The organism is Alkalihalobacillus deserti (assembly GCF_020734105.1).
In the GTDB taxonomy this organism is placed as follows: Bacteria; Bacillota; Bacilli; order Bacillales; family Bacillaceae_D; genus Halalkalibacter; species Halalkalibacter deserti.
This window is the reverse complement of the sequence record NZ_JAJAFR010000001.1, coordinates 230,687-288,357: the sequence shown is the minus strand read 5'-3', so window position 1 is coordinate 288,357 and position 57,671 is coordinate 230,687. Positions and strand designations below refer to the sequence as shown.

Sequence of the window (57,671 nt, the reverse complement as noted above, 5' to 3'; positions counted from 1 at the left end):
ACTTGTTCATTTAAATGTTGATAATGAAGCGCTTGTTGAATGATCGAGTAAAGTTCTTCAATATTAATTGGTTTCGTTAAATATGAATAGGCTCCTTCTTGAATTGCTCTGACCGAAGTTGCAATCGTTCCGTAAGCCGTAATCATTATAACCACGGTCCTTGGACTAACTTGTTTAATTTTCTTTAAGATTTCAAGACCATCTACTTGACCAACCTTTAAGTCAAGCAAACATAAGTCGTGATGTTCTTCTTCTATCCACTTCAATCCCTCATGCGGTTTAGTCGTTGTCACTACCTCATAATCGTCCTCTAAAGCAAATTCCAAAGAAGAACAAATTGAAGCTTCATCATCAATTACAATGATCCGTTTCATACATTTACCCTCCATTCTTTGGTGAAAATGTTAATGTAATCGTTGTCCCTTTCCCTTTCTTGCTATCTATTTCTAACCTTCCTTTATTTTCATGAACATATTGGTTTGCTATCGCTAAACCTAGGCCGGTACCTTTTTCTTTTGTCGTGTAGAAGGGCTCTAAAGCTTGGAGCTGCTCTGTTTCATCCATACCAGCTCCTTTGTCTGAGACTTTCATCACAATACCGTTATCCTTTGAGTATGCTTTTAATTTTACGATCCGATCTTCTACTTCATCGTTAGTATCGATAGCATCTAAGCTATTAATAATGAGGTTAATAATAACTTGTTTTAATTGATTAGAATCGGCTTCAATCCAGAGTTCATCTTCTGTTTCGGATACTAAAGAGATCCCTTTATTTAGAGCCGTACGCTCAAATAAAATCGTACATTCTTTCGTGATTAAAGATACATCAATCCGTTCTTTATTTAACTGTTTTGGTTTCGCATAATCAATTAAACCTTCAATTAGCTGATTGACTCGTTCAATTTCTTGAGGGACATACGTGGAAATCTCTTTTTGAAAACGTTCATTATTATATTTGCGGGGGATCAGTTCAGCAAATGTCTTAATCGATGTGAGCGGGTTACGAATTTCATGTGCAATCCCAGCAACGACTCTGCCCAAAGCTTTATTTTTTTCTTGTTCGAAAATTTGCAAACGTAACTTTCTTTCTTCTGTAATATCTTCAAATGTAACAATGAGACCATTTAAGCGTTTTTTAAAGTCAAATAAAGGATAAACATAGTAACGTAGATAGAAAGTACGGTGTTCATCGCGCTCCCAGACGGATTCTTCACCTAAAAATAAGTTTTTTGTTTGAAACACTTGAGCAAAACGGCCTTCCAATAGTTTTTGTAACAACAGAACTTGTTCGTAATGCAGACCGACGACCGGGTCTGGTTCTCCTGATATTTCTATAGCTTTTGTATTAAAAGATGTGATCAGCCCATCTTGATTAACCGTAACAATTCCACGCGGACTGCTATTTAGTATTTGTTTCTGAAATTCATCACTGTTTTTCATTTGTGCTATTTTTTCTTGAAGCTGATAATTTATTTGGTTTAAGCCATTCGTTTTCTTTGATACTTCTCTTTGTAATTGTCTGTTCCAACGCAATCCGATAAAGGAAAAGATAATAGCTAAAAAAAGCAACGATCCAATGATTTGAATAACGAGCCAGAGGCGATCCGTTAAGTCATTCCCCCAATCAAACCACTTCTCATATAATGCACTATAGGTGCCATCACTTTTGATCTCCCGAATGGCGCGATTTAATTGACTAAGTAACAAATAATTCTCTTTTTTGACAGCCATCGTATAATCAATAGGGAGTAAATAATTGCCGACAATCTGATAATCATCCTGCCTTCCTGTTTGCTCTAACACGTACTGAGCTGTGATCACATTTCCAACAAATGCATTAGCACGACCTTTAAATAGTAGATCTAAAGCAGTAACTTGATTGCTTGCTACATGATACTTAATCCTACGAATATTGCGTAAGAACTCATACTCTATTGTATCGCTTTGGAGGGCGGTCACCGCATTCGTTAATTGAGCTAGCCCTTTAATTTCATTATTTTTTTCATGAACAAGTAATCCAATCGATGTCCCTAAAATCGAGTCAGAGAAATCCATCACCCGAGCATGTTTTTCATTAAAGTGGGCACTTAATAAAAGATCTATCTGCTGATATTGAAGCTTTGTAATCGCCTCTTTTTGTGGGATTGGAATGTATTTGATCTCAGTTCCCATTCGCACGGCAATTTCATTCATCATATCAACGGCAAAACCTGCGGGCACTCCGTCTTCAGTAAAGTTAATTGGAGGAAGGTTTGGATCATAACCGACCACAAGAATAGTTGCTTCATCAGCATTTACCGTTGTTCCTAAAAAAGTTAATAATAAGCTCACTGCCAAGACTAGAATCACCTTTTTCATTTGTAACCCCTTATAAAAGTATTATTTATTTACCTATCGTAGTTGAAAATAGATTAAATGCCAAGCTAGTTTCTATTTATAAAAAATCAACAAACAATTTAGCAACAAGATGGTGCTTAGAGCAAAGGTGGTGCAATTATTTACGAATCCATGCAATTATTGAAATTCAATATAAAATGGCAGGTTTGGTGAATAGATTTTAAGCCTAATTTAATTTTTTTTGCTCAGTTTTATAGATTTACTCATTTAACAAAAAAGAGGAGATACAAACTGACGTTGTTTGCATCTCCGGACGTATGTTGATTCGTAGTTTTCTTCTCTGTTTCGAAAGAATAACTATTACAGTTGATCTATTTTGTCTTAAAAGCTGGTTAAAATAGGATACATCACTTTTATTCACTTAATGCCTGCATACTTTTGCTTTTTAGTAGATGTTATTAGATTGTTATTTGCCTATCAATATTTCCATTTAAGAACTGCATCAAAATAGAAGTGGTGAAACTTTGACACTAACGACGAAAACTTTCCTACCTTCATTAGATCAATTAGAAAAAGAGTCTCATACGTAAATGAGACTCTCTATCCCTCTTATTCTTTTTTATTTTCATCTTTCTGAAGTTCTGTTAATTTGGCAAGCAGAATATGCTGTGGCATATGCATAATTTGTTCAAGTGGAACATTTAGTGATTTGGCTAGTTTTTGAGCCGTGTCTGCAGAGATTTGTAATGGTCTCATCGTCATCCCCCTAATAATTTATTAGTTTTATTTAAACATACTTTGAAATGATGATCCAATGCAATATTTATTTAGATAGTTATCACTTCGTTTAAAATTAACATAATTACAAATATAGGAGGTACCCTACATGATCCATATCGTTAAAGCTGGTGAAACATTGTTTGCTATCTCTGAAGATTACCGAACCCCTCTTTCAGCTATTATCGCCGCGAATCCAAGTATAGATCCTAATATGATTTTGATCGGGCAACAAATAATTATACCTGGCCTTCCCTCACCTGATACCATCCCCTATACCATTCACATCTCTCTATCTAATCGAACTCTTACGTTAATGAATCAAGGAATCGTTCAAAAAGTCTACCCTGTTGGAGTTGGAAGGATGCTCCATGACACTCCAGTGGGGGATTTTGTCATTGTGAACAGAGCCCCTAATCCTGGTGGACCTTTTGGCACTATGTGGTTGAGTTTATCCAAAAAGTCTTATGGAATTCATGGAACAAATGATCCAAGTTCAATTGGACACTATGTCTCTCTCGGTTGTGTTAGGATGTATAACCAAGATGTGGAGGAATTAGCCAGAACCGTTCCCAATGGGACTGCAGTTTATATCAGACCATAGATAAAGCATAGGCGCAAACATTCTATACCTTCGTCCCATTATGATAAACTGATAAAAAGAAGAATCGGAGGTATGGGAATGCAACTTCACAAGGTAACAACATTAGCAGAAAGAAAAAAAATCATACGACAAACAGTTAAGGCTTTTGCTAAACGTGCAAAAATACACGATGAAGAAAATACATTTCCGATAGAGAACATCGAAGACCTAAAAAATATAGGATATACCTCTCTCACCGTTCCAAAATCCTTTGGTGGACAAGGTCTTCCATTATCTGAATGGCTACCATTGCAAGAAATCATTGCCGAAGCAGATGGTTCAACAGCATTGTCAATTGGCTGGCATATGGGAATTGTTTCACAATTAGGCGAACGATTACATTGGCCTAGGAAAATTTCTAGCCAACTATTTCGTGAGATTGTGCAAGAAGGTAATTTACTTAATGCCGCTGCGTCCGAGGCGGAAACAGGAAGTCCGACACGAGGAGGGAAACCGACCACTCTTGCTCATAAGAACGGTCATTTATGGATCGTCTCTGGACGAAAAAACTTTACTTCTATGGCCCCGGCTTTAGATTATTTTATTGTTTCGGCAACTATGGAAGATGGTCAGGTTGGAAACTTTTTAATTCACCATTCTGCTAAAGGTGTTCGAATTGAAGAGACGTGGAACTCAATTGCAATGAGAGGCACAGCTAGCCACGATCTACACCTAGATCAGGTCGAAGTTCCTGAAGACCATTTTGTAGAAGTCATTCATCCAGGAAACAAACGACCAGCAGGCTGGCTTTTACATATCCCAGCTTGCTATCTAGGCATCGCCCAAGCAGCTCAAAATTACGCGATTGACTTTGCAAAATTCTATTCTCCAAATAGCCTTGATGGTACTATTAAAGAATTGCCCAATGTTCAAGCGAAGATTGGTGAAAATGAAGCGGCTCTAATGCAAGCTCGCTACTTTCTCTATGGCGTTTCAAAGAAATGGGATTCAAGTAACGAAGAAGAACAACATTTGATGCAATCAGAACTTGGTGCTGTGAAATATCACGTTGTTAATGCAGCCATTGGTATAGTCGACCGCGCAATGAGAGTCGTTGGCGCTCAAAGTTTGTTTAAAAACAATGCGATACAGCGTTATTATCGTGATGTCCGTGCCGGGCTTCATAACCCGCCAATGGATGACCTTACATTAATCCTGCTAGCTAAAGAGGCCTTCCAAAGATCTTACAAGTAAATAACCATTGACAAAAAAATCAACTAGATCTATTATTAATATATTGGACTACCGAGAGATCAAACGGGAAAGATAGAAGTAAGGCTCACTTTAGCTTGTTGTTGATGAAAAATCGATAATAAGAAAAAGTCTCGGCTACTTCGGTCTGTTACGTTTATGGTAAATCGGCATATTTCTTTCGCAAGATGAAAGAAGTATGCCGTTTTTTTGTACCAAAGTCAGCAACTGGAGGTATGATATGCAAGTGGTTAAAAAGAAAGGCACGTTAGAGGCCACCATCTCTAAAACTTTAACCCAGTGGGAGAAGGACTTCTTAGGAAGAGGATCGGTTTCTGTAAAAACTGATATTATTCGCGATATGATTATTGTGACGCTTAAAGGTGTACTTACTCCAGCTGAATACGCACTCTGCCAAAAAGATGAAGGCCGATTATCGATTAAAAAAATTCGTTGTGAGCTCGTTGAGTCTGGTCGAGACCTATTAGGAGAGCTTATTCAGGAATTAGTTGGAGAAGAAGTTATTACCTTTCATACGGATATTAGCACGAAAACCGGTGAGCGCCTTATGGTTTTTAGGTTAGCCAATGACATTGAAAAAACATTAGATTCTTAATAAGGGAGATCTTTAAACAGCTACTTTTAGCTTGTTAAAGGTAAACCGACAATTATTAGTTACATGACTCAGATAGAGTCTGTACTGTTAATTGTCGGTTTTTTTTATGTAAAAACTGAAATGGAGGAGAAAAACATGTATGAAATTATCTTTCAAAATTTACTTTCACCGGTTGTCTTGTTTTTTGTATTAGGATTATTTGCAGCACTTGTTAAATCGGATTTGAAATTTCCAAAAGCTTTAAATGAAACATTAAGCATTTTTCTATTAGTTGCGATTGGTCTTAAGGGTGGGATTGAACTTTCTAAATACTCATTTCATGAAGTAATTAGTCCGGTAATAGCTACTTTATTTATTGGTTCTTTATTACCAATCATTGTTCTTGTTCTGTTAAAAACAATTAAGCTGGATACAAAAAATGCAGTAGGTTTAGCCGCTACTTATGGATCTGTAAGCATTGTGACGTACGGGGCAGCCATTTCTTTTCTCGATCATGTTGGAACTAGTTATGAGGGATTTATGAATGCAATGGTCGTGTTAATGGAAAGTCCAGCTATTATCATTTCACTTATTTTACTAAAAGTATTGGATCGGAAAGAAATTAGCTCTGAAGTTTATCACCCCCAAAAGTTGGCTATTTCATCTCCAGCGACATCTTTCCTTGATAAGGAAGTTTTAAAGGAAGCTTTTTTTGGAAAAAGTATTATTCTTCTGCTAGGTGCACTTCTTATTGGGCTGGTCGTAGGAGAGAATGCGGTACCAATCATTCAACCTTTATTTATCGATTTATATAGCAGCGTGCTCATTCTTTTCTTATTAAGTATGGGGTTAACAGCTGGTGAACGTCTACCAGAAGTGCGAAAACATGGTCCAAAGCTTCTTTTATTTGGTATTATCATGCCGATCATTGGTGGGGCACTCGGAGTGTTAGTTGGGAATGCGATTGGATTATCTGTTGGGGGAATGACTCTAATGGGCGTTCTTTCTGGAAGTGCTTCTTATATCGCCGCTCCTGCTGCACTTCGCACTTCAGTCCCAGAAGCCAATCCCTCGATTTACTTAGGTTTAGCACTTGGAATTACATTTCCATTTAATCTAATTATCGGAATCCCTCTTTTCTATCAATTAGCTGGATGGCTTACGTCAATCTAAGATTCTATTGGTAGCACGTTCTGATGTAGTTAACTAAAGTAGGCAGTTCAAAGAGGTGACAAAATTCATTTGTCACCTCTTGAAGCATCTATACTCTGGAAATAAGACTCTAATGAATTTCATTATAAATCAGTGGTGGTCTTTCAATTCCTTTATCCGTAATCGAATACGCTGATAAAATCATTTCAATTACTTGACTGATTTCTTGTTTGTTGGCATGTACCGTCACAAGTGAATCTCCAACTTCGACTCGATCTCCGATTTTTTTATTCAGCACAAGTCCAACAGCTAAGTCAATGGTAGAGTCTTTTGTAGCACGACCTGCACCAAGTAACATCGCTGCTGTGCCCATTTTATCGGCAACGATCGATGAAACGGTTCCAGTTTCTTTAGTTTTTATATCGATCAGATATTTGGCAGCAGGTAGTTTTTCAGGGTAATCTACAATCGATGCATCTCCATTTTGAGATTTAATAAAAACCTTTAATGTTTCAAGAGCTTTTCCGTTTGCGATTACTTCCTCCAACTTCTTGCGTGCCTCTTTAATGGAAGAAGCTTTTTTGGCTAAATAAACCATTTGACTTCCTAAAGTTAAGCAAAGTTCCCTCAAATCATCTGGTCCTTCTCCTCTGAGCATGTCAATGGCTTCTTTTACCTCAAGAGCATTGCCAATTGTTCGTCCAAGCGGTTGATTCATGTCTGATATGATCGCAATCGTATCACGTCCTAAATTTTTACCAATAGCCACCATCGCTTCAGCTAATTCTTTCGATTGCTCAAGCTCTTTCATAAAAGCACCTGAACCTGTTTTAACATCTAACACAATCGCATCCGCACCAGACGCAATTTTTTTACTCATGATCGAGCTTGCAATTAAAGGAATGGAATTCACTGTTGCCGTAACATCACGAAGAGCATAAAGCTTTTTATCTGCTGGTGTTAAATTCCCTGTTTGTCCTACAACAGCAAGCTTATTCTTATTGACAAGTTCAGTAAATTGAGTTGTATCAATCTCCACATTGAAACCAGGAATTGCCTCGAGCTTATCAATGGTTCCTCCAGTATGACCAAGACCTCTACCTGACATTTTAGCAACGGGAACACCTACTGCAGCAACAAGTGGAGCGAGCGCAATCGTTGTCTTATCACCAACTCCTCCTGTTGAGTGCTTATCTACTTTTATGCCATCAATTGCAGATAAATCAATTTGATCACCAGACTCTACCATCGCCATTGTTAATTCTGCACGCTCATTTGTCGTCATGTCTTGGAAGAAAATCGCCATGGCAAAAGCCGAAATTTGATAATCAGGGATGTCACCTTTTGTATAGCCTTCGATTGCAAAGCGAATCTCCTCTTTGGTTAACTCCTGGCCATCTCTTTTCTTTTCTATAAGGTCTACCATACGCATATGCGTCCACTCCCTTTTAACAAGTCGTGTTAATACTCTTCAATATTCAACCAACAATCTTGGCAATACCTGACACAATAATAAGTTATACATATGTAGGCCTTTATATTAATATATGGTTTAACTACATATCCTTAACAATGGCTTTAACAAGTGAAAGGAAGTCTGTTTTGACGCGCTCAGTCGTCTCTATTACTTCATCATGTGACAACGGTTGTGGCAAAATGCCTGCGGCCATGTTTGAAATACATGAGACTCCCAACACTTCTAGATCTGCATGACGAGCTACGATCACTTCTGGTACTGTTGACATTCCAACTGCATCAGCCCCTATTACCCGAAGCATTCTTACCTCAGCTGGAGTTTCATATGCTGGTCCTGTATTACCAACATAAACACCTTCTTGGATTGCGATGTTTAAACTTTCCGCTTTTTCACGCGCTAACTTACGTAAACGCTCTGAATAGGCGTTCGACATGTCTGGGAAACGTACACCCTTTAATTCATCATTAGGCCCTATTAATGGATTCTGCCCCATATTATTAATTTGGTCTTGAATAATCATTAGATTGCCTGCCTCATAAGCTTCATTTACACCGCCTGCCGCATTGGTGACGATCATCTTCTCAATACCTAAAGCTTTCATCACACGTACCGGAAATGTGACCACGTCCATACTATATCCCTCATAAAAATGAAAGCGGCCTTGCATCGCCACTACTTGCTTGCCTTCTAGTGTTCCAAAGACTAATTGCCCTGCGTGTCCAGCAACAGTTGATACTGGGAAGTTTGGAATTTCATTGTAAGGGACCTTAATTGGATTTTTAATCTCTTCAGCAAGTACACCAAGACCAGATCCTAGAATAAGACCAATTTCAGGTGTTTGATTGGTTTTTCCTTTTAAAAAAGATGTAGTTTGTTCAATCGGATTCATTTTAATTCCCCTCCTATAACTTCTGTAAAAAACTAGTTCCATATTTTGGTCGTGTAACGGCAAAATTATCCGCAATGGTCGCTCCGATATCGGCGAAAGTTTGACGCGTACCTAAGTTTCTTGCTTCCGTTTGTTTTCTGTTATACACAATTAAAGGGACAAATTCACGTGTGTGATCTGTGCCTGAATAGGTTGGATCATTTCCGTGATCAGCGGTAATGATTAGTAAATCTTTCTCCCCCAGTTCATCTATTACCTGCTTTAACTGCGAATCAAACTGTTCAAGTGCTTGCCCATACCCAATTGGATCCCGTCTATGACCATATTTCGCATCGAAATCAACTAAGTTTACAAAACTAAGACCAGTAAAAGGCTTACGAATGGTCTCGATCAGTTTTTCCATTCCATCATCATTCGAGATTGTGCGAATAGATTCTGTAATTCCTTCACCGTCATAAATATCAGAAATTTTACCAATGGCAATTGAATCAAATCCACTATCGGCAAGTTCATTCATGACAGTACGGTCAAATGGCTTAAGGGCATAATCATGACGATTTGGTGTCCTTTCCCAATTTCCTTCACTTCCGACAAAAGGGCGGGCGATGATACGTCCTACCATATATTTAGGATCTAGTGTCAGCTTACGAGCTTTCTGACAAATCTCATATAGCTCCTCTATCGGAACAACATCTTCATGTGCCGCAATTTGAAGAACCGAATCAGCGGACGTATATACGATTAAATCTCCTGTCTTAACATGTTTGGAGCCAAGTTCATCTAATATTTCCGTACCAGAGGCTACCTTATTGCCAATCATTTTACGCCCCCACTGCTTTTCTAATTCCGCTACTAACTCCGGCGGAAATCCGTCTGGAAATACTTGAAAGGGCTCTTGAATATTCAAGCCCATTAGTTCCCAATGTCCTGTCATCGTATCTTTTCCGCTCGAAGCTTCTTGCATGATGCCATAGTGAGCGAGCGGTTTTTCCACTTTTTCAATTCCTGGGATCATACGAATGTGACTTAGACCTAACTTTTCCATATTCGGCATTTTAAGACCATTCATTTTTTCAGCAATGTGTTTAAGTGTATGTGAATCCTCATCGCCGAATTCAGCTGCATCAGGAGCTTCTCCAATTCCAACAGAATCCATAACAATTAAAAATACTCGATCAAATCGAAACGTACCCAAAGTTAGATTCCCCCTTTTTCTTATACTATGCCCTACTTTTATTATAATTTGAAAGTGAGAAAGTTGTCAGAAGTCCGACCTCTTTAGATATAAATCTCTATGCTCGTGGATGGTGCTGAGCATAGACATCTTTCATTCTTGCTTTTGTTACGTGGGTGTATATTTGTGTAGTCGAAATATCTACATGACCAAGCATCTCTTGAACAGCCCTAAGGTCTGCTCCATTTTCAAGCAGATGTGTAGCAAATGAATGCCTTAATGTATGTGGAGTTAATGGCTTTTTAATATTTGCTTTCTCTGCTAGTTGTTTTAAAATTTTCCAGAAACCCTGTCTCGATAATGGTTTACCGTGATGATTAACAAATAACACATCATGACGATTTTTTTTCATAAGACCGAGACGACTATTTTCAAGATACCTTTGTAAAGCTTTTGTTGCTTCTCCACCTAATGGGATAATTCTCTCTTTGTTTCCTTTTCCAATACATCTCACAAAACCCATTGTCAAATGAGTATCTGTTACAGTTAAATTTATTAATTCAGAAACACGCATACCAGTTGCGTAGAGTGTCTCTAACATCGCTCTATTTCGAATAGAAAAAGGATCACTATCAATTGGTACAGCTAATAATGCTTCTACCTCTTGCATCGATAACACTTTAGGTAGACGCTTTGCTCTTTTGGGTATGTTTAAATGTACAGAAGGATCTTGATCAGCTAGCTTTTCACGCAAAGCAAATTGGTGAAAGGCCCTGATCGAGGCAATGGTCCTAGCGATCGTTGTCTCAGCACGTCCCTGTTCTTTAAGGATATATAAATATTGAACAATGGTTTGTCGATCAATTTCCTTGATATTAGCCTTATTCTCAACATTTTTCACATATAGTTCGTACTGCTTTAAATCGCGCTCATACGATTGAATTGTATTTCTTGCCAAGCCACGTTCCACTTGTATGTAATGTAAAAACTCGGTTATCTCTTTCCCCAAACTAAATCGCTCCCATCATGAGCTAATTACTATTCTCCTTCTCGGTAAAACATCACTAACCGTTCAATCCAAGAAGTTGAATTCACACCACTAGTCTCCATTTGAAAGACTTTAACAGCCTTTCCTTGAGGCTCATCATAGCGATGGTAGCTTTCATATTCTTGACTTACCCATAGAATACCATAATAAAAGAGAAGAGTGCATCCCATAAACAAGAGAAACACTTTTAATGTTTGAATGACTAAATAAAACCATGACCTCATGGGACATACCTCCGCTTTTGACTTCGAGTCATTAAGCCCTTAATACAAGCTATGCCAAAAACCATAGAGAATATACCAGACTATAATCAAAAAGGTCGGTTTTCACCTTTTTGATTATAGTCTGAGCACTGAGCGGGACCACTGCCTTCTTTTAAGCCCCTTCTAAAGTGCACTTCTTAGAATGGGCGCTTAGCGTGTGGAGCCAGTGCCACTTCCATTATTCAATAAGTTTTATAGATTCCGGCAACTTCGTGTAACAATTCAGCAACTTTAAGCTCTTTTCCGGCAACTCCATGAAACTATTCAGCAACTTCAAGCTCTTTTTCGGCAACTTCGTGCAACAATTCAGCAACTTCGAGTCCTTTTCCGGCAACTTTAGTTAACTCACTGCTCCTTACTTTATTAAACAAAATTAAACAAAAAGCCTGTTCTTAAAGAACAAGCCTCTTTCCGAATCCATTATTCTTCCGTTCCTGTTTCATCCTCTTTATCATGACAGCGATGACATATACCATGAAATGTTAAGCGGTGGTCTTTAATTTTAAAATTCCAATCTCGTTCAACTACTTCTTCTACATCACCTAATAAGTCTTCTTGAATTTCATCCACAGCTCCACACTCAATACAAACGAGATGATGGTGAAAATGAGCTGCTCCTTCTTGACGTAAATCAAAACGAGATACACCATCTCCAAAATTTATCTTATCTACTATTTTTAATTCAGCTAGTAGTTCGAGTGTGCGATAAACAGTAGCTAGTCCTATTTCAGGTGATTTATCTTTTACGAGGAGGTAAACATCCTCTGCACTTAAATGGTCTTCTTCGTGTTCGAGCAGCACTCTTACCGTTGCTTCTCGTTGTGGTGTAAGCTTATAACTTTGTGAGTGCAGATGTTTTTTTATCCGATCTAGTCGTTTCTCCATAGTTCATGCCTCCCCTCAACCCTTTTACCTCCTTTCATTATAATCATTCAAAAAAACAGTGTCAATCGATAATGATTATTACCTTAAATAACAATAATAATTATCATATAATTATTATTGTTATTTCTATACGTTAGTTGTTATTACCCAACGCATTAAGACAGGTGAAACATATGCTTCAAAAGCCGAAGCGAATACAAGAACTGATCCTACACAAAGGATGAGTAAAGAATATTTCATAAACTGCGGGAAGATAGGCATATTTGTTCGTTTTATAAATTGCTGTCTCACCATTTTAAGGCAGAATGAGATACTAGCTGTTCCAACAATAATAAACGCGGGAACAAGAATGAAGTTTTGCGGCATAATTGAGACGAAGGCTAGGAAGAAACCTGACATACCCATCTGGTTGACTAAAAACCCAACCGTGAATCCAACAACGACACCTTTCAAAAAAAGGAGGATCAAGATAACAGGTAAACCTATGATCGATAAACCTAAAATCCACATCAAACCAAAGTATTTGGCATAGTGGGCAAAACTCTGACTAAAGATCGCTGATGATTGCGCAAGCTCGCCTTCTTGAACATGTCCAAAAAATTGGCTTAAATACATATATAAATCATGCTTTTGCGTTAAGCTCAAGCTGTTAACAATGATCGCTCCAAATACAATTCCAATTAGAAATAATACTGTCGTAAAAACATATATCGTTCGATTCTCTTCTAGATGGGCAGATATCATCTCTCTTAAACCGTACTTCATTACGTCATGACCCCCTCTTTTGCTCTTAGTCCAATCTATGAGACAAATCGGAAATCTATGACTATGATATGGCAGAGGTTATTAAAAAAGGTAGTTTTCATTCGTTTTTTTACATTTAACCTTATTCTATTTTCCCATACAGCCCTCCACCGCCTGCTTTAATAGATAGAGTTCCTTGTCTTGCAGCTATGATGGCAGAAGAGACGTTTGAAGAGACAATTTGTTTTAACTGTTCTTTTGTAACGTTATGTATAATGTTCATGTCTGTCCCAAAATGATCACGTAACTTTTCTAATGTTTTCTTGCCTAACTTAGGAATAAATTCTAACGGAATTTGATGATGATAAGGTGGCCTCTCCATTTGATTCGTATCGTAGTACGAAGAAGCCAACTCCTGTAAACGATCAGATACTCCCTTAATGAACACAGTTGATCCGCAACCTAAACAGGTTTGATCCTTTGTAGCTACTGAACATTTTGCACAAATGGTAGTAAAATATTTCCCTAATAACGGATTCAGACCGAAATTTGCTTTAATACGCCTCTCCTCAGTATTCTGTAAGGCTTTCTGAAATTCTTCAAATGATGGATTTTTTAATCTTAACACCTGGTACTCTCTTGCTATTTTCTCTAGAGAGTGTGCATCCGAATTGGTTAAATAAGGGTATCGGTGTAATTCGCTTATTTGATCAGCCATACTTGTATCACTACTTAAACCTAGTTCAATCGCATCAATTAAAAGTGGGTCAAATACCTCGGTCAAACTCTCTTCAACGCCTTTACCATATAAACTTTTAAAGGGAGTAAAAACGTGAGCAGGGATGAATAAACCATTTAAGTCTCGAACTTTTCTTTGTAGCACTTTCGCTCTTTCATATATTCTCTGAGAGCTTAAAGATGAATTTTTCATTCGTTGGGCGATCCATTCGCTAAACTCCCGCATCGCTTTTATCGTTGGAAGGAAAGCAAGAATATGAATCGGTCCACGGCAGTTTTCATCATAAAGTTCTATTTCAGATCCTAGCAAAAGCGTTACTCCTGAATATTGAACTCCACCGTCTGTTAACTCAAAGGCCTCACCACTCGTGAGATCATCTTCAATTTCATTAATAACCTCTTGAACATGGCAATCAATTACTCCGATCATATCAACCCCTTTTATCTCTTTAGCATAGTGAATGATCGATTTTAAGGTCAATGAAGGAGCAGCTGTTATTTTAACTGCTGCTCCTAATCGCGTACGCCCAATGTGTATATGTAAATCAGCAACATAATCTTGTAATTCTATCACGACTTCCTCAACTCTCTCATTTTCAAATATTGAATAGCGAATGCCGTTTTAGCATCGTGAATAACTTGATCCTTGATCATTTGTTCTGCTTCTTCAAGATTCACTTCTAATACATCAAGAAATTCATCATCATCTGTTTGACTAAAACCTTTCTTAAGTGTGTCTGTAAAATACATATAGATTAACTCGTCAGCAAAACCTGGTGAAGTGTAAAAAGAGATAATAAAATCTAGCTTTTCCGTTTTATAACCTGTTTCTTCTTCAAGTTCTCTCTTAGCAGAATGAAGTGGATCTTCACCTTGTTCAAGTTTACCCGCTGGAATTTCAACAATCACCTTATCTAACGCTTTTCGGTATTGCCTTACAAGGACGATATTCCCCTCTTTGGTTATCGGAATTACTGCAACTGCACCTGGATGTTTCACAACCTCCCGCGTACTAGTTTTCCCATTAGGAAGTTCAACCTCCTCTATTTGTAACTCTATGACACGACCTTTATAAACTTCAGTTGTTTTTGTGGTTTTTTCATATAAGTGATTCATCGTTTTCTCCCTTCATTATTTGGTTCTTTTTTTCTCATTTCTACATAAAACTGTAGCATACCTCTATATGAAAGGACGAGCCCAATGAAAATTTACGTTCATGACCAAGGAATTATTTTAGCTGGAAAGGCTTGGGAAGTAAAAGCCAAATTAAAACAAGCAAAAAAATCATTTGACCTCGTTGAAGATTGGGTCGAAAGTGTCCATCGTCAAACAGAAGTTAAAAGCCCTACTCGAATTGCCTCCGCAACGGCACAGAAAAACAACGGATCATCTCCATATTTGCGACCCATTGTTTGAATAGGCAAACTGGCCGTTTTTAGAGCTTGAATAACTAGGTCCGTAACATGGTCCTTTGAGGCAAAGTGGATGTTATGTTCTACTTGAAAAGGACGGTAACCATTCAATTGCTCTGTAACCTTCTGACGTTCCTTTCCCTCTAAATATGGAAGCGGTAAAACAGCTTGTTTAAACGTAAATTGACAAAGAGGAGTGAGAGTATGATGACTAAGTCCATTATGCCGTTTTCTAAAATCAGCAAAGGACAATCTTGGAATCCAAATGGGTATTCCTTCAAGAGCACTAATCGTGTGTGACCAATGAGACATAATCATTCCCGAAAAACCAAAACGTGTACCTGTACCAACAACACCAGGTCCAACAGAAATAACGATAAAATCTGCTTTTAGTGTATTTTTTGCAAATTGTAAGGCTGAAGCAATTGTTACTGCTTCAAATTGACCACCAAATGCTTGACCAACCGTAATGGAATGAAACTTGTCTTGTTGATGTAAGGCTCTAAGTTGATCGCTCATCGATAAAGCTAAGCCTGCTTGATCATCAAAAATAACACAGCAACGGCTGTCCGCTTTTATTTCTTGGGATACAAAATAAAAAAGCGGAACCATACTATGTAATTCCGCAAGCCAAACAGGGCTTCCCATTAATGAAAAGGATTCTGTGAATTGTTGATGATACTCACTTTCTTGTGACTCAATAGCGAGTACGCTATGTTGAATAGGCGTATAGCGTACTTTCATAATGTGGCCTTGAACTTCCATAAGACTCCAATTAGTAACAGGAAGAATTTCACGAACAATGTCCCATCCACCTGTACCAAGCTTTAAATCAGTAGCTGTCACATTTACGAGAACATCTGCTCCAATTTCCACTCGTTGTGTTATGGTTTTATAAAGAATCGCGCGCTTTGCTCCTTTGTCGGTTGTTAACTTCTGAATCTCCTTATCTTCATATTGAATGTTTACAACCTTTGTTTTCACTTGTTTATACATAGTCTCACGCCTTAATTAAACTTTTTACCATTTATGTCATATTTTCTTAGTGTAGCCAATTTAAAGACCCATTTATTCAGAAATTAGTTTAAAGGTGAAAAGTGTATCTTCTTTTGGAGAGTTGCAGCGGCTTCGCTCAATGCTTCGAGGTTGATCAAAAAGGTGAAAACCTTACCTTTTTGATCAACCTCTTAAAGTAAAGGTTCGATTAAGGATTCTAGACCTTCGTAATCGACTTCTCCTCTTATGAGATGCTCGATCGTTCCATCTCTTGCTATAATATAGGTAGTGGGCAACCCGATTATATTGTAGCGCTCATACACGGTTCCATTTTCGTCAAAAAATACCGGAAGATTTATGTTTAGCTCGTCAATAAAAAGAGGCGCATCTGTTAGCGTTCGTTCTAATTTTTGCATATTAACAGTTAGGATAGTTAATCCTTCAGTCTCATAATCTTCTTGCAATCGCATGAGATCAGGCATCTCATCACGACACGGCTCACACCAAGAGGCCCACGTATTTAGAATGATGACATCACCTATGTAATCATTAAGTTCTCCAGTTTCCTGATTATGCATCGGTAAAGTGAAGTTTTCAGCCATCATACCAGGCTCACTTCCAACTTCTTGACGGTCTTGGAAAAAAATAATCGCTATTAAAAGTATAGCAGCTGCACTTAGTACTATAATTGTTGCATTTCGTTTCATATTGACCTCCATTTTCTAGTCCTAGAGTTTATTATAGTGAGGTATTTCTTTAAAAGGCAAGGATTGGTGTTTAATAATGAACAATTCTAGCTTTTCGAAAAAAGATTATTTTGATAGAATCATTCAGGTAGTGTTTTTTTCAAGTCAGTAACACTACCCTATTTATGAAAGGACGGATTTAACATATGTCAGTTATTGAAGCTATTATCTTTGGAATTGTACAAGGTATCACTGAGTTTTTACCGATCTCAAGTACCGCGCACATTGTTATTACGCAAATCCTCCTAGGCTATTCATTTCCTGGATTTGGTTTTGAAATTTATCTTCACTTCGCGTCCATTTTAGCGGTTGTTATTTATTTTAGACAAGATTTAATAGAAGTGATACAAGGTTTTTTCGGTTACTTTGCCAATCGTTCAACCTACAATCGTACGCAATTCTTCTTTGGATTATATATCATTGTCGCAACTGGTATCACTGGAGTACTAGGCCTGACCTTAGAGGACTTCATTGGTCCCTCTCTTAAAACACCGCCTTTTATCGCTATTGCCTTAGCTGTAACTGGTCTATTCCTTATTATTATTGAACGTTTTGTACGGTATGGAAATCGAACAGAAAGAAACATGACATTCCGTGATTCAATTGTCGTTGGGCTTGGTCAAACTTTAGCCGTAATTCCTGGGATCTCTAGATCAGGCGCAACACTTGTTACAGCTTTATTTGTTGGATTAAGTCGCGATACGGCTGTTCGTTATTCTTTCTTGCTATCTATACCTATTATTCTAGGTTCTAGTGTATTAGCTGTTGGTGATTTTACAGACGGAGCTATGGTCGCGGAGGTCGGAGTTATTGCTTTAGTCGTTTCGTTTATCGTAACCTTCCTTTTTTCGTGGCTAGGGATTGTTTGGTTAATTGATTTTCTTAAGAAAAGTAAACTTGTTTACTTCGCTATCTACTGCTTTGCTGCAGCCATTTTTGTTTATTTCTTCTTAGACAACAGCATGATTATTGAATTATAATGCTAGCCGTCTTTTCTTAGAAGCAATAAGCGGAGCCACTGCTTGTAAGTTTCTTGTCGCTCAATGCGCAACGTGTGGAGCCATTGCTCTTTTCGAGTTGGCTTTCATGCTTCATTGAAACCCAACCTGTATTTACTCAAGTTTTATATTTTATTCGTCTTTGAAGAAGGGTCAACATTTAAATGCTGTATAAAAACAAGAGCCAGAATCAATTGATCAGGCTCTTGTTTTTATATTTTATTCGCTTCTCCGTCAAATTCATCTCACAAAAAGAATAAATCCATATAGAAGCGGTACCGTAACCACACATAAAATCGTCGTTGTCGCTACAATAACGGATGAAAATGTAACATCTCCTCCGTATTTTTGCGCAAACATTGAAACAGTTGGAGCTGATGGAGTTGCAGTAACTAATAGCGCTCCAATAACATTTGTAGAAACAGGTAGCCATAGAAATGGAGCTAATAGCAAAGGAATTAAGAGCAATTTAGCACCCGTAGCATACCAGACATATCTATTTTTCATAAGTTGCATAAATTCATTGAAATGAATAGCTGCTAGTAAACTTCCAATTAATATCATAGATAATGGTAAGGTCATCGGTCCTACGTCCACTAGAACACTCATTAAGAGAGGTGGCCAATTAAAGGGAAGAACCATTACGATAAAACCAACCGATGTTGCTAGAACCCCAGGATTTAAAACGAGCTGTTTCCATGTCATGTTCTGCTCGACTCGTGCCACCACATAAATGACATAAGTCCATACATAGAACAGAAAAAAAATCATAAAAAATGCTGTATACAACACGCCAATCTCACCAAAAAGAAGAAAGGCAATGGCAAATCCCATAAATCCTTGATTACCAAAAATAATTGCTGCCTCATATACTCCTTTACGCTCGGTCTGTAACTTTGCGTTTTTCCTCATCCAATATCCTATTAAAGTTGCACCTAATAAGGCGAAAGTAGAAAGCCCTAATAACCAAGATATGTCAACTAATAATGACATAGAAAACGTAACATCCATGGAGTAAATAATAAGGCACGGCAAAGTAATATAAAGAATCACTTGGGTAAGAACAAAGTCGGTTTCTTTTGGCAGAATCTTTCTTCTTCTCATAACAAACCCAATTAAAGCGATCACTAATAGAATAAGCATTTCTTGTATCAGGCTAAGAATAGCATTCATCACATTCCCCTAACTACAAGAGGCTGATTTCTCATTTTCTTGACCAAAGTCTACTTTTGAACTTGGTCGGCTATTGCTCGATAAAATCCAACACTTTTTTTGATCATTAAAACTAGCTTCTAAAACCCGTTCATCAAAACTCTCAATTAAATGAAAGGATTGAATCGCTTCTAATACTTCGTCTTTACTCACAGGTTCAGGGACAAGTAATTTAGTGTGGTTAAATGAGAAATGATCTTCGCTTTAATATCATCTTTCACTTCAGGAATATTTCCTTTTTCTCAGGCTTATTAAAATATAATTGATGTAGATTGTATAATCTTTCTTATTCAATAATCGGTTCTATGTGATCATCTACTCAAATTAATTTATCATCCGTTCCCCCGAAGCCTGTATTTGGGTCAAATCGGACGGTTGAAAACGTATTAACAAGGTCGAACATTTAAAGTTTTCTTTTTCCATTCATCACCCTTCTTTTCTCCAAATTATACCGTTGTTAAAACCACCTATATAGGTAAGCAAGTTCTAAAAAATTAATATTCAGATTTTTTCAATTCATATTTGTTTTTAATCCTTGCTCGACTGAAGCCATTGGCTATCCAATTGCCAAGGTTTTCTGTCATCCAGGCTTGATTTATTGTTCGATCGAAGCTATTTATTGTCTAGATCTCAAATGACGACGGTTTAGTGTATGCATGGTAAAAAAAAAGGTTACGCAAGCATAACCTTCGTAACCTTAAATCTTATAGTTGGCCCAAAGCTTCCTCAATAGGGGCTTTGCCATTTAATATTTCAAAGGTTTTTCCAAATGTATTTTCTAGATTCACTACTTTAGCGAGCACGATCGCTACATCTTCCCTCGAAATTGAAGCGTCACGTACTTGTATTTCTTCTTCTAATTTAACGAATTTTTGTGCTGTTTCATTTGTCAAACTACCAGGACGAACAATTGTATAGGTAAGTGAAGATCTTTTTAAATGGTCATCAGCCAATTTCTTTGCGACGAGATAATGCCTGATGCGCTCACTCTTGTCTGGATCAGCGGTCCCCATTGAACTAAGCATGATAAACCTCTTTACCCCAAGCCTCTCAGCTGCATCTACTGCTTTCATAGCACCCCAGAGGTCAATGAGAATTGTCTTCTCTGCACCTGTGTGACCTCCAGAACCAGCAGCAAAAATGACGACATCCACTCCTTTGAAAGCATGATCAAAGTTTGCTTCTAAATCAGCTACAACCGTCTCATCTGCTCCTATATCTTTTAATTCTTTAGCTTGTGCAGAATCTCGAATCATCGCCACAACTTGATGTCTCTCATCCTTTAATTTTGTCAGTGTATGTCTCGCCACTTGCCCATTTGCACCAATAACAAGTACCTTCACAAAATCACTCCTTCAATTAAACTTTCTTCCCTACCTCTTTATTGTGGAACAATTTCTCAATGGATTCAATGAATCTGCCTGACAAATTGATCAAATGATGAAATAAGAGTCTTTTGATCTAAATCGGTTCCAATCAAAATCATGCAAGTTTCCTTGTTCGATTCAATTGGAGTTACATGTAATTGACCCGATGCATATTGAAAGGAGAAAAGAGTATCATCCTTTTGAAAACAAATATATCCTTTTGCTCTTATCAGGGAATGAGACTGATCGTTTAGCCAATTTTTAAATTTTCCTTTTGAAACGGCTTCAAATCCTGAAATTTTTACTGCTTGAAATGGATGAGAATGATGATCGTGGTGATGCTTTTTATCCTTTATGTCTAGAGCTTCCGTTAAGAATCGTTTAGCGAACACTACCTCTGTTGTTACATCTCCAAAGGTGGTGAAAACCATGGGAGCATCTTTCAATTTTATATCTTCAATCTTTGCTATTACCTTATTCAACTTTTTGTCATCTAGTAAATCTATTTTGTTTACAATAATCAGCGTACTCGATGCTATTTGTTGCTTCAACATGACTCTGATTTCTTTAGAACTTTGAAACAAACTTTGATATTCTAAATATCTACTAGCATCTACTAGGCCAATGACAGATTGAATTTCTACTAGATCAATTAAATCTGGATGAGTAAGGGCTTCCACAATGTCTCCCGGATTTGCGATTCCCGTTCCTTCTATTAATAGAACGTTCAAATCTTGTCTAGTACGTAATAATTGAGCGAGTTCCGTTTTCAAATCCTCTTGAATTGTACAACAAATACAACCGTTCAGCATTTCGATCATCGATTCATTTTCAAACAATTCTTTCTCTACATTCTCCGAACCAAGTTCATTTAAAATTAAAGCTGGGTTTTTGCCTACCTTTTTTTCATGATTAAGCATCTTTTTTAAAATGGTTGTTTTTCCACTTCCGAGAAAACCCGTAAGGATATACACTGGTATTTTGTTATTCAACGCTACTCCCCCCTTACTGTTAAAAATAGCATAACTATTAGTTTAATTACAAATAGGAATCGTTCTTATTTATTAACGCCATAGATTATCAACTGTCGTTACTATATATTCCTTTACCTATCTTGATTTACTTTGTACAATGATAAGCATGCAATTAACTATGAGCGCAGATCTTAAGTCAATCTCCAGTAACTTAGTTAGCGCTCAGGTCTATATAATCAAAAATAATTAAAAGTAAAAGCACATCAATATGAGGATTGATGTGCTTTTACTTTTTTAAAACGCAATCGCGTAACTCAACAAATATACCATTTTAATGCTCGAAAAGCGACTCACGTCATATTACGAGACTTGTTTCTTGTTTTTTAAGAACTTCTCTTTACGTTTTTTCATGGCTTTAGTAATATATCCACCTTTAAAATTACGTGGTTCGTAGGAAACAATGAATGCATTAGGTTCATAATCGCAGACGATTTTAATAAACTCTTGCTCACGGTCTCGCCTTGCCGTACAATCTAAGCGAAAACGTCTTACCTCGTTCATCCCTTCAACTTCGGCCGTTGATACACTAAAACCTACTTCGCGTAGTCTCTCAGTTAATAGCTCATTCTTATTCATTATATTTACTTCAATGGTTACATAACCAATTGCCAGTTTTTGCTCAATTATTTGACCAATATATAAACCTACACCAAATCCAATTGCATAGGCCGCCATGTTTAAATAGTTCGATAAATCACTGAAAACAATTGCAATCGCAACAACATAAATGACACCTTCAAGAGTTCCTAGTGCTGAAGCCTTTCCTTTCATCCCTTTCACCATCGTAATCGTACGAAGCGTTAGGACAGGTACATAAATCAGTTGAGCGAGAAAGATAATTAAAGCTTGAAGCATATTCAACACCAACTTTCAATCTATAATAACTATCGTAGTGTAACAGGAAAAAAGCTTTGAAGCTAGCCTATTTTTCAAAAGGATTTTTGTAATTCTGCCAAAGTTTTCAATTCTTTTACATAATGATTTTCCACACTTGCCACACTTAATCTATGATAAAATAACGGAAGAACTATTTTGATAGCGATAAGGAGCAGATAATGGTAAAATTCAAACAATTTTTCCTGTCTTTTGGAAAAGATTTTTTAGGTTTTATATTGTTAGTGCTTTTCTTAGTAATGTTTTTTAATATAGAATCTTTTAAAAACGAACGAGCTGGTTTTACCGTTCCCGACTCATGGTTAAATGTAAACACCATTTTTCTTGGAATTGTGATTGAAGCTGTTCCTTTCATTCTATTAGGAGTATTTGTTTCTGCACTAATACAAATTTACGTGAAAGAAGAATTTATTCATCGTTTTCTACCAAAAAATGCTTACGCCGCTCTTGTACCAGCTGCGGTTTTAGGTGCAATTTTTCCCATCTGTGAATGTGCAATTGTTCCGATTGTCCGCCGTCTTATAAAAAAAGGAATGCCACTACATGTCGGGGTTGTCTTTCTCGTTGCGGCTCCGATCTTAAACCCTGTTGTGGCGATCTCGACCTTTTTTGCTTTTAGAAATGATTTAACCGTGTTATATGCAAGAATGGGACTTGCCTTTATTCTCTCGATTCTGATCGGAGGAATTTTATATCTTGTTTTTAAAAACCGTGATCAATTGAAGTGGACTAAAGAAGAGCTAGTTGGGCGCCAAGTTGTACTAGAGACAAATGCTCAGCCTAGAAAAATGAATCGATTAAAACAAACCCTCTATCACGCTGCAGATGAATTCTTCTTAATGGGGAAATTTTTAATTTTGGGTGCTTTTATTGCTGCCCTTTTCCAAACCTTCCTTGATCGAAGTTTATTGCAAGCGATTGGTAGCAACGAGTGGAGTTCCACCGCTGTGATGATGGCTTTTGCTTTCTTGCTTTCTCTTTGTTCAGAAGCAGACGCTTTTGTTGCCGCATCCTTTAGTAATACCTTTACAACAGGTTCCTTAATTGCATTCTTAGTTTATGGTCCAATGATTGACTTAAAAAATACGATTATGTTGTTTGCTTTCTTTAAAGCTAGATTTGTTTTGATCTTTATCGGAGTCGTTACCGCAATTGTTTTTTTCGCTGTTGTCTTGTTGCAGTTATTAACGATTATTTAATGAAAAGGAGAGCTGTGAAGTGGAAAAAAAAACTGATTTAGGCTTCCATGCTTATATTCGAGGAATTATCCTGATTGGCTTTGCCTTGCTCATGCTTGCTTTTATTATCACTGGAAACATTACGTATTACATTGCACCAAAGATGATGCCATTCATTTATTTCGCAACAGGCACTTTCTTATTGCTTGGGGTTATTCAAATCATTCGCAGCACCGCCAAGGGACAAGAGGAAGAACAGCTTTGTGACTGTGGGACCGATCATAATATATCTGGTTCACCTGTAACAAAATTACTTATCTACTCTATATTCATTACCCCTATCGTTCTTGGTTTTGTGTTACCTGATAAATTGTTAGATAGCTCAGTCGCAGCCAATCGTGGGATTCAGTTTGGATCAGGTATTCTTGCTGATCAAACAAATACAGAGTCACCCAATGAAAACTCTTCTACATCACGAGCTGAAGCCTTTCTTAATGACCCAGATGGTTATTTCGACGAACTAGAGACTGGCTCAACCCCTGAAGATACAGACAGTGAGAATATAACGGTTGAGGAGTACTATACTGAAGAAGGATACAATCAATATTATGATGATCTAACCGAAGAAATCCTTGCTGAAGATCTTATAGTTGTAACAGAAGAAAACTATTTAGATATGATGACCGTTCTTGATTTGCACATTGACCGTTTTATCGGAAAGACGATTGAGATCGTTGGTTTTGTCTACCGAGAACCGGAACTTGCTGATGATCAACTTGTTGTTGCTCGTTTTGGAATGACATGCTGTGTCGCTGATTCCTCTGTTTATGGGACAATGATATCAACTGATGATGCTGACCAATACGAGAATGACACGTGGGTAAGAGTAACGGGTGTTTTAGATAAAACAGACTATCATGATTTTCAAATTCCACTCATTAAGCTTAAGGAAATTGAAGTGGTCGAACAACCTAAAAGCCCATATGTTTATCCTCGTTTTAGCTTTTAATGTGAACAGACCAAGCAAGTATGCTTGGTCTGTTTTTTAATTATACCGAGTCTTTTTTAAAGACAAGATCAATAACGACAATTTCCGAACGGCTACCTAAACGGATTGGAGGTCCCCAAAAACCAAAGCCAGAAGAAACAAAGGCGTGTAATTGCTCTTTCTTCTTATATCCCCAGTCCAGCTCATACATTCGTTTTGTAATGAGGTGATTTGGCGCCATCTGACCTCGATGAGTGTGCCCAGACACAATAACATCTACTTTATTTTTCATGGCATCATCTAATTGAAAAGGTTGATGGTCCATCATTATAATCGGTAAGTCATGGTTAAGTTCCTTTACTAATTGTTTAATCGATTTTCTTTTTTTATCTGTTTTATCTTTGCGACCAACCAAATAACATTGACCTTTTAATTCAATAATCTCATCCTGTAAAATTTTGATATCGATATCGTTCATTAGTTTGATGAATTGAGGGATTTGACCTCCATAGTATTCATGATTACCTAATACGCCATATACCCCCATTGGAGCTGTCAATTCCTTCATTACTTGATCCATTCCTTTTTGAACAAACGGCTTTGGGTCATCATCAATAATATCACCAGGCAATAATATAAGGTCTGGTTTTAAACCATGAATAAGTGCAACAAGACGATTGAGATGAGCTTTGCCAGATAGCGTACCGAAATGCATATCTGAAGCAACCGCTATTTTCAGCGTCGACTGATTAGTTCCTTTTTTAGGAATCGTAATTTGATAAGACCTAATAACGGGACTATAAGCGTTATATATTCCATAAGAAAAGATGAAGATAAATCCGGTAACGACGGCCCATCCTGTAACTATTACAGAAGTTCCTCTGTCCACTCCTAAAAATGCCGTTAATAAAACAGCTATATTTGCTAACGGCAAGAAAAGCAATGCATATTGAATAACAGCAAACCAACAAGCACCTATTATTTTCAAAAAAGGAAGTCCCTTAATAAAACGGGCCAGAATATAAGCATACCCAAGCATGATGATCATCAAAGAATATACAAATAGGTTGATTTCGACTAAATCAATTAATAGAAACTGCAGCCAAATCCATCCATTCCATCCAATATAAATTAACATGCCGTTGTAAACGAATATAAACACTAAGCTAGATAAAATAAAACGAACGTTCACTATGGCATCTCCCTTAATTAGTTTGTGAGTTTACTATATCATAGCAACATTCATTTAAATAAAACCCTGCTTAGAAATAGCAAAAAGCGCTGAGAACCCCCAGCGCATATAACCGTATTCCCTGCTGCAAGCGCTGGGCCTACTTTATGTGCTACTAAATTCATGGGAAAATTAAACGGCGTAATCGCTCCAATGACCCCAATCGGTTCATGGACCGTATAAGCCACTCTTCTTTCGCCTCCTTTCCTCATGAATGCGTTTGTTTGAACCGTTCGTTGAACTTCTCCCTTAGCGTTTAGCGGTCTCTGTTGCGATGATTTCAGCCGCTTCATCTGCTTTCTCTGCTAGTAATCTTGCAACATGTTCTAAAATGGACGAACGTTCGTGACTCGGCATTTTTGCCAACGCAACTTTTGCGTGCTCAGCTGCTTCTAACGCTCATTCAACCTCTTCCTTATCAGCAGCTCCAACCTGAGCCATTTCTTCCCCGCTATATGGGGCAAAAAGAGCTGTCGTTTTTTTGGCTTATACCCACTCGCCGTTAATCAATAACTTTTTTTTCATCCGTCGTTCCTCCTTTTATTAGTCGTTTCGATTGTTGACATCGTGTCTGCTAAAATCGCGATCATTTGATCAATTTTTTCTTTATTAATGACTAATGGCGGGGCTATGACGAGCGTATCCTGACCATCAAAAACGACCGAGCGAATTACGAGCCCACGCTTAGCAGATTCTGTAACGACTAGTGGTGCGACCGGTACCTGGAAGCGCTCATTTGTTTGTTGGTCTTTCACCAATTCAATCGCTCCCATTAAGCCAAGAGCTCTTACTTCACCAACAATCTTTTGGCTTTTTTGCAATGACTTAATGCCAGCTAACATATATGCACCCATTTGTTTCGCTTGATCGATTAACTTTTCACTTTCGATAATTTCTAAATTTTTTAGCGCGACGCTACAAGCCATTGGATGACCACTATACGTATAACCATGTAGCAAAGTACCTGTTGAATGTTCGGCAATGTCTTCATGAATACGATCCGAAATCATCACTCCGCCTAGCTGAGCATAGCCACTTGTAACGCCTTTGGCAAAGCACATCATATCAGGAACGACATTGTAATGTTCAATCCCAAAATACATACCCGTTCTCCCAAAACCCGTAATGACTTCATCTGTGATCAATAAAATGTCATACTCGTCACAAATATCTCTGACTTCCTTAAAATAATTTTCCGGTGCGATATGCACACCACCAGCTCCTTGGACTGGTTCCGCAACAAAGGCTGCAATCGTATCAGGTCCTTCTGTTTCTATCATTTGGCGAAGAGCTGCCGATGATGTATTTTCGACATAATGAAAATCTGGTGCTATTGAGTTCGTAAAGTCACGAAAAGGCTTTAATCCCGTTGCACTTGTTGCTCCCATCGCCACCCCGTGGTATGACTTTGTTCTCGTAATAATTTTTTGCTTATTCGGCAATCCTTTTAAAATCCAATAATGTCTCGCAAGCTTATAAGCCGTATCATTGGATTCGGACCCCCCTGAAGTGAAGAACGTTGCTGATAAATTCCCCGGTGCAATCTCAGCTAGTTTAGCCGCCAACCTGATAGCTGGTTCATTACTAAATGTCGCAAAACAAGAACTAAAAGCTAATTTCGACATTTGTTCCATCGCTACTTTTCCCATCACTGCTCTCCCATGACCAATATTGACATTCCATAAAGACGACATTCCATCAATCACTTTATTTCCTTTAATATCCTCTAGCATGACTCCTTCACCTTTCGTAAAAATAAAGCTAGGACCATGTTGTTGCTGTTGTTGAATCGATGACGTTGGGTGTAGAAAGTGCTTTTTATCTAATTCCTCTAATTCGTGGATATAATTATTCATAATGATGACTCCCTTTCCATAAGGTATTTATACTTTAACTATTGCAAGAAGGATGCCAACTTTTTCAAGCCGGTATTACAGACCAATCACTCATTTTGATCAAGTTTTTAATTAAAAACGATTGAATTTGATTTAATTATTGATTATCTTGTCAAGTTGATTCATATTTAAATCAACTACTGATGAAAGGGGCGCTTTGCAGTGGAAGAAGAGTTACAACTGGAATTAAATAAAATCATTGAAACGTCCAATAACAACATTACGATCACAGACGAGCATGGCATTATTTTACGATCAAACCCCAATCATTGGACGATGTACGGGTTAAACGCTGATTCATATATAGGAAAGTCCGTATACGATTTAGAAGACGAAGGGGTTCTCTCCCCTTCTGTTAATGCGCTTGTATTAAAAGAGAAGTCATTCATTCAAATTTTGCAGCATACGAAAACAGGGCAAGTTGTGATGTCAACTGGGTACCCCGTCTTTAATAAAGAAGGACAATTAATTAGAGCGATCAGTTACAGCCAAGATCAAACAGAGATTGTCCAGCTACAAGTACAGTACAAACAATTACAAACGAAAATAGCAGGGTTCCAAACGGAAGTAGAGGAACTTCGTGAAAAAGAAGCAAGTCATCGAATTTTATTTCGAAGCTCCAAAATGCAGCAACTATTTAAAACGATTCAGCGCGTAGCTAAAACGGATGCAACGATTTTATTTCTAGGTGAATCAGGCGTCGGTAAAAGTACACTTGCTCGTTTTATTCACGATCAAAGTGACCGCCATAAAGAACCTTTTATTGAAGTGAACTGCAGCACGATCCCTGAAACGTTATTTGAATCAGAAATGTTCGGCTATGAGCGAGGCTCATTTACTGGAGCCCAAAAACAAGGGAAACAAGGGTTAGTTGAACAAGCCAATCACGGAACCTTATTCTTAGATGAAATTGGAGAATTGCCCCTGGCGATTCAAGTGAAATTATTGAAGGTGATTCAGGAGAAAAAATTGATGCGGGTCGGCGGAAAAGACGAACGCCTCGTCAATTTCCGTTTAATTACAGCAACCAATCAAGACTTAAAGCAAATGGTTGATAGAGGAACATTCAGACTAGACTTATACTACCGATTAAATGTCATTCCGATTGACATTCCTGCCTTAAGGGAAAGAAAGGATGATATCGCGATTCTCTTGCAGCATTACCTCCAACTAATCAATGAAAAATATAACTCTACCAAGAAGTTACATCCAACTACGTATGAACTATTGATTCACTATAAGTGGCCTGGAAATGTCCGTGAAATCGAAAATGTTCTAGAACGCCTTATCCTAACGATCGAGGAGCAGGTCATTTCACCCGAACATCTTCCTGTAGATCTGCAAAAGAATATCAAGGAAACGGTTGATCAGCCGTGGAGCTTCGATCAAGACTTCGTAGAAAGAAAGTCTTTAAAAGAAACATTGGAAGAAGTCGAATATAAATTAATCTCAAAAGCATACGTCCAATGCAAAACAACCTATGAAATGGCAGAGTATTTAGGGATTAGTCAACCATCTGTCATCTATAAATTAAAGAAATATAAAGAAGTTATTGATCAAAATAGCCAAGACCGTAAGCCCAGCGTATGAGTTTGGCGATTTTTCTCGGTTGGTGTGAGATATCAGAAGGAGCAGCGATACCGCTACAGACTAGCTGATATTGAGAGAAAAACAGCCGGTTTCTGACCGATTCGCTGAAAGACAAGAATTTGATACGCCAAGCTATACAGGAATTAATCGTAGAACAAAACAAATTAAGCATAGTTGAAATCAATAGATCAGGGAAACCGGGCGCTGTTTCCCCGTTTTTTTTAGTAGATCACAAAAAGAAGATCGTCACGATTAACACAATAAACATGATCGCTCCAAACCAAAATGAGAATTGAAAAGTTTCAATCATCCTTTCTCATCTACAACTAAAAAGCACTATAAAAAATAATTTTCAGGAAATATATACTAAAAGTTTGTTAAAAATTCATACATTATTACTATAAAATAATCCTGATCAATGTAAAATAAAGTAAATACATGAAGTGAAAGGAGGATTTCTATGCTTCACCATTTAGATGATCACATTATTTTAGAGTCTTATCGACAATCAATTGAATTACAATTGGATGAAGAGTTCATCATCTTGCTTAAAAGTGAAATAGTACAAAGAGGCCTATTAGATCAATTTATTTAATATCTTTTTCCATCTCTGAACAAACTCTAAATAAACGAATTAATGTACTTAAATACATTATTTTATTCGTGTTTTCCACAAAAAACCTTCCATTATGACCCTTTTTTATCTATACTTACTCCTATAAACTAACATACAATAAATACCAACTCGTATAATCATCGGAATAAGGCCTGGAAATTTCTAGCAAGCTACCGTAAATGGCTTAACTTGCTCTTGCATTCCTCTCGTTTACATCTGTAACAATGACAATGTCTCCTGATTCGCAAATGCTTTAGCAATTGAAGCTCCAAGTCCTTAACCAGCTCCAGTAACGATCAGTACGTTCATTCATTCTAATTTCTACCTTTAGACTCATGCAAATATTTGCAAATATTATACATTTAAAAGAAATCGTAATTATAAAAGAAGAGGCGACTATGAAACTCATTTCGCTATCACAAAACGCAACAACATCTAATCCAAATCTGATCCTTCATTATCCAAAAAATTAGTCATAAGAAAGCGATTCAGTAGTTTACTGAATCGCTTTCTCATATCCCTAGGGTGAAAGTGGATGCGGCCACACCCATGCTTTCCTTACACCTTATGCAAATAGACCTTTGATGTTTCAGATTATCATAAATAGTTAGGTATAGTGACCAATGGTGTCTTCTAACACTTCATAGAACAATAAGATTTTTTTACTGAACGAGGAATAGCCTCGCATTTGTTTGAACGATCTTATCGGAAATAACTCCTTATATGCCCCCTTCAACAAATATAAATAGAATACGCTAAATCAAATTGAACGTTTAAAGATCATAAATAAAGTGAAAAGCGTCTACAAGAGCTTGTTCAAAAAGGAAAAACCGCCCTTTTGCACCTTTAATATCCTCTCTCCTAATTCGGCGTTGCAATGGCTTCACTCACTGCGCGTCTATCCGAGAAAACCACTCGGATCGACTTAAAACATTGCAGTGGCTTCGCTCATTGCTTCGAGCTTGTTCAAAAAGGAAAAACCGTCCTTTTTGAACAAGCTCTATAAGAATTTCGAGTAAATAAATGTTTCAAAGAAAAAGAACCGACGAAATTAGTCGGTTCCTCGCTCTACTCTTTAATTGTCACATTATACTTCGTTAACCAGTAATCCATTTGAATGAAATGAGCTAGTAGCTGTGGTCCAGCCATTAATTGACCAAAATACGGCTGACCTGTTGGAAGCCCACCTGATTCTGCCAGTTCCTTTAACACATCTTTGTTGATAAACTCAAAAATAGGTGCATCCTTTTGAGCAAGAACGTCTTGCATTCCTTTTTGAACAGCCTCCTTATACTTAGGATGATGTGTTTTCGGGTAAGGACTCTTTTTTCGGTAAAGAACGTCATCCGGTAAAAGTCCTTCCAATGCTTTTCGCAGAATTCCTTTTTCGCGTCCATCTAGTTGCTTCATTTCCCATGGGATATTCCATACATATTCAACAAGACGATGGTCTGAAAAAGGCACACGTACTTCAAGACTAGCTCCCATACTCATTCGATCCTTACGATCTAAAAGATTGGTCATAAACCAAATAATATTTAAGTAAGAGATCTCTCTTCTCCTTGCTTCTTCAGGAGTGTCTCCATCAAAACGCGGTGTCTCCGCAATCGTCTCTTTATATCGATCATACACATATTGTTTCAAATTTAATTTTTGTTTCCATTTATCATTTAAAAGGTTTTCACGTTCAGCAATGGAACGCATCCAAGGAAATCCATCAAAATTCATAATTTCTGGTTTATGAAACCAAGGATATCCTCCGAAAATTTCATCAGCACACTCACCTGATAAACCAACCGTCACATCCTGCTTGATCTCATGACTAAACCAAAGTAAAGATGAATCAATATCCGCCATTCCAGGTAAGTCGCGTACATCAACAGCTTCTTTTAAACGATTAGCGAGTTCATCGATCGAGATGACTTTGTTATGATGTTCGGTGCCAAGCGCATCGGAAACCACTTTCACCCAAGGCGAATCCGAGTTTGGTTGGAAATCATTTGCTTTAAAGTACCTATCGTTTTCGTCGTAATCTATTGAATAGCTTTTAATTGAGCCTTTCCCTTGTTTTTGATAAACCTTAGCCGCAAATGCTGTTAGCGCACTTGAATCAACCCCACCAGACAAGAACATCCCAACAGGAACATCGGCAAATAGCTGACGTTCTACAGCGTCCCCTAACAAATAGCGCACATTCTCTGCTGTTTCGTCAACTGATTGATCATGCTTTTTGCTTTTCAATGTCCAATAGCGACTAATTTTTGCCCCATTCCGATCATAAATTAACATATGGGCAGGTCTTAATTCTTGAATGTCATCATAAACTCCATGACCTGGAGTACGTGATGGAGCTAAGCCCATAATCTCAGCAAGGCCTTCTGTTTTTACAATCGGTTCAATATCTCGGTGTGCTAATAAAGCCTTGAGCTCAGATCCAAAAAGCAAACAGCCGTTACGAACCGTATAAAATAATGGCTTCACACCTAAACGATCACGCGCCATAAACAGGTCTTCATCTTTATCGTTCCAGATCGCAAAAGCAAAAATGCCGTTGAACTTCTCAAGCGCTTGATACCCCCATTCAATATAAGACTTTAATAGTACTTCTGTATCTGAGTGACCTTTAAAATCGTGGCCACGTACTAGAAGTTCTTTTCGAATCTCCTCGGTGTTATAAAGCTCGCCGTTATAGACAACCGTATACGTTTTACCTTTATAAGTACGACTCATTGGTTGAATCCCATTTTCTGGATCAACGACAACTAAACGTGCATGACCAAAAGCAGCATGTGTTGTCGTCCATACATTTAGATCATCTGGCCCACGATGATTAAGCGTCTCTGCCATTTTTTTCACTTGATTCTCTTCTTTTCTTAAATCTCGCCGCCAATCAATCCACCCTGTAATTCCACACATGTATTCATCAGCCCCTTTTGGGAAATTTTTCCACAAGAGTTAAGTATGATAAAATAGGATCAACTCAACTCAGTCCTCTACTTTCTCAATCGCCCCATGCAGGCTCTATACCCATAAACTATCCTATTCAGTAACTAGGCAGTTGTGATTATTTGTATCAACTATTCAATTTATTCAAACTAAGTAGGTGACACATTATTTCTGCAATCGTAAAAACTAAAGAATAAACATTCATGCTGAAAGGAGCAATGTCATGTTTCAGTCAAATGATGAAATGCCACATTTCACTTCAAAAAAGCATTATAAAAAATCATTAAAAAAGAAGCAATTACAATTAATACGTCTCCAAAGAGAATTGTATGAACAAAATATTCCCGTTATTCTTATTTTTGAGGGGTGGGACGCAGCTGGTAAAGGTAGTGCCATTAAACGAATAACAGAACGACTTGACCCACGAGGGTACTCTGTTTATGGCATTAGAGCTCCAGATGAACACGAATTAAATTATCACTATATTTAGACGCTTTTGGAAGGTCTTACCTAAAAAAGGGGAGATTAGCATATTTGACCGCTCTTGGTACGGGCGTGTTCTTGTCGAGCGAGTAGAAGGATTTGCAACAGTAGCCGAATGGACGCGAGCAGATGATGAGATTAATCATACCGAAAAAATGCTTGTCGATGATGGTCATATCATTATTAAATTTTGGTTGGATATATCAAAAGACGAACAACTGAAACGTTTCAAAGCACGAGAAACTAACCCTTTAAAAAGTTGGAAACTCACTGATGAAGATTGGAGAAATCGCGAAAAGTGGGATCAATATGCAGAAGCAATCAAGGTAATGATTAAGCAAACCAATTCAATATGGGCTAAATGGCATATCATTAATAGCAATGATAAACAATCAGCTCGAATTAAAGTGTTAGAAACGATTATTGAGGAATTTGAGAAGAAGGCAGGAGAGATTAAATAACTCCTACCCTTTTTTTACGTGGACAGACTAGATGTATGAACATTCGTATTGCTTATCTGTTTCTTTTTTTTATTTCCAATGGCAATCCCCACTAAAATAATCACCACTCCCATCCATTGTGACCAACTAACAGGCTCACCTAAAACAAGGGTGGAAAGAACGACCGCAACCGGTAACTCAGATGATGACAAAATCGTTCCAAGACCAGCTCCTACATGTGGCATTCCAATTGAAAATAACAATGGTGGTAATGCAACACCGAAAAAACCAAGAACCAGAACATAAGGCGAAAGCTCAATTAGTAGCGGGATCTGTGTCAAGAAGATTGGCGGAAACAAAATCAAAACAGAAAGAAGTCCTCCGACTGAGAACCATGCACTTCTTTGAACCGGCGGCACTTTTTTTCCGACAGTTCCACTTACATAGATGAATGTAGCAAACATAACGGCAGCAGAACTTGCCCAAACTGCGCCATAAATAGAGAAGTTACTTGCTCCTTGTGTGGAAATTCCTGCTGCAAAAGCAGAGCCAACCAGTAATACCGTTATCGAAAATAGTTTCAGTTTTGACGGCCTATTCCTTTCCCATATCCACTCCATTAGGGAACCAATCCATATAAATTGAAATAAGAAAATGATCGCTAAAGAGGCGTCCAACCATTGCAAAGATTGGTAATAGAAAATACCTGTTAACCCCATGGGGATTCCAGCAACCAATAAACGAACGATTTGCCCTAAAGGTAGTTTTTTCGGTTTTGAAAATAAAGCCAGCATCCCAATCTTTCTACTTTTGTCAAGCTTGCATATCAGGCAGGGTTTTCACTTGCAGAAGTAACAGGAGGACAGTTTATAGTTGGTACCCTTTTAAAATACCAAAACAGCATCCAGCTAAAAAGACCAGGGCCGCGTATTGCCATGTCTGCATTTACATTCACTCCTTTTTCCAAATAAAAAAGCCACACGTTTTAAAGTCACGTGTGGTGAAAATAGATTTCTCTAGAAAAGTCCACTCTCTATTAGTATATAGAGTTTTAGGCTATTAGATTATTACAAGATTGATTGTAAAATGATTCCTGATTTAAGTCAAATTGTTTACCATTCCCTCATTAGCTACTATACTTAATAAAAACTCTCTATAAAAGGTGAGAATTATGGATACTAATTTAATATCAAAACAAATTAAAGCTGTTGCTAAAACTTATACAGATCAAGAATTCTGCCTCCCCTTAACTGAGACAGAAGAACATGAACTTGTTCAAAGAATTTTAAAAAGGATAACTGAACACAAACAAATGGACTTGAGAGACATCATCCATGATACTGTCTATTCTTTTTTCACCGGCCAAGACGATGAATAGCCTTCTTTTTCCATCAGCTGTTTGATCTGATCTTTTGGGTCCCAACAATTAAAGGTATAGCTTGTTTTCGTTTCAAAACCTAATCGCATACAGTGGTAAACCATGCCACTCCCCTCCTTCCTTTTCGCAGAAAAATGGCGGCATGTTGCACAACAATGATAACGATTTTTCATAATAACCCCCTGTTAAATCCCCTGGTTTTCTCTAGTTACCTACCTGTAAAAGACCGTTTCCTAGCCTTTATTTTTGATTGAATTTCTTCCCTGCTATTTTCTCTACCACTCCGGGCATAAGTTGATACAGGGTCGCCCCCATATTCATCCATTTCGGTAAATTGAGCTCACGCTTTGGTTTTTCGATTAAACGAATAGTCGCTTTGGCGACTTCTTTAGAATCCAACATCCATCTTTCAACATTCTTCACATACGTTCCTTCTTGATCAGCTCTTTCAAAAAAAGCAGTTTTAATAGGACCAGGGTTGACTGCACTAACATGAACATTTTGATCAAGTAATTCAAGCCTAAGGCCGTTTGTAAAACCTAATACAGCGTGCTTAGTTGCTGCATAAACACTAGATTTAGGCGTTGACAACTTACCAGCCTGTGAGGCGATATTAATGATATGTCCACTATTTTGCTTTATTAGATAAGGAAGTACTTGTTTCGTTAACGCAATTAAACCGATCACATTAACCGCAAACATTTCTTCAACTGTTTTGATATTGGTCGACTCTACTCTTTCAAAAACACCGAAACCGGCATTATTAATTAGGACGTCAATTTGTCCTACTTCAGTCATAACATGCTCTGTCACCTTTGTAATCATCTCCGGGTCGCTCACATCTAACGAATAAGTAAATACCTCCCCACCAAGTTCTTCAATTAAATTCTGCAATTGATGTAATTTTTTTGTGTTTCTAGCTAACAAAACCGTTCTATAGCCTTTTCTTCCGGCTTCAAGAGCTATATCCCACCCTAAACCACTGGATGCGCCTGTTATCCATATTGTTTTTGTCTTTCTCATATTAAACTCCTCATCTCTCCATTATCTTTTTTAATTCTACAAGAAATAATCGATTCTCACTACCCTTTATGGAACTGATAGTTGACTCAAACCCTTCACCCTCATATAATAGAAAAAACAATACAAAAAGCATCGATAGGGATTATTAGACAATTCATTATGTGAAAAGAGAGTGACCTCACCGGCTGAAAAGGTCATCACCACTAATGTTGTTGAACCTGCCCTGGAGCTAGTCACGTTGAATGGATTTCTTAAGTTCAATAGACCGTTCCCCACGTTACGGGTTAGAGTGGGCATTTATTGCCAACAAAGGTGGTACCGCGGATGAAACTTCTCCGTCCTTTTTCTAGGACAGAGAAGTTTTTTATTTTTATAAAAATTGACCAGATATCCCCACCTTTATGGGCACACACTTACTAACTATTTACAGAAACGAGGAGAGAAAAACATGAATCGACAACGGCTAGTCGTTAAAATTGGTAGTAGTTCATTAACGACAAATCAAGGTGCTCTAAGTATGGATAAAGTTACTCGGTTTGTTCAAGCAATTGCTAAACTAAAACAAGATGGTCATGAGGTCATTGTTATATCTTCTGGTGCTGTTGCTGCTGGATTTAAAGCAATTGGTTACCCAAGTCGTCCTGTAACGATCGCAGGAAAACAAGCTGCCGCTGCAGTCGGGCAAGCCATGCTTATGCAAGCTTATATCGAGCAATTTTCTATTTACAACTTAACACCTGCCCAACTTCTATTAACAAGACAAGACTTTTCTGATGAAACACGTTACGGCAACGCCTATTCGACATTAACTGAATTACTAAAAAGAAATGCCATACCTATTATTAATGAAAATGATTCCACTTCGATTGAGGAATTAACATTTGGTGATAATGATATGTTATCAGCTCTTGTTAGTGGATTAATTCACGCTAATACCCTTTGTATCATGACAGATGTTAATGGACTATATGATGCTAATCCCCAGACAAACCCTTTAGCGAAAAAAATAAACTATCTTCCATATATAACAGAAGATTTACTTGCTCTTGCAGGAGACTCCAACTCAAAAGTTGGTACAGGAGGAATGAAATCCAAAGTAAGTGCTGCCCAAACAGCTCTCACACTTGGGGTTAATGTCTTTATCGGCAAAGGAGATCAGCCTGAAACATTTATTGATATATTAAGTGGCAAAGGAGACGGGACTTATATTGGTTCTTTTCAGTATGAAGCCGTTATGCAAAAGACAAAGCAATGGATTGCTCTTCATTCCACAAGCTCTGCTCGTCTTACTATCGATGAAGGTGCTGAACATGCTCTTCTATATCGAGGGAAAAGTTTATTACCTGTTGGAATTGTCAAAATAGATGGAGAATTCACTGCAGGTAATGTGATTGAAGTTCGCAATCGAAAAGGCTCGATTATTGGCAAAGGCAAAACAAATATCACCGTTCAGGAGCTAAAAAAACTTCAAGAGCAACTACAAGAAAATGATAAAACACAAAAATATAAACAACCTGTTGTGATCCATCGGAATGAATGGGTTCCCAATATAAAGGAGACAATGAAATGAGCGAATTACTCGTAAAAGCGAAAAAAGCAAGTGAATGTGCACGAATTCTTTCAACAGTCTTAAGTGAAGAGAAAAATGATGCTCTTCACTTAATTGCCACACAACTGATTAAAGAAGAAGCCTATCTGCTTAAAGAGAATGAAAAAGATATCATCACTGCGCGTCAGAACGGGACAAATGAAGGACTGATCGATCGCTTAACTTTAACGTCAAGCCGCTTAAGCGATATGGCGGAAGGCTTAAGACAAGTCGCTCTATTACCAGATCCAGTTGGAGAGGTGCTATCGACTGATACACGTCCAAATAAGCTCGAGATTAGCAAAGTCCGTGTACCTCTTGGTGTGATTGGAATGATTTATGAAGCTCGTCCTAATGTAACCATTGATGCTTCTAGCTTATGTTTAAAAGCGGGGAATGCCGTTTTATTACGAGGAAGTTCATCTGCCATTTATTCAAATACAGCACTTGTTAAGGTCGTACAACGTGCTCTCGAACAAACAACGATACCAGTCGAAGCGATTCAATTAATAGAAGATACAAGTCGAGAAACAGCAACAGACATGTTTACATTAAACGACTATTTAGATGTCCTCATTCCAAGAGGAGGAGCATCTTTAATCCAATCAGTCGTTAAAAATGCTTCTGTCCCTGTACTTGAAACGGGTGTCGGTAATTGCCATCTTTTCATTGATCGTACAGCTGATAAACAAATGGCGATTTCGATTGCTGTAAATGCTAAAACACAACGCCCCTCCGTCTGTAATGCCGTTGAAACTATTTTAGTTGACCGTGAGTGGGCTACCCTTCATATGAATGATCTTCTAAAAGAACTTGCAGAGAAAAACGTTTCATTTGTTGGCGATGAAGAAACAAGAGTTTATGACAGCCACATTGAACCTGCCACTCAATCTGACTGGGAAAATGAATTCCTTGATTTGAAAGTAGCCTTAAAAATTGTTGGTTCTGTTGATGAAGCGATTAATCATATTTATACGTATGGAACAAAGCATTCTGAGTCTATTATTAGCGAGGATTCACGGAATGTAGAAAGCTTTTTAAATAAAGTAGACGCAGCTGCCGTATACCATAATGCTTCTACTCGTTTTACAGATGGATTTGAATTCGGTTTTGGAGCAGAAATTGGTATTAGCACACAGAAGCTTCACGCTCGTGGTCCAATGGGGCTTGAAGCATTAACATCAACTAAATACATCGTCCAAGGTCAGGGACAGGTGAAAGGATAGGTGAGAAAGTTTGCTCAAAAATAAAACAATTACTTTTTTAGGTGCTGGATCGATGGCTGAAGCGATCATTGCTGGTCTTGTCAGGCTTCAAGTGGTCGAACCTAATCAAATCATTGCAACAAACTTAAGTGACCAAGAAAAGCTAAACTATCTTGAGGTCGAATATGGAATTCGAACAAACAGTGATCGAGAGGAAGCAGTAAAGGAAGGCGACATTGTCGTATTGGCGATGAAACCTAAAGCTGTAAAAGAAGCGATTGAAGATGTTAGGCAAAACACCAACCCCACACAATTATTTGTCTCTGTTTTAGCAGGCATTCCTACTGGTTATATTGAAGATTTACTCGGTCACAAAGCTGGTGTAATCAGAACAATGCCTAACACATCAGCAAAAGTGGGTGAATCTGTAACAGCTATAACTAAGGGCTCTTTTGCAGACGACCAACAATTGCATGAAGTCGAGAAACTTTTTTCAGCAGTTGGGACTGTTGTGGTAGTTAATGAGGAAAAACTCGATGCAGCAACTGGTCTTGCTGGAAGTGGACCTGCCTATTTTTATTATCTGATTGAAGCGATGGAGAAAGCAGCTGAAAAAGCCGGTCTTTCACAAGAAGAAGCTAGTGCATTTATTTCACAAACTGTAGTGGGTGTTGGGAAACGTCTGCAAACTACAACTAAAACGTCAAAAGAGCTTTATGAAGAGGTTATGAGTCCAAATGGAACGACAGAAGCAGGTATGAAAGTTTTACAAGAAAGACATAGCCAAGAAGCAATGATAGACGCAATCACAAACGCTATTACACGTTCTAAAGAATTAGGAGCGGTATTTTCAAACACGAAAAAATAATTGTACTTTAACGAAGGAAACAACTAGATTCGAAACTAGTTGTTTTCTTCATCTTTAATAACTATATAAGTAATCTAGATAATTATATCGACCTTTTCCCTTGAAACTCTCTTCTTCCTCATCATATCCAGAACGATCATTTAAACCGCGTGTACCAGAATTTAAATCTGTATCAATAATAGAATTCGATTTCCCCCTGGGTGCACGACTGACTCATTATGCATCCCATACTCTAGTGATTATTGTACGGTATTTCTAAAGTTGGTGTAAATCACTTCTAATCTAAGCGCCTCATTCACACTGCGATTTAATAGCCTTTCCATGTTCTTTCCCTCCTTATGCTTTCTTAATTTATAGTATCAAGAATAGATATCGAAAAAAGAACGTTTGTTCATTAATAATTTAAAGCTTTTGTCCAGCAGTAAAAACTAGTAAAATGAAAGTTAAATTGTTTATAGGGGAGTTAAGTTGCATTATGGAAATCTCAAACACAGAACTATCAGAAAATAAACTTATTCGTTCCATACAGCGCATTGTTTTTCATCGTGCCTTTACATCTACTGTAATTGGCCTCATCATCATAAATGCCATTCTTGTTGGAATTGAAACCTATCCTGACATTTATCAGGATTATAAAGAGTGGTTCTTTCTAGCAGACTATGCGTTGCTATGGTTCTTTACCATTGAAATAGCGATGCGTTTTATTGCAACTAAACCGACGAAGAATTTCTTTAAAAGCAGCTGGAATTGGTTTGATTTCCTAATTATAGCAGCGGGACATCTGTTTGTAGGTGCCCACTTTATTACCGTCCTGCGAATTCTTCGCGTGTTACGTGTTCTTCGAGCCATATCCGTAATCCCATCATTACGGCGTCTGGTTGACGCTTTATTGATGACGATACCAGCATTAGGAAATATTATGATTCTCATGAGTATCATCTTTTACATCTTTGGGGTTATGGGAACGATGTTATTTGCAGGTGTTGCACCAGAATACTTTGGCAATCTACAACTCTCTCTTTTAACTTTATTTCAAGTCGTCACTTTGGAATCCTGGGCAAGTGGCGTCATGCGTCCAATTTTTGCTGAATTAGCTTGGTCCTGGATCTACTTTGTCGTCTTTATACTAGTTGGTACATTTATCGTTTTTAACCTCTTTATTGGGGTCATTGTTAATAATGTTGAAAAAGCGAATGAAGCTGAAAAAGAAGAGGAAACTAACACTGAATTACAAGAATTAAAAGCTGAGATCTCAGAAATGAAAGCCATGCTCCAAAAGCTCACTGATAATAAGTAAAGAAAAACAGCCTGAATATCACATTCAGGCTGTTTTTCTTTACAATTTCGCTATTACTTAAGTATGGCAATTTTTTATTGAACAGTCTCATCTGATCCACCAAAAAATTCCTGGTACAATTCCCTTACTGTACGGTCAGCGTCAGAGGCATGGATTCCTAAAATTAAACTTACTTCTGATGACCCTTGGTTGATCATTTCAATATTAACGTTTGCCCGCGTTAAAGCAGCTGTCGCACGTGAAGAAATTCCGATCGTATTATGCATCCCTTCTCCTACGATCATGACCATAGCAAAGTCACGCTCAATATAGACATCATCTACACAAAGTTCATCATTAATTCTAGCGACAATTCTTTCTTCAATCTTTTCTGTTAATTGTTCTTGACGTAGAATAACTGAAGTATCATCAATTCCAGATGGCATATGCTCATAAGATAAACCCTCATCCTCTAAAATTTGCAGCAATTTACGACCAAATCCTACTTCTCGGTTCATTAAATATTTACGAACATAAATAGTTGCAAAATCTTCATCTGCGGCAATTCCAATTACTGGGTTTAGAAAATATTCTCTTTCAGCAATAATCATCGTTCCAGAAGAAGATGGATTATTTGTATTTTTTACACAAACTGGGATTCCATTTCTAAAAGCAGGGAATAAAGCTTCGTCATGAAAAACAGAAAAACCAGCATAAGATAATTCCCGCATTTCTCTGTATGTCATTCTCTTAATTTTTACTGGGTTATCAATAATATTAGGATTTGCAGCAAAAACAGAATCAACATCTGTAAAGTTTTCGTATAAGTCCGCTTTAACACCAGCAGCTAAAATAGAGCCCGTGATATCTGAACCTCCACGTGAGAATGTAACAAGAGTTCCTTCTTTTGAATAACCGAAAAAGCCCGGAAATACAATAATTTCATTTCGTTGACGTAATTTAATAAGATGGTCATATGCCTCTGGTAGTACTTGAGCATTTCCTGGCTCATCACTAACAAACAATCCAGCATCTTGAGGATTTAGGTAGGTAGCATTTAATCCTACTTTTTGAAAATAAGAAGCAATCAGCTTAGCATTATTGTCCTCGCCACTCGCTTTTATTAAATCCATAAACGATTCTGACCGACTCAAATCGAATTCAAGTCTTTTCCGCAAATCTGCTTCAATCGTCGCAACGATGTCACGTCCTAGGTCCAAACCGTCTGCGATATCTTCATAACGCTTTACGACTTCTTCTAACTCGATTTCCGCTTCTCCTTTTTGCAGCATAGTTTCTCCTAATTGAATGAGAAGATCTGTTACCTTGGTATCGTCGCTATGACGCTTACCAGGTGCAGATACCACAATAACTTTTCTTTCTTTATCCTCTGACACTATGGCAGCTACCTTTTTAATTTGCTCTGCACTTGCTACCGATGTCCCCCCAAATTTCGCTACCTTCATCTGTTGTCTCCAGCTCCCTTATCCTTCAATTCTCTCTGCTTTTTAAGTTTTTAGAACATTCCCAATATAGCATACTAAAATCGGAACTGCAAAGTGATTCTTTAACGTTATACACTTACATATACGCCTTATTCTTCCTCAGCTAGACTCACCACATTGTTCCATACAATACACACCTTTTCTTGGCATTGACTCTTGAATCCAAAAATGAGGCTGATAGAAGAAAGCCTAGTCGACCTCTCTCTCTTAAAACCCCCTTCACCTATTTCTAGAAACTAAAACTTAAAAAACTTCATCAGTCAACAAAGAAAAAATCACTTTTTCATTTTCTGATAAAGTGATTTCTCCTAGTCTCTCTGATGGAATTCCTTCCGCAGTTAGTATCGTATCGCAACCAATAATGCTAAGGAGATATATGATGATAAATAATGATTTCTTCATTTACCACACTCCTTTCACTCGTTATTAAAATAGACTTAATAAAAACGGCTTTTTCTCCCCTGAAAATTCCTTTTCTGTACAATTTGATTCACTTACATATTCTAGATCTTTTGCATGTCCAAGTGTTGTTTCCTCTAGATTATTTGTTAGTTCGGCTTGGTCATAACAAGCAGGTGCACTATAAACTTTTTGAGTATGATCTATAATAACTCTGGTTTCATCCGAAGGGGTCACCGTCACTTCGATTGTGAAACCGAAAATAATTAGTGCTATTGCTACCACTAGCCATATTATCGTTCCTTTTTTCATCATATACCTCTTTTCCTTTTAACATTTTCACCTTTTTAATCTAAAGGTTGATAACCTCAGTCAACTTTCTTGTTTCCTTTTCCCATTGTAGTGTAATATGTAGTAAGTATAACTCGCAACTTTTTTGGTACTGAAATATAATTGTCAGTTTTCATGTAAAGTTATGCTAGAATTTTTCTAATAGAGAATTAACTTTCAGGAGTGATCATAAAATGAAGCGTTCTTTACCACATAAGGCTGAGCGTCATCGTCATTTTGGTACTGTTGACCCCATTATTGGGACAAAACCAACCGATAAAGAAAAAATGCCAGACCTTCAAAATAAACCAGCAGATTTTTACTTTCCCATTCAACAAGTAGGGATTTCAGACGTGAAATATCCAGTAATGATTGAATCAGAAATCGCACCAACTACTCAGACGACAACGGCTACTTTTGCGCTAACAACGAGTTTAGAGCAAGATCTTAAAGGCATTAACATGAGTCGTTTAACGGAACAACTGCATCATTTTTTTCAATCTCATTTACTTACGGATGAAACACTACGTGAGTTTACTGCTATCTTGGCTCAAGAAATGAATCAGAAAGCGGCGAATGTCCGTGTTACGTTCCCTTGGTTTTTTACAAAGACAAGCCCTGCGATGCAAAAAGAGGGGATGGCTCATGCTGATGTAACATACGATGTTTCTTTCAATGAAGAAAAAGGTTATACATCTATTATTACATTAACTGGTGCTGTTACAACGCTATGTCCTTGTTCTAAAGAAATTAGTGAATACAGTGCGCACAATCAACGTAGCTTCGTAACAATGACTGTCACGGTCGATGACAACTATGCGGCTGATTGGAAAGTTGTCCTTCTTGAAGCAGCTGAAACTAATGCAAGTTCTATTCTTTACCCTGTATTAAAGCGTCCAGATGAGAAAGCTGTAACAGAACATGCTTACGAAAACCCACGTTTTGTTGAAGATCTCGTTCGCCTTGTTGCAGCTGATTTATATGAAAATGATGCTGTCAAATCATTCACCGTTGAATGTCGTAATGAAGAGTCCATCCACCAACATGACGCAATCGCTAAACTAACCTATACTAAATAAATGTAAAAAAAGGCAGATGAGAGCTTTCTCACCTGCCTTTTCTTTTAAAGTATCGTTCGAATTTATGTAAAACCTATTACAATCCTAAATCTTTAAAAGTAGCCATTTCGCTTAATATTCTAGATGAAGCTTCTACAATTGGATAAGCCAGTGCTGCTCCTGTACCTTCTCCTAATCGTAAGTCCAGCTTTAAAATAGGCTCGACGTCTAAATATTTCATCACAACTTCATGCCCGAGTTCTGTCGATTGATGAGCAACCATTAAATAAGGTCCGATTGCAGGTTCTAATTTTTTCGCTACTAAAGCCGCTGCAGTCGAAATAAAACCATCAATTAGTACTGGTGTTTGTCTGACTGCCCCTTCTAAAATGACACCCGCTAAAGTGGCGATTTCAAGGCCTCCTACTTTCGCTAAGATTGACAATGGAGATGTGTGAGCAGTTATATTACGATTCACTATTGCTTCTTTAATAATCGTAACCTTTTTTCTTCTTTCCTCTTCTTTTAATCCGGTTCCAATTCCCACTACTTTTTCAATGGGCTCTTTTGTCAAACAAGCAACAAGAGCACTAGATGCGCTTGTGTTTCCTATTCCCATTTCTCCTGTAATCAGTAAGCGGTGACCTTTCATGATGGATTCTTTGGCGATCTCTTTACCGACTGAGATGGCGGCCAAAGCTTCTTCTTCCGTCATAGCATCTTCGTGAAGGAAATTCCTAGTTCCATTTCTGATTTTTTGATGAATGATTGGTTGCGTACAAACATCAGCGTTGACCCCGACATCAACAACGACCACTTCAGCTCCTATTTGCCTAGCAAACACATTAATAGCAGCCCCTCCACGAACAAAGTTCTCAATCATTAATGCCGTAACTTCTTGAGGATAGGCTGAGACACCCTCTACTACAATCCCATGGTCTGCCGCCGCGACAATAATTACTGGTTTTTCGATTATAGGTTGAACTTGTCCCGTAATTCCTGCTAATTGAATAGCTAATTTTTCCAATCTTCCAAGGCTTCCGAAAGGTTTGGCTAGTTGATTTAAACGAGCTTTTGTATCGGTTAGAACCACCTCGTTAAATGTCTCAATGGTCATTTGCTGTTCTCCCTTTTTAATTGATATTGTTGGCATGTCTCCATCCACGCTAATGCCATTTCTGGATTTGAAGCGAGGTGAAGATGGATGTAGCTAGCAAGAACTTCATTTGATTGAAAACCGACATGATGCCTTTCTCCATTTTGAGTTTCATAGGTGAATGCCGGTTGAACATCTTCAATGAATCTTGAAGTCGAATAATGAAATTCATGCCCTCTAATTAAAGTTCCTTTTTTTCCAAAAATGGTCTCCGTCACTGTTGCCACTTCGCGATAACCTATTGCCGCTAGTTTCTCTTGCATTGTTACTTCCATAGGAATCACACCTGCCATTGGGTATGTCTTTCCGTTAACATGGATCTCCTTTGCTAAAAACATATACCCGCCGCATTCTGCCAAAATAGGCATGCCATCTTTACTAGCTTTTTGAATATCTGCTATTAGTTTCTTATTTTTCATTAGTGGTTCGAGATATTCTTCAGGAAAGCCACCCCCTAAATAAACTCCATCGCACTCAGAAGGAAGCGATTCCCCAGCCAATGGAGAAAACAGGACTAACTCAGCTCCTGCCTTCTTAAGAAGGGAAAAGTTCTCTTCATAGTAGAAATGAAAAGCAGCGTCATATGCCACAGCGATGCGGACATGTCTAGATTCCACAGGCCAATTGAATATAAACTTTTCTTCTTTTAAACTAGTTGACCGCTGTGCGATATCTAGGATTTTAGCTAGATCAAACTGATTGGCTACAACACGAGCCAAAGTTTCGATAAGGAGATCGTGCTGGCCCTGTTCTAGTGCTGAAACGAGCCCCAAGTGCCTCTCAGGAAGAACAGGCACATCATCTGATTTTAAATAGCCTACAACAGGTATGTCGCACATTTGTTCAATGGCTTCCTGACAGAGGTTAGCATGCCCCTCACTGCCAGCATGGTTAAGAATAACCCCTGCGAGATTTACATCCTCCTCTAGTAATTGATATCCTCTAACGATTGCTGCAGCACTTCTTGCACAATGGCTGATATCGACTACTAACAAGATAGGTGCATCTAGGATTTGACTTATCTCATATGTACTTCCAACATTATTTGAGGCTGCATGTCCATCAAATAATCCCATCATTCCTTCAATGATAGAAAGATCAGCATCCTTACTATGTTTATAAAAAATCGTTTTGATCCATTCTTCAGATAGCATCCAGCTATCAAGTTGGTGTGATATTCGATTGGTAATAGCTAAATGAAAGGTTGGATCCAAATAATCAGGCCCACACTTAAATCCTTGTACAATCCTTTGTTGCTTAGTTAAAGCCGCCATTAGACCAAGTGTTACCGTTGTTTTCCCAACACCGCTAGCCGTACCTGAAACGATGATGCGTCGTTGCATTCCCTCACTCCTTATCATCATGTTCCTTTATTATAACTACTAAATCCTATTTATTGTTGATCTTTTTCCCTAAACTAAACTAAGCTAACTTCTCCTAACCAGTATTCTTCTACCAACACCGCAAACAAGTTGTGACTATGAAAAAAACCGACTGCTTAGGTCGATTTTTTCGTGTGTTCATCTAGTAATTGCTTTAGTAATGTTCCACGTTCTCTATTATGCAAAAATGCTTTTGTTGCAGTTCTTTTTAATATATTTCTTCGCGTCTGCTCATCTAGTCCACTAGCTAGTACTTGCTGTCTAGCTTTTGCTAAAAAATCTAAATCCTCTTCAATAGTGTCCGTTAAAAACGATTCAAACTCTGTCATCAGTTGTTTTCCGTAAGATGGACTTGCCCCACCAGTTGACAGAGCGATTGTCAAAAGACCCTTTTCTAAAGTCAGTGGAAAATGAAAATCACTTAATTCAGGATGGTCAGCCATATATATAAGTTGATTTGGTTGTCGATTTTGATAGATTGCTAGATGAAGTTCTGAATTATTCGTTGTTAAAAATAACATGTTCTCAATAAATAACTGAGAAGCCTGAACTTCTCCTTTCCTCCATGTGACTTCCTCCCTGTTTACAAACGTTTGGAAATCTTCGTCTAGGCTCGGAGCATATACGATAATATCGCTGATCCCAACTTTTATCAATTTTAAAACATGGCGCTTCGCTACAGATCCTGCACCAATCACTGCAGCACTTTTCCCTTCAACTTTAAATAGTAAAGGTAGGTAGCCTTTCATCCTTTTGCTCCTTGTTGTTCGAAGAAGCCAGTTCGATACAAGCAAGTGTCACAATTGACCAAAACATTCTCATCTAATACTTCTTGAACACGTCTTGCTAAAACTGTAATTAATTGGTCGTCAAATCCTAAATAATCACAAAGTATATATTCTTTATTTGATTGTTTTGACCACTCATCCAGCTGTTTTTGTAAGCCTTTCATCAGAACCCCTGTAAAAAGAAGATAAGGTACAACGTAAACTTTTTCATTTGGGAGGCGATTCACTCGCATTAAACCTTCGTCTACATTTGGCCGTGTTGCAGCAAGAAAACAAACATCCACATCCGCTACAGGAGTAAATTCCCAAACTAAACGAGCAATCTTCATCAAATCACTCGTCGCGTCAGGATCACTACTCCCTCTCCCAACAAGAAGAATAGAAATAGGTTCTCTGGCTTCATAATTTGGACGTCCATCTCGTAACGGGAACCCAGCTTCTTTCAGACGATTTTTCACTATGTCAATAACGGTAGATTCTATTCCAATCGGGCGCCCATATGCGAATGAAACAGCAGGATAACGTTTTTTCAGTTTATCGATCGCTTCTGGAATATCTACTTTTACGTGCATCGCAGTTAACAGTAAAACGGGAACAACTGCAATTTTAGTAGCTCCCTTTTTGATACAGGATTCGACCCCTTCTTGAATCGTTGGCTCTGCTAATTCAAGGAAGCAACATTCTTGAATTTCAACATTTGGGTGAGCCGCTTTTGCTTTTTCTACAAAAGCATTCAGCTCCTCATTTCCAGCTTGAACTCGGCTACCATGTCCAATATATAAAATGGCTTGCAAAGAGCTCACCTTCCTTTAACTTGATCTGGTTTTCACTAGTTCATTTACCAATGCGTGTCCTGAAGGTTCTTGTAACGTAGTTGTTACCAGGTAACCATAACGGATAGCAGCATTGTACGTGGCAGGCCCGAAACAAATAATCTCGGCGCGTTCCGAAAGTGTCGCAGGTGTTTCATTGCAGGCAGTGATTTGTTCCGTAACGACTTTCACTGACTCTGCACTCGGAAAAACAATTGTATCTACTCGATCTTCATCAAGGATTCGTTGACAAGTGAAGTTTGATTGCGCAACAATCAATTCTGAATGAGAGGCAAGGAAATCATGTTGACCATAGAGCTCCATTCTTTGTTGGACACGCTCTTTCCAAACGTCAGGGCCAATTAGCAGTCTTTTTCTCCCTTCCATCATCTCACGAATCGGAAAACCTAGACAAGCAAAAGATTCAATTGCCTTAATTGATTTCATAGAAGCACCATAGAGGGTTGCTGTCAGAGAACGAATATCTAACCGCTGTTTCTTTAACTGGTTAAAAAACCACTTCACGCTTTTTGGTGAATGAAAAATAATTTCATCATAGTTTGCGAAATCAAGATCTATTTCCTTCGTTTCTGTGATAAATCGAGGATATTCTAAGACTTCAGCTCCAAGACGAGTAAGCTCGGAAGCAATCTCACTTTCTCCTTCTGATGTTCGACCAAACAATATATGTTTTCCAAATAAAGGCTGGCGTTCAAACCAACTTTCTGTCTTTCTAAGCTTAGCAACATCTCCAACTATCGTTATAGCTGGGTTTGAAAATTTTTGTTCCTTCACTAATTGAGCGATGGTCTCCAACGTACCCATGAGCGTTTTTTGTTTCCCTAACGTTCCCCACTGCACAAGTAGAACTGGTGTGTCTTTTTTGCGACCATTTTCTATCAACTGTTCACATATATAGGGAAGGTTTTTAACTCCCATGTAAAAAGCAATTGTATCGATTGCTTTAGCTAACCCTTGCCAATCAATCAAAGGTTGTCCATCTGCAGATTTATCATGTCCTGTCACAATAGCAAACGAGGCGCCATAATCCCGATGGGTAACTGGAACACCGGCATAAGTCGATGCCCCAATTCCCGCTGTAATACCTGGTACGATCTCATAGTCAATTTGAAATTTCTCCAGTTCAGCCGCTTCCTCACCAACCCGTCCATAAACACTAGGATCTCCCCCCTTTAACCTAACAACTACTTTTCCTTCTAACGCATATTTAACAAGCAAGTCATTAATGGCCTCTTGTCTAAGAAGATGACGATCGGGTAATTTCCCACAATAAACAAGTTCTGCTCCTGGTTTTGTTTTTTCTAAAACTAACGGGTTTACAAGACGATCATATAAAACAACATCAGCCATTTCTAGACACTGTTGTCCTTTTACAGTTAATAAACGAATATCTCCTGGTCCTGCACCCACTAAATATACATAGCCTTTTTCCATTAGTACACTCCTTCGACGATTGCAACATGTCATTCGTATTTTACATCAAGTTCGATTTTTTCATAAGTCTAAATTTATTCCGAGTTATTTTATGTGTTTTATCAATTATAATATAAGTCAGATAGGACCTCAATTATATTTGTTTGACAAATCCTATATATTTAAAAGATCGAATCAACTACTTACCAATAAATGTTAAATACCCAATAAACCATGTCAGATTATCTAACATTTCCAGTCGTTTCCCACTATCAGCTATGCTATGATATAAAAAAGATCTGAAACATTCTGACTTAATAAGGGGTGGAATGGGTGTCATCATACAAAGATAAAAAAGTGATAACGATTGGTATTGTTAGTGAATTGACCGGCCTATCAGAGAGAAAAATACGCTATTATGAAGAAAGAAAATTAATCTATCCAGAACGATCCAAAGGCGGAACACGTAAATATTCATTCCTAGATGTAGAGCGACTACTTGACATCGCCAATAAAATGGAAGACGGGATGCAAACCTTTGAGATTCGAAAAATGGAGCAAAAACAAATGCAAAAGCAAGAAGTACGCGATCGCATGCTACGTGGTCAGTTAAATGCTGCATTTAATATTCGTAAATAACACATATATTAACGAGAAACTCGTTAATATATGTGTTTTTTTACTGTCTTTAAAGCCCTTGGCTTATTTTATCTTTTTTAACATAGAACGTTACGTCCTTTGACAAACTAAACAATATAAAAATTAATTAAAAAGAGGTGGTTTCTATGCGTCTACATTTCGTTCTATGTTCGCTTTTTGTTTTTATCTTTGTTTTATTTTTTTGCCACTCTTACACTCAAGCAAATGATTATGGACAAGTAGCCATTATTATTGATGACTTCGGTGGAGATGTAAAAGGCGTTGAATCTTTTTTATCAGGCTCCATTCCTATTACCGTGGCGATTATGCCATTTATGGAACACTCGACAGAGCAAGCTGAACGAGCCTATCAAGCAGGACTAGAAGTAATGATTCACATGCCAATGGAACCCAAAAAAGGTAAGACATCTTGGCTAGGACCAAACGCAATAACAAGCGATCTCTCCAACGAAGAAGTTCGATTAAGGGTAATGGAAGCCATTGAAAAGGTTCCTCACGCAAAAGGTATTAATAATCATATGGGTTCAAAAATCGTTGAAAACGAGCGAATTATCAGGGTCATACTTGAAGTGGCAAAAGAACATAATTTATATGTAGTAGATAGTGGAACAAGTTCAGCCTCTGTCATCTCAAAACTAGCGAAGGAATTAGATATTCCCTATGCAAAACGAAGTGTTTTTTTAGACGATACCTTTTCAACACAGCAACATGTGGCTAAACAAATGACATCTCTTTTGAAGATCGCAAAGAAAAACAAAAAAGCTGTTGGGATCGGTCATGTTGGAGTTAAAGGGAATGAGACTTACATTGGAGTCGAGCATGCACTCTCTATTTTCTCTAAGGAACATGTAAATATTGTTCCGATGTCACATTTGTTAGACACCGAAATCGATCATGATCATTCCGGCTTTTGGCAAGCAAGAAAGGAGACTCCTATTTGAACACCGTTAAGCAACTAACTCAAGAAAAAGCGTTCACTGCTAAAGACCATTCAAAGGTCGTTTTGCGACCCGTTCAACTGCATGATGCAAAAGAGATTATTGATTCAGTTGAATCCATCATCAAACAAGGATCCTCTATCCAAAAAGAAAAAGCAAGAACCGTTGAAGAAGAGCATGCGTTCATTAAAGAAATGACTGCTCAAGACAATATGTATACAGTCGTCGAGGTTAACGGAAACGTCAAAGGGATTGCAAGAGTAATCCGAGGAGATTTAGCTATGAAGCGTCATACTGGTCTATTTAGAACTTGGTTACATAATGATTCCCAAGGAAAAGGGATCGGAAAGCAAATTATGGACTACACACTTAATTGGTGTCGTCTTCACCAATTACACAAATTATGCTTAACCGTTTTCGAATCAAATACGATCGCAAAAAGTTTATATGAGAAATATGGCTTTGTTACAGAAGGTGTTCAGAAAGACCAAGTATGTATTAATGGCGTTTATGATCATGAAATCTTCATGGCGTATTTTTTCAAACAAACGAAAGGGTGAAACTAGCCAATGATGTGGAGAATGGCAAAAACAGTAATAATTGTTGCAATAGTAGGTCTTGGTTTAGGGATTATAGGGCGTGCCCTAATTGATGATAACAACTATTCCATTCAAACAAAAAACATTCCGCAAAATTTAGAGGTTTCAGCAATGGATCATTTAATGGCTGAAGACCTCTCGCTTACAACATCTATGTTTTTAAAGCAACTATCCGCTCAAATGCAAAGGTGGGCCGACGCTGATCTAGACGAAGAAGAAATGCGAGCACGCTTTAAAGAGGAAATCTCTGAACACCCTCACTTTAACGGTTTTGCGATTTTTAAAAAAGGTGAAGTGGTTGAGCAGGTTGGAGATTTAAAAAGATTAGATCTCTCTAAATTGACTCATTACCATATGAAAAGTAAATTCTCAGATCCTTATCTGATTGACGGAGAGCAGTTTATGTTAATGGGTGAGGAGATGAAAGATGGCCGTACTGTTGTAGGAGAAGTAGACTTGTCCTTTGTTAAATCCTTTGTGAAAGATATGGCTTCTGTAGCAGATGCAAACGGAACCTTTTTCGTGTCTGGCTCAGACCCGGAAGTCGATTGGGAAACAACCGAAGATCTCCCCGAAGATCTCCGGTCCGAAACAGTGCCCGAGTTAGGTTGGCAAATTGTCGTACATTCTGATAACCAAAAGCCAGAAAAGTTACAGCAAACTTATCATGAGCACGAAGCAGTTATTAAGTTTAAACATGCCGAAGTAGCAGAAACATGGTTTAACGATCAACCTGATTTAGTGATTGTTGAAAACAATAACCCTTTATTCGTCGTTAAATCAAGCACAGAGTCAACTGAAGAGTTAATTCAGCGTTTAAAACGTGATTATGATTTAGCGATCGTAGAACCGAATTTCATTATTTCAAAACAGGTTACGATCTTTTCAACCGTACCTAATGAACCAAAAGAGAAACCAAGACAAGCTAAGCCACATCATCAACCGACTAATCAAACGGTATTAACGACTTTACCAAATGATGAGTTTTTCGAGCCTTATCAATGGAATCTTAATCAAATTGAAATTGATGAGGGGTGGAATTTATCTGGAGGAGAAGGCGTCAAGATTGCCGTCCTCGATACAGGGGTCGATCGAGATCATTTAGACATAAAAGACAAACTTGGACCTGGTTACAACGCTATTGACGACTCTGATAACTATACAGATGCACATGGACACGGGACTCATGTAGCTGGTGTTGCGGCTGCTTTAACGAATAATCTAACAGGGATTGCAGGTATATCCTTTAATAGCACCATTCTCCCTGTGAAAGTGCTCAACGACGAAGGTGAAGGCTCATCCTTTGAGGTAGCTAAGGGTATATATTGGGCCGTCGAACAAGGTGCAGGCGTGATTAACATGAGCCTCGGTGATTACTATCCATCTGATTTATTATATGATGCCATCTCATATGCTTATGAACAAGATGTCGTTTTAGTTGGAGCTTCTGGGAATGACAATGTCGAAGATCCCATGTATCCCTCAAATTACGAAGAAGTATTTACAGTTGCAGCTGTAGATGACACAAGAAACCGCGCTTTCTTTTCCAATTACGGAAAACACGTAGATGTAGCAGCTCCTGGTGAGCATATACCAAGTTTATTTCCTGATAACAACTATGTTGTCATGTCAGGTACTTCAATGGCTGCACCACATGTTGCAGGTCTTGCAGCTTTAATCCGTTCACTTAGACCTGATTTAACGAACGAAGAAGTATATGATGTAATGAGAACAACAGCGAAAGATCTAGGAACAAAAGGACATGATCCTTATTATGGTTTTGGGGAGATTGATGTAGCAGCTGCCTTAAAATCTATTTCAAATTAATGGTTGATTCTAATATGAGCTAATGAGATAAAAAAATCAGCCCTCTTAACAAACAGAGAGGCTGATTTTTTATTATTCAACAACAAAGCCTGTTGCTTGACGAATCGGTTTTTTTTCTAATAAGGTAACAGCAGAAATGCTCGGAAGCTTCAGAAAATTTTTCTCCACTTCTTGTTCAGCCGTTGTAAACGCCGATTCTTGATCGTTGGCAGCAACGATCACATGCAACGTTTTTTCCTCAGTTTCAACTTCAAATCGATATAAATACATCATGAAGCGATTGCAAGGATTTCATCTAACGCTGTTTGAAGGGCATCATGACCTACCCGATTATAGAAATCAAAAAATTCTTCATTCGGCTCTTTGTTTTCTTCATAGTAGCGTAATAATGAAGTTAAAGCTGGTGCTAACTCTTCAGCTTCAATTTTTCCTTTTAGTTTGTTATTGAATTGAGCAACCTCTTGCTCGAGTGTTCCACCCACATAAAATTCAAACGCTTCAACCATTTTCTTGTCTTTGTTTTTCATTAAGACACCTTGAAGGCCAATATCTGCAATTTGACGTTGACCACAAGCATTTGGACAACCAATCATATGAATTCGAACAGGGACATCGATATCTAGGTGCTCATCTAAGTATTCAGCCACACGTCTCATTCGCTCTTTTGTCTCAACAAGAGCTAAGTTACAATACTCAATCCCTGTACAGGAAACAGAATATCCAATGAAATGCTTGGGCTCTAATTTAATTCGATCAAAAAGAGACTCTTGTAACAAAGCTTCAACTTCTTCATTCGGAACATTAGGAATGACAAGATTTTGCGTATTACACGTTCTAATTTCACCATTTCCATAATCTCTTGCAATCCGAGCTAGATTGAACCATTCGTCAGAATTCATACGACCAACTGGCACATTAAACCCTACATAACTTAAACCTTCTTGTTTTTGCGGCTTAACTCCGTAGAAATAGCCACCATTCCATTTTTCAAGCTTACAACTTCCTTTTGTCGGAAGTTCGCCAACAAATTCTTGCAGTTTTTCTTTGAACTTCTCAACGCCCCAATCAGCGATTAAAAATTTCAAACGGGCACGGTGACGCTTTTCACGATAGCCATAATCACGGTATATAGACGCAATTGCAATAGCGACCTCTTTTACTTTCTCCGGACGTACAAATACATCCAGTTCCTCTGCGAGATATGGCTTGGCTGATAGTCCTCCACCGACTTTTACATGGAATCCAATTACTTCCTCACCATCGATTTCTTTCACAGCTGGTGTAAAGGACATACAGTTAATGCGATCATGACCGGCATTATGTATGTTGCCGGAAATAGACATTTTAAATTTACGTGGAAGATTTGAAAAGTCAGGGTTGCGTTGGAAGAAACGGTAAACATCCTCAACAATCTCCCTTGTATCATATAATTCATTCGGGTCAATTCCTGCAAGGGGGTTCCCCATTATCGTACGAGGAATATCTCCACAGGCACCAACTGACGAGAGACCCACTGATTCTAACCGCTTAAATATATCAGGTAGGTTCTCGATTGTAAGCCAGTGATATTGAATTGCTTGACGAGTTGTAATATCAATCACATCACGACCGTAGTCTCGCCCAATGCCAGCTAATACTTCAGCTTGTTCATTTGTGATTAAACCAGATGGAATATTAACGCGCATCATGAAATACCCGTCTTCTTTTGGCTTTTGCAAATAAAGACCAGCCCATTTGAATAAGCTCCAATCCTCTTTTGGAATGGACTCAAACCCTTCCTTTGCATATTTATTAATATCATCTAGAATTTCTAATCCATCCTTCTCTAACTTGCGAAGCTCGTCTTTATTTAACTTATCTAAGTCCGAAGACCAAATTTTTTCATACCCCATGCTTCAACTTCCCCCTTGAAATTATATCTCAATGTGTATGTGTCGTTCATATACGAAACACATTGCACCTACAGAAGGCGTGAGATTTGTTCTCACGCCTTTCTCCCAATACTTTAAAAACCTCAAAATTGTTCAAGAACACTTTATGTTAAAGAATATTCTTCTCTTGAAGATAAGCTAGAATTGTTTCAATAGATTGCTCAACTGACTGCTTATCTGAATCAATAATAATTTCTGGTGCTGATGGTTCTTCGTATGGTGAGCTAATACCCGTAAATTCAGAAATCTCACCTGCTCTGGCTTTTTTATATAATCCTTTTGGATCACGTTCTTCACAAGCTTCTAAAGAACAGCGAACGTACACTTCAATAAACTCCCGATCCTCAACTAATTCACGCACTTGATTCCGATCTTCTTTAAATGGTGATATAAAGGCTGTACAGACGATTGTCCCTGCATCAACAAAAAGCTTTGCAACCTCACCAATTCTACGTATGTTCTCTTTACGATCCTCATCACTAAAACCGAGACCTTTATTTAAACCATGACGAACATTATCGCCATCTAATACATAACTATTTTTTCCTTGTTTAAATAACTGCTGTTCTAATGCATTCGCGAGTGTAGACTTGCCTGCTCCAGAAAGTCCAGTAAACCATAAAATGGCACTGCGATGGCCATTTCTTTCTTGGCGCTCTTCTTTTTTTATTGTTGTCTCATGCCAAACAATATTTTGCTGTGACATTAAAGCTCCCCCTCCCGGCTCACAAAAAATTCAGATAGTTTTACTACGCTTTAAGATACGTTTCTTCACATTCTTTGTCAATAGATTTTCTTGGATGAACTGGGAAACTAGCTTTAAAAATGCAGCGGTTCCGCTCATTGATTCGAGTTCGTTCAAAAAGGTAAAAACCGACCTTTTTGTTTTTTCAATGGCTTCTATCGCTGCGCGCCTCTTCTGAGAAAACCACTCAGAAAAGGCTTAAAACCCCTGCAGCGGTTCCGCTCATTGATTCGAGTTCGTTCAAAAAGGTAAAAACCGACCTTTTTGTTTTTTTCAATGGCTTCTATCGCTGCGCGCCTCTTCTGAGAAAACCACTCAGAAAAGGCTTAAAACCCCTGCAGCGGTTCCGCTCATTGATTCGAGTTCGTTCAAAAAGGTAAAAACCGACCTTTTTGAACGAACTCTTAAATTCCACCACCGTCATCAAAGGTGGATCTTCTTTCTTTTCTAGCTGTTTGATACATGCTATATGCGCCGCCTGTCGCTATTAAAACACTTAGTAAAACAAAAAGGATATAATAATTACCTTCTTTAAACAGTGTAATTAGTCCATATGATAAGACAAGCGAGAACAATGGTGAAACGATCCACACTTTTAAAATTTGTTTTAAAATACTTTTTTGCCATAAGCGGAGTCCGCCTTCTACCGTTCCTATTCCGATAATCGCTGAAGTCGTTACTTGCGTTAAAGGAACAGGGAGACCAAAAATGGATGCTGTAATTACTAAGGAACCGCCTGTTAATGAAACTGTACTGCCTTGCAGAAGACTTAATTTCGTAATTCGCTTGCCATTTGTTTCAAGGACACGTCCTCCTAGTAACAAAGCTCC

59 protein-coding genes, 1 pseudogene and 1 other annotated feature (2 of these 61 running past the window's edge) are annotated in these 57,671 nt (G+C 38.0%); of the genes and pseudogenes, 21 read left to right on the top strand and 39 right to left on the bottom strand.

All coding sequences use genetic code 11. From position 1 onward, the window contains the following. The 3 genes from LDX58_RS01485 to LDX58_RS01475 form a co-directional block, all read right to left on the bottom strand. On the bottom strand, window positions 1-374 hold the beginning of the coding sequence (locus LDX58_RS01485) for a sigma-54-dependent transcriptional regulator (RefSeq protein WP_227935087.1). The gene continues 979 nt to the left of window position 1, outside the view; 374 of the gene's 1,353 nt are visible here — the first part of the coding sequence; it begins with the start codon at window positions 372-374; its stop codon lies beyond the left edge, outside the window. A 4-nt stretch (window positions 375-378) separates the two neighbouring features. Next, on the bottom strand, window positions 379-2,358 hold the full coding sequence (locus LDX58_RS01480; RefSeq protein ID WP_227935086.1) for a transporter substrate-binding domain-containing protein: 1,980 nt from the start codon (window positions 2,356-2,358) through the stop codon (window positions 379-381). Between the two features lie 588 nt (window positions 2,359-2,946). Next, entirely contained in the window at window positions 2,947-3,093 is a 147-nt protein-coding gene (locus LDX58_RS01475) for a YycC family protein (protein ID WP_227935085.1), read from the bottom strand. Window positions 3,094-3,223: 130 nt separating this feature from the next. On the opposite strand from LDX58_RS01475, the gene LDX58_RS01470 reads away from it, so the two are divergent. The 4 genes from LDX58_RS01470 to LDX58_RS01455 all read left to right on the top strand — a co-directional run bounded on the left by LDX58_RS01470 (window position 3,224) and on the right by LDX58_RS01455 (window position 6,716). Continuing rightward, on the top strand, window positions 3,224-3,718 hold the full coding sequence (locus LDX58_RS01470; protein ID WP_227935084.1) for a L,D-transpeptidase family protein: 495 nt from the start codon (window positions 3,224-3,226) through the stop codon (window positions 3,716-3,718). Between the two features lie 78 nt (window positions 3,719-3,796). Beyond that, window positions 3,797-4,951 carry an acyl-CoA dehydrogenase family protein gene (locus LDX58_RS01465; RefSeq protein ID WP_227935083.1) on the top strand — a complete coding sequence of 385 codons (1,155 nt, stop codon included), beginning with the start codon at window positions 3,797-3,799 and terminating at the stop codon, window positions 4,949-4,951. 238 nt (window positions 4,952-5,189) lie between these two features. Continuing rightward, window positions 5,190-5,564, top strand: a complete 375-nt coding sequence (locus LDX58_RS01460; protein WP_227935082.1) for a Na-translocating system protein MpsC family protein — start codon at window positions 5,190-5,192, stop codon at window positions 5,562-5,564. Between the two features lie 135 nt (window positions 5,565-5,699). Beyond that, window positions 5,700-6,716, top strand: coding sequence for a sodium-dependent bicarbonate transport family permease (locus LDX58_RS01455; protein WP_227935081.1), 1,017 nt, complete (start codon window positions 5,700-5,702; stop codon window positions 6,714-6,716). 109 nt (window positions 6,717-6,825) lie between these two features. Here the strand turns inward: LDX58_RS01455 and LDX58_RS01450 are convergent, their stop codons facing one another. The 9 genes from LDX58_RS01450 to LDX58_RS01410 all read right to left on the bottom strand — a co-directional run bounded on the left by LDX58_RS01450 (window position 6,826) and on the right by LDX58_RS01410 (window position 15,029). Further along, on the bottom strand, window positions 6,826-8,127 hold the full coding sequence (locus LDX58_RS01450) for a pyrimidine-nucleoside phosphorylase (RefSeq protein ID WP_227935080.1): 1,302 nt from the start codon (window positions 8,125-8,127) through the stop codon (window positions 6,826-6,828). 124 nt (window positions 8,128-8,251) lie between these two features. Further along, window positions 8,252-9,061 carry a purine-nucleoside phosphorylase gene (locus LDX58_RS01445; RefSeq protein ID WP_227935079.1) on the bottom strand — a complete coding sequence of 270 codons (810 nt, stop codon included), beginning with the start codon at window positions 9,059-9,061 and terminating at the stop codon, window positions 8,252-8,254. Window positions 9,062-9,074: 13 nt separating this feature from the next. Then, window positions 9,075-10,256 (bottom strand): phosphopentomutase, encoded by a 1,182-nt coding sequence (gene deoB, locus LDX58_RS01440; RefSeq protein ID WP_227935078.1) that lies wholly within the window; start codon window positions 10,254-10,256, stop codon window positions 9,075-9,077. Window positions 10,257-10,353: 97 nt separating this feature from the next. Then, the gene (gene xerD / locus LDX58_RS01435) at window positions 10,354-11,244 is read right to left on the bottom strand and encodes a site-specific tyrosine recombinase XerD (protein WP_227935077.1); all 891 of its coding nucleotides are present in this window, start codon (window positions 11,242-11,244) and stop codon (window positions 10,354-10,356) included. 29 nt (window positions 11,245-11,273) lie between these two features. Continuing rightward, the gene (locus tag LDX58_RS01430; RefSeq protein ID WP_227935076.1) at window positions 11,274-11,507 is read right to left on the bottom strand and encodes a YqzK family protein; all 234 of its coding nucleotides are present in this window, start codon (window positions 11,505-11,507) and stop codon (window positions 11,274-11,276) included. Window positions 11,508-11,966: 459 nt separating this feature from the next. Next, a complete protein-coding gene (fur, locus tag LDX58_RS01425) occupies window positions 11,967-12,431 on the bottom strand; it encodes a ferric iron uptake transcriptional regulator (RefSeq protein WP_227935075.1) in 465 nt (154 codons plus the stop codon). 126 nt (window positions 12,432-12,557) lie between these two features. Next, window positions 12,558-13,196, bottom strand: coding sequence for a stage II sporulation protein M (spoIIM, locus tag LDX58_RS01420; protein WP_227935074.1), 639 nt, complete (start codon window positions 13,194-13,196; stop codon window positions 12,558-12,560). Window positions 13,197-13,317: 121 nt separating this feature from the next. Further along, on the bottom strand, window positions 13,318-14,487 hold the full coding sequence (locus LDX58_RS01415; protein ID WP_227935073.1) for an endonuclease Q family protein: 1,170 nt from the start codon (window positions 14,485-14,487) through the stop codon (window positions 13,318-13,320). Further along, window positions 14,484-15,029: an NUDIX domain-containing protein gene (locus LDX58_RS01410; protein ID WP_227935072.1), complete on the bottom strand. Its 546-nt coding sequence runs from the start codon at window positions 15,027-15,029 to the stop codon at window positions 14,484-14,486. The genes LDX58_RS01415 and LDX58_RS01410 overlap by 4 nt, the downstream gene beginning before the upstream one ends. An 84-nt stretch (window positions 15,030-15,113) precedes the next feature. Between LDX58_RS01410 and mciZ the strand changes: the two genes are divergently transcribed. Beyond that, window positions 15,114-15,329 (top strand): Z-ring formation inhibitor MciZ, encoded by a 216-nt coding sequence (mciZ, locus tag LDX58_RS01405; protein WP_227935071.1) that lies wholly within the window; start codon window positions 15,114-15,116, stop codon window positions 15,327-15,329. On the opposite strand, the gene LDX58_RS01400 is transcribed toward mciZ, so the two are convergent. Next, the gene (locus LDX58_RS01400; protein ID WP_227935070.1) at window positions 15,239-16,321 is read right to left on the bottom strand and encodes a DUF3866 family protein; all 1,083 of its coding nucleotides are present in this window, start codon (window positions 16,319-16,321) and stop codon (window positions 15,239-15,241) included. The genes mciZ and LDX58_RS01400 overlap by 91 nt on opposite strands. Before the next feature lie 191 nt (window positions 16,322-16,512). Beyond that, window positions 16,513-17,028, bottom strand: coding sequence for a TlpA family protein disulfide reductase (locus tag LDX58_RS01395; protein ID WP_227935069.1), 516 nt, complete (start codon window positions 17,026-17,028; stop codon window positions 16,513-16,515). A 185-nt stretch (window positions 17,029-17,213) separates the two neighbouring features. Between LDX58_RS01395 and LDX58_RS01390 the strand changes: the two genes are divergently transcribed. Continuing rightward, complete coding sequence (locus tag LDX58_RS01390; RefSeq protein WP_227935068.1) at window positions 17,214-18,047, top strand: undecaprenyl-diphosphate phosphatase; 834 nt, start codon at window positions 17,214-17,216, stop codon at window positions 18,045-18,047. 258 nt (window positions 18,048-18,305) lie between these two features. Here LDX58_RS01390 and LDX58_RS01385 read toward each other — a convergent pair whose 3' ends face one another. The 5 genes from LDX58_RS01385 to LDX58_RS01365 all read right to left on the bottom strand — a co-directional run bounded on the left by LDX58_RS01385 (window position 18,306) and on the right by LDX58_RS01365 (window position 22,533). After that, window positions 18,306-19,238, bottom strand: a complete 933-nt coding sequence (locus LDX58_RS01385; protein ID WP_227935067.1) for an AEC family transporter — start codon at window positions 19,236-19,238, stop codon at window positions 18,306-18,308. A 9-nt stretch (window positions 19,239-19,247) separates the two neighbouring features. After that, window positions 19,248-19,430, bottom strand: coding sequence for a hypothetical protein (locus LDX58_RS01380; RefSeq protein ID WP_227935066.1), 183 nt, complete (start codon window positions 19,428-19,430; stop codon window positions 19,248-19,250). Window positions 19,431-19,981: 551 nt separating this feature from the next. Further along, the gene (locus tag LDX58_RS01375) at window positions 19,982-20,620 is read right to left on the bottom strand and encodes an SDR family oxidoreductase (RefSeq protein ID WP_227935065.1); all 639 of its coding nucleotides are present in this window, start codon (window positions 20,618-20,620) and stop codon (window positions 19,982-19,984) included. A gap of 65 nt (window positions 20,621-20,685) precedes the next feature. Further along, window positions 20,686-21,636, bottom strand: coding sequence for a CobW family GTP-binding protein (locus tag LDX58_RS01370; RefSeq protein WP_227935064.1), 951 nt, complete (start codon window positions 21,634-21,636; stop codon window positions 20,686-20,688). A 342-nt stretch (window positions 21,637-21,978) separates the two neighbouring features. Next, window positions 21,979-22,533, bottom strand: coding sequence for a DUF2179 domain-containing protein (locus LDX58_RS01365; RefSeq protein ID WP_227935063.1), 555 nt, complete (start codon window positions 22,531-22,533; stop codon window positions 21,979-21,981). A 200-nt stretch (window positions 22,534-22,733) separates the two neighbouring features. Between LDX58_RS01365 and LDX58_RS01360 the strand changes: the two genes are divergently transcribed. Beyond that, a complete protein-coding gene (locus LDX58_RS01360) occupies window positions 22,734-23,771 on the top strand; it encodes a permease (RefSeq protein ID WP_227935062.1) in 1,038 nt (345 codons plus the stop codon). A 19-nt stretch (window positions 23,772-23,790) separates the two neighbouring features. Continuing rightward, on the top strand, window positions 23,791-24,759 hold the full coding sequence (locus tag LDX58_RS01355; RefSeq protein WP_227935061.1) for a TIGR03943 family putative permease subunit: 969 nt from the start codon (window positions 23,791-23,793) through the stop codon (window positions 24,757-24,759). Window positions 24,760-24,799: 40 nt separating this feature from the next. Here the strand turns inward: LDX58_RS01355 and LDX58_RS01350 are convergent, their stop codons facing one another. The 4 genes from LDX58_RS01350 to LDX58_RS01340 form a co-directional block, all read right to left on the bottom strand. Then, window positions 24,800-25,933 carry a metallophosphoesterase gene (locus LDX58_RS01350; RefSeq protein WP_372459078.1) on the bottom strand — a complete coding sequence of 378 codons (1,134 nt, stop codon included), beginning with the start codon at window positions 25,931-25,933 and terminating at the stop codon, window positions 24,800-24,802. Window positions 25,934-25,980: 47 nt separating this feature from the next. Beyond that, window positions 25,981-26,157 (bottom strand): aldehyde dehydrogenase family protein, encoded by a 177-nt coding sequence (locus LDX58_RS26330; protein ID WP_308017407.1) that lies wholly within the window; start codon window positions 26,155-26,157, stop codon window positions 25,981-25,983. 61 nt (window positions 26,158-26,218) lie between these two features. Beyond that, window positions 26,219-26,326 carry a hypothetical protein gene (locus LDX58_RS26325; RefSeq protein WP_308017405.1) on the bottom strand — a complete coding sequence of 36 codons (108 nt, stop codon included), beginning with the start codon at window positions 26,324-26,326 and terminating at the stop codon, window positions 26,219-26,221. Window positions 26,327-26,490: 164 nt separating this feature from the next. After that, window positions 26,491-27,825, bottom strand: a complete 1,335-nt coding sequence (locus LDX58_RS01340) for an aminotransferase family protein (RefSeq protein ID WP_227935060.1) — start codon at window positions 27,823-27,825, stop codon at window positions 26,491-26,493. A 201-nt stretch (window positions 27,826-28,026) separates the two neighbouring features. Between LDX58_RS01340 and LDX58_RS01335 the strand changes: the two genes are divergently transcribed. Together LDX58_RS01335 and sda are read left to right on the top strand one after the other, a co-directional pair. After that, window positions 28,027-29,454 (top strand): sigma-54 interaction domain-containing protein, encoded by a 1,428-nt coding sequence (locus tag LDX58_RS01335; RefSeq protein ID WP_227935059.1) that lies wholly within the window; start codon window positions 28,027-28,029, stop codon window positions 29,452-29,454. Window positions 29,455-29,914: 460 nt separating this feature from the next. Next, a complete protein-coding gene (gene sda / locus LDX58_RS01330; protein WP_227935058.1) occupies window positions 29,915-30,049 on the top strand; it encodes a sporulation histidine kinase inhibitor Sda in 135 nt (44 codons plus the stop codon). Window positions 30,050-31,138: 1,089 nt separating this feature from the next. Here the strand turns inward: sda and asnB are convergent. Further along, entirely contained in the window at window positions 31,139-32,986 is a 1,848-nt protein-coding gene (asnB, locus tag LDX58_RS01325; protein ID WP_227935057.1) for an asparagine synthase (glutamine-hydrolyzing), read from the bottom strand. Window positions 32,987-33,239: 253 nt separating this feature from the next. Here asnB and LDX58_RS01320 point away from each other — a divergent pair. Further along, window positions 33,240-33,960 (top strand): annotated as a pseudogene (locus LDX58_RS01320) (polyphosphate kinase 2 family protein). Window positions 33,961-33,974: 14 nt separating this feature from the next. Here the strand turns inward: LDX58_RS01320 and LDX58_RS01315 are convergent. After that, the gene (locus LDX58_RS01315) at window positions 33,975-34,733 is read right to left on the bottom strand and encodes an EamA family transporter (protein WP_227935056.1); all 759 of its coding nucleotides are present in this window, start codon (window positions 34,731-34,733) and stop codon (window positions 33,975-33,977) included. Window positions 34,734-35,110: 377 nt separating this feature from the next. Between LDX58_RS01315 and LDX58_RS26550 the strand changes: the two genes are divergently transcribed. Beyond that, the gene (locus LDX58_RS26550; RefSeq protein WP_227935055.1) at window positions 35,111-35,317 is read left to right on the top strand and encodes a YqzH family protein; all 207 of its coding nucleotides are present in this window, start codon (window positions 35,111-35,113) and stop codon (window positions 35,315-35,317) included. Here the strand turns inward: LDX58_RS26550 and LDX58_RS01300 are convergent. Both LDX58_RS01300 and LDX58_RS01295 read right to left on the bottom strand, forming a co-directional pair. Next, complete coding sequence (locus LDX58_RS01300) at window positions 35,284-35,490, bottom strand: hypothetical protein (RefSeq protein ID WP_227935054.1); 207 nt, start codon at window positions 35,488-35,490, stop codon at window positions 35,284-35,286. The genes LDX58_RS26550 and LDX58_RS01300 overlap by 34 nt on opposite strands. Before the next feature lie 67 nt (window positions 35,491-35,557). Continuing rightward, window positions 35,558-36,340: an SDR family NAD(P)-dependent oxidoreductase gene (locus LDX58_RS01295; protein ID WP_227935053.1), complete on the bottom strand. Its 783-nt coding sequence runs from the start codon at window positions 36,338-36,340 to the stop codon at window positions 35,558-35,560. Between the two features lie 123 nt (window positions 36,341-36,463). Then, window positions 36,464-36,686, top strand: a binding site (T-box leader). A gap of 102 nt (window positions 36,687-36,788) precedes the next feature. On the opposite strand from LDX58_RS01295, the gene proB reads away from it, so the two are divergent. The 4 genes from proB to LDX58_RS01275 all read left to right on the top strand — a co-directional run bounded on the left by proB (window position 36,789) and on the right by LDX58_RS01275 (window position 41,298). Then, window positions 36,789-37,910: a glutamate 5-kinase gene (gene proB, locus LDX58_RS01290; RefSeq protein ID WP_227935052.1), complete on the top strand. Its 1,122-nt coding sequence runs from the start codon at window positions 36,789-36,791 to the stop codon at window positions 37,908-37,910. Beyond that, a complete protein-coding gene (locus LDX58_RS01285) occupies window positions 37,907-39,154 on the top strand; it encodes a glutamate-5-semialdehyde dehydrogenase (protein ID WP_227935051.1) in 1,248 nt (415 codons plus the stop codon). The genes proB and LDX58_RS01285 overlap by 4 nt, the downstream gene beginning before the upstream one ends. 10 nt (window positions 39,155-39,164) lie before the next feature. After that, window positions 39,165-40,001, top strand: a complete 837-nt coding sequence (gene proC / locus LDX58_RS01280; RefSeq protein WP_227935050.1) for a pyrroline-5-carboxylate reductase — start codon at window positions 39,165-39,167, stop codon at window positions 39,999-40,001. 475 nt (window positions 40,002-40,476) lie between these two features. Next, complete coding sequence (locus LDX58_RS01275; RefSeq protein ID WP_227935049.1) at window positions 40,477-41,298, top strand: ion transporter; 822 nt, start codon at window positions 40,477-40,479, stop codon at window positions 41,296-41,298. A gap of 74 nt (window positions 41,299-41,372) precedes the next feature. Here LDX58_RS01275 and LDX58_RS01270 read toward each other — a convergent pair whose 3' ends face one another. From LDX58_RS01270 to LDX58_RS01260, 3 genes are all read right to left on the bottom strand, one after another. Further along, the gene (locus LDX58_RS01270; RefSeq protein WP_227935048.1) at window positions 41,373-42,743 is read right to left on the bottom strand and encodes an aspartate kinase; all 1,371 of its coding nucleotides are present in this window, start codon (window positions 42,741-42,743) and stop codon (window positions 41,373-41,375) included. 282 nt (window positions 42,744-43,025) lie between these two features. Next, window positions 43,026-43,184: a hypothetical protein gene (locus LDX58_RS01265; RefSeq protein ID WP_227935047.1), complete on the bottom strand. Its 159-nt coding sequence runs from the start codon at window positions 43,182-43,184 to the stop codon at window positions 43,026-43,028. A gap of 24 nt (window positions 43,185-43,208) precedes the next feature. Beyond that, window positions 43,209-43,493 (bottom strand): hypothetical protein, encoded by a 285-nt coding sequence (locus LDX58_RS01260; protein WP_227935046.1) that lies wholly within the window; start codon window positions 43,491-43,493, stop codon window positions 43,209-43,211. Between the two features lie 212 nt (window positions 43,494-43,705). On the opposite strand from LDX58_RS01260, the gene folE2 reads away from it, so the two are divergent. Then, window positions 43,706-44,590, top strand: a complete 885-nt coding sequence (gene folE2, locus LDX58_RS01255; protein WP_227935045.1) for a GTP cyclohydrolase FolE2 — start codon at window positions 43,706-43,708, stop codon at window positions 44,588-44,590. Between the two features lie 76 nt (window positions 44,591-44,666). On the opposite strand, the gene cobT is transcribed toward folE2, so the two are convergent. The 5 genes from cobT to cobA form a co-directional block, all read right to left on the bottom strand. Next, on the bottom strand, window positions 44,667-45,686 hold the full coding sequence (gene cobT / locus LDX58_RS01250) for a nicotinate-nucleotide--dimethylbenzimidazole phosphoribosyltransferase (RefSeq protein WP_227935044.1): 1,020 nt from the start codon (window positions 45,684-45,686) through the stop codon (window positions 44,667-44,669). Further along, window positions 45,683-47,068, bottom strand: coding sequence for a cobyrinic acid a,c-diamide synthase CobB (locus LDX58_RS01245; RefSeq protein WP_227935043.1), 1,386 nt, complete (start codon window positions 47,066-47,068; stop codon window positions 45,683-45,685). Before LDX58_RS01245 ends, cobT begins: the two co-directional genes overlap by 4 nt. 155 nt (window positions 47,069-47,223) lie before the next feature. Next, window positions 47,224-47,856, bottom strand: a complete 633-nt coding sequence (locus LDX58_RS01240; protein WP_227935042.1) for a precorrin-2 dehydrogenase/sirohydrochlorin ferrochelatase family protein — start codon at window positions 47,854-47,856, stop codon at window positions 47,224-47,226. Next, a complete protein-coding gene (locus LDX58_RS01235) occupies window positions 47,853-48,689 on the bottom strand; it encodes a sirohydrochlorin chelatase (protein WP_227935041.1) in 837 nt (278 codons plus the stop codon). The genes LDX58_RS01240 and LDX58_RS01235 overlap by 4 nt, the downstream gene beginning before the upstream one ends. Window positions 48,690-48,704: 15 nt before the next feature. After that, entirely contained in the window at window positions 48,705-50,162 is a 1,458-nt protein-coding gene (gene cobA, locus LDX58_RS01230; RefSeq protein WP_227935040.1) for a uroporphyrinogen-III C-methyltransferase, read from the bottom strand. A 312-nt stretch (window positions 50,163-50,474) separates the two neighbouring features. On the opposite strand from cobA, the gene LDX58_RS01225 reads away from it, so the two are divergent. The 4 genes from LDX58_RS01225 to LDX58_RS01210 all read left to right on the top strand — a co-directional run bounded on the left by LDX58_RS01225 (window position 50,475) and on the right by LDX58_RS01210 (window position 54,165). After that, window positions 50,475-50,780, top strand: coding sequence for a MerR family transcriptional regulator (locus LDX58_RS01225; protein ID WP_035661684.1), 306 nt, complete (start codon window positions 50,475-50,477; stop codon window positions 50,778-50,780). A 146-nt stretch (window positions 50,781-50,926) separates the two neighbouring features. Further along, window positions 50,927-51,742, top strand: coding sequence for a divergent polysaccharide deacetylase family protein (locus LDX58_RS01220; protein WP_227935039.1), 816 nt, complete (start codon window positions 50,927-50,929; stop codon window positions 51,740-51,742). After that, window positions 51,739-52,299 carry a GNAT family N-acetyltransferase gene (locus LDX58_RS01215; RefSeq protein ID WP_227935038.1) on the top strand — a complete coding sequence of 187 codons (561 nt, stop codon included), beginning with the start codon at window positions 51,739-51,741 and terminating at the stop codon, window positions 52,297-52,299. The genes LDX58_RS01220 and LDX58_RS01215 overlap by 4 nt, the downstream gene beginning before the upstream one ends. A gap of 21 nt (window positions 52,300-52,320) precedes the next feature. Continuing rightward, a complete protein-coding gene (locus LDX58_RS01210; protein WP_227935037.1) occupies window positions 52,321-54,165 on the top strand; it encodes a S8 family peptidase in 1,845 nt (614 codons plus the stop codon). Between the two features lie 72 nt (window positions 54,166-54,237). On the opposite strand, the gene LDX58_RS01205 is transcribed toward LDX58_RS01210, so the two are convergent. From LDX58_RS01205 to cysP, 4 genes are all read right to left on the bottom strand, one after another. Continuing rightward, window positions 54,238-54,438 (bottom strand): DUF3906 family protein, encoded by a 201-nt coding sequence (locus tag LDX58_RS01205; protein WP_227935035.1) that lies wholly within the window; start codon window positions 54,436-54,438, stop codon window positions 54,238-54,240. After that, a complete protein-coding gene (locus LDX58_RS01200; RefSeq protein ID WP_227935034.1) occupies window positions 54,435-56,057 on the bottom strand; it encodes a nitrite/sulfite reductase in 1,623 nt (540 codons plus the stop codon). Before LDX58_RS01200 ends, LDX58_RS01205 begins: the two co-directional genes overlap by 4 nt. A gap of 148 nt (window positions 56,058-56,205) precedes the next feature. Then, window positions 56,206-56,802 (bottom strand): adenylyl-sulfate kinase, encoded by a 597-nt coding sequence (gene cysC, locus LDX58_RS01195; RefSeq protein WP_227935033.1) that lies wholly within the window; start codon window positions 56,800-56,802, stop codon window positions 56,206-56,208. 443 nt (window positions 56,803-57,245) lie between these two features. Beyond that, window positions 57,246-57,671, bottom strand: the end of a protein-coding gene (cysP, locus tag LDX58_RS01190) for a sulfate permease (protein ID WP_227935032.1). 651 nt of this gene lie beyond the right edge of the window; only the last 426 of its 1,077 coding nucleotides appear in the window; its start codon lies off the right edge, out of view; it ends in the stop codon at window positions 57,246-57,248.

Coding starts and splice junctions, on each gene's coding strand:
- LDX58_RS01450 (WP_227935080.1), bottom strand. CDS start 8,127: ATGCGTATGGTAGACCTTATAGAAAAGAAAAGAGATGGCCAGGAGTTA.
- LDX58_RS01360 (WP_227935062.1), top strand. CDS start 22,734: ATGGTAAAATTCAAACAATTTTTCCTGTCTTTTGGAAAAGATTTTTTA.
- LDX58_RS01430 (WP_227935076.1), bottom strand. CDS start 11,507: ATGAGGTCATGGTTTTATTTAGTCATTCAAACATTAAAAGTGTTTCTC.
- LDX58_RS01275 (WP_227935049.1), top strand. CDS start 40,477: ATGGAAATCTCAAACACAGAACTATCAGAAAATAAACTTATTCGTTCC.
- LDX58_RS01400 (WP_227935070.1), bottom strand. CDS start 16,321: ATGTATAAACAAGTGAAAACAAAGGTTGTAAACATTCAATATGAAGAT.
- LDX58_RS01470 (WP_227935084.1), top strand. CDS start 3,224: ATGATCCATATCGTTAAAGCTGGTGAAACATTGTTTGCTATCTCTGAA.
- LDX58_RS26325 (WP_308017405.1), bottom strand. CDS start 26,326: ATGCCGAGTCACGAACGTTCGTCCATTTTAGAACATGTTGCAAGATTA.
- LDX58_RS01475 (WP_227935085.1), bottom strand. CDS start 3,093: ATGAGACCATTACAAATCTCTGCAGACACGGCTCAAAAACTAGCCAAA.
- LDX58_RS01455 (WP_227935081.1), top strand. CDS start 5,700: ATGTATGAAATTATCTTTCAAAATTTACTTTCACCGGTTGTCTTGTTT.
- LDX58_RS01205 (WP_227935035.1), bottom strand. CDS start 54,438: ATGATGTATTTATATCGATTTGAAGTTGAAACTGAGGAAAAAACGTTG.
- LDX58_RS01270 (WP_227935048.1), bottom strand. CDS start 42,743: ATGAAGGTAGCGAAATTTGGGGGGACATCGGTAGCAAGTGCAGAGCAA.
- LDX58_RS26550 (WP_227935055.1), top strand. CDS start 35,111: ATGGATACTAATTTAATATCAAAACAAATTAAAGCTGTTGCTAAAACT.
- LDX58_RS01285 (WP_227935051.1), top strand. CDS start 37,907: ATGAGCGAATTACTCGTAAAAGCGAAAAAAGCAAGTGAATGTGCACGA.
- LDX58_RS01220 (WP_227935039.1), top strand. CDS start 50,927: ATGCGTCTACATTTCGTTCTATGTTCGCTTTTTGTTTTTATCTTTGTT.
- LDX58_RS01480 (WP_227935086.1), bottom strand. CDS start 2,358: ATGAAAAAGGTGATTCTAGTCTTGGCAGTGAGCTTATTATTAACTTTT.
- LDX58_RS01265 (WP_227935047.1), bottom strand. CDS start 43,184: ATGAAGAAATCATTATTTATCATCATATATCTCCTTAGCATTATTGGT.
- LDX58_RS01300 (WP_227935054.1), bottom strand. CDS start 35,490: ATGAAAAATCGTTATCATTGTTGTGCAACATGCCGCCATTTTTCTGCG.
- LDX58_RS01240 (WP_227935042.1), bottom strand. CDS start 47,856: ATGAAAGGCTACCTACCTTTACTATTTAAAGTTGAAGGGAAAAGTGCT.
- spoIIM (WP_227935074.1), bottom strand. CDS start 13,196: ATGAAGTACGGTTTAAGAGAGATGATATCTGCCCATCTAGAAGAGAAT.
- proB (WP_227935052.1), top strand. CDS start 36,789: ATGAATCGACAACGGCTAGTCGTTAAAATTGGTAGTAGTTCATTAACG.
- LDX58_RS01410 (WP_227935072.1), bottom strand. CDS start 15,029: ATGAATCACTTATATGAAAAAACCACAAAAACAACTGAAGTTTATAAA.
- LDX58_RS01445 (WP_227935079.1), bottom strand. CDS start 9,061: ATGAATCCGATTGAACAAACTACATCTTTTTTAAAAGGAAAAACCAAT.
- cysC (WP_227935033.1), bottom strand. CDS start 56,802: ATGTCACAGCAAAATATTGTTTGGCATGAGACAACAATAAAAAAAGAA.
- LDX58_RS01245 (WP_227935043.1), bottom strand. CDS start 47,068: ATGCAACGACGCATCATCGTTTCAGGTACGGCTAGCGGTGTTGGGAAA.
- LDX58_RS01315 (WP_227935056.1), bottom strand. CDS start 34,733: ATGCTGGCTTTATTTTCAAAACCGAAAAAACTACCTTTAGGGCAAATC.
- LDX58_RS01460 (WP_227935082.1), top strand. CDS start 5,190: ATGCAAGTGGTTAAAAAGAAAGGCACGTTAGAGGCCACCATCTCTAAA.
- cobT (WP_227935044.1), bottom strand. CDS start 45,686: ATGACCATTGAGACATTTAACGAGGTGGTTCTAACCGATACAAAAGCT.
- asnB (WP_227935057.1), bottom strand. CDS start 32,986: ATGTGTGGAATTACAGGGTGGATTGATTGGCGGCGAGATTTAAGAAAA.
- cobA (WP_227935040.1), bottom strand. CDS start 50,162: ATGGAAAAAGGCTATGTATATTTAGTGGGTGCAGGACCAGGAGATATT.
- LDX58_RS01210 (WP_227935037.1), top strand. CDS start 52,321: ATGGCAAAAACAGTAATAATTGTTGCAATAGTAGGTCTTGGTTTAGGG.
- LDX58_RS01465 (WP_227935083.1), top strand. CDS start 3,797: ATGCAACTTCACAAGGTAACAACATTAGCAGAAAGAAAAAAAATCATA.
- LDX58_RS01260 (WP_227935046.1), bottom strand. CDS start 43,493: ATGAAAAAAGGAACGATAATATGGCTAGTGGTAGCAATAGCACTAATT.
- fur (WP_227935075.1), bottom strand. CDS start 12,431: ATGGAGAAACGACTAGATCGGATAAAAAAACATCTGCACTCACAAAGT.
- mciZ (WP_227935071.1), top strand. CDS start 15,114: ATGAAAATTTACGTTCATGACCAAGGAATTATTTTAGCTGGAAAGGCT.
- folE2 (WP_227935045.1), top strand. CDS start 43,706: ATGAAGCGTTCTTTACCACATAAGGCTGAGCGTCATCGTCATTTTGGT.
- LDX58_RS01340 (WP_227935060.1), bottom strand. CDS start 27,825: ATGAATAATTATATCCACGAATTAGAGGAATTAGATAAAAAGCACTTT.
- LDX58_RS01385 (WP_227935067.1), bottom strand. CDS start 19,238: ATGAATGCTATTCTTAGCCTGATACAAGAAATGCTTATTCTATTAGTG.
- LDX58_RS01365 (WP_227935063.1), bottom strand. CDS start 22,533: ATGCTTCAAGCTTTAATTATCTTTCTCGCTCAACTGATTTATGTACCT.
- sda (WP_227935058.1), top strand. CDS start 29,915: ATGCTTCACCATTTAGATGATCACATTATTTTAGAGTCTTATCGACAA.
- LDX58_RS01395 (WP_227935069.1), bottom strand. CDS start 17,028: ATGAAACGAAATGCAACAATTATAGTACTAAGTGCAGCTGCTATACTT.
- LDX58_RS01200 (WP_227935034.1), bottom strand. CDS start 56,057: ATGGGGTATGAAAAAATTTGGTCTTCGGACTTAGATAAGTTAAATAAA.
- LDX58_RS01390 (WP_227935068.1), top strand. CDS start 17,214: ATGTCAGTTATTGAAGCTATTATCTTTGGAATTGTACAAGGTATCACT.
- LDX58_RS01295 (WP_227935053.1), bottom strand. CDS start 36,340: ATGAGAAAGACAAAAACAATATGGATAACAGGCGCATCCAGTGGTTTA.